This window comes from Azospira sp. I09, from assembly GCF_009177135.1.
Lineage (GTDB): Bacteria > Pseudomonadota > Gammaproteobacteria > Burkholderiales > Rhodocyclaceae > Azospira > Azospira oryzae.
Genome location: NZ_AP021844.1, coordinates 1,853,782 through 1,909,367 on the forward strand (window position 1 = coordinate 1,853,782; position 55,586 = coordinate 1,909,367).

Below are 55,586 nucleotides of genomic sequence, written 5' to 3' on the forward strand. Positions count from 1 at the left end.
CACCGTGGGCCGCACGTAGTAGCCGGTGGGCAAGCCTTCCGGCGCGGCGCTGCCGCCGCACAGCAGCTCGGCGCCGTCGGCCACGGCCTGCTCGATCATGGCCCGCACCCGCTGCCGCTGCTGGCCGGAAACCAGGGGACCGAGACGGCTCCCCTCCGCCAGGGGATCGCCCAGGGTGTAGGCCGCCGCGGCCTGCACCGCCAGGGCGGCAGCCTCGGCATAGCGCTCTTGCGGCACCAGCAGCCGGGTCAGGGCCGAGCAGGCCTGGCCGGAATTGAGGAAGCAGCCGGCCACCGTGCCCTTCACCGCCGCCGCCAGATCCGCATCCAGCAGCACCACGGAGGCGGACTTGCCGCCCAGCTCCAGGGACACCCGCTTCACCGTGGCCGCCGCCACCGCCGCCACCCGTTTGCCGGCGGCGGTACTGCCGGTGAAGGAGACGGCCGCCAGGGCGGGATGGGCGGCCAGGGCCTCGCCCACCACCGGGCCGTAGCCGGTGAGCAGATTGAAGACGCCGGCAGGCAGCCCCGCCGCCTCGATCACCTCGGCCAGGAGAAAGGCGTTGAGGGGCGCCACTTCCGAGGGCTTCAAGACCACCGTGCAGCCGGCGGCCAGGGCGGCGCCGACCTTGGCGGCGATCTGGTGCAGGGGGAAGTTCCAGGGCGTGATGCAGGCCACCGGACCGGTGGGCACCTTCAGCACCAGGGAATGGCCGATGCGCTCCTCGGCGAAACCCTCGGCGGCGATGCGGGCGCAGGCGGCGAAGGTGAAGATGGGATTGCCGGCCTGGACCCGGGTGGCCAGTTTCACCGGCATGCCCACCTCGCTGGCGATGAGGCGGCCCAGCTCATCCTGGCGGGCCTTGAGACCATCGGCGATCTTCTGCAGGAAGGCGCCCCGCTGCGCCCCGGAGAGGGCGGCCCAGGCAGGAAAGGCGGCCGCCGCGGCCCGGGCTGCCCGGTCGGCGTCGGTGGCCGTGCCTTCCGGCACCCGGGCGATGACCGTCTCGGTGGCCGGATTCTCCACGTCGATGAAGGCGTTGCCGTCGGGGGCGACCCACTGGCCGCCGATGTAGAAACGGGAATGCTGCTGCATGGGGAAGTCTCCTCTTCTGGTTTTCTGGCGTGGGCCCGGCGGGGCCGACCGGGGCAGACGCACGCCGGACCCACTCCCGGATTCTAAGGCAGGGCGGAGCCGGTGCAGGAACTGGCAAGGGCAGCGGCGAGGCATGCCGCCAGGAGGCAGGAAGGACGGCCATCCCGGGCATGGCATGGCGGAGATGGCCGCCGTTGCTGGCTCCCAGGCCATCGCCTGCGGCAGGCCGGCCCGGCCTTCAGCAAGGTCAGATCAGCGCCCGACCAGGGCCGCCAGTTCCGCCGCATCGAAGCCGGCCGCCCGCCGCGCCTCCAGGTTGAAGGGCCCCCGCACCTTAGGGGCGCCGTAGCGGGCCGCCAGTTCAGCCTCCGCCGCCAGGGGCTCCAGGCCCCGCTCGCGGCAGACGTGGCGATACCAGCGGTTGCCCGCCGCCACATGGCCGATCTCGTCCCGCAGGATGACATCCAGGATCGGGCCGGCGGCGACCTCCCCGGCCTGCACCAGCTTGTCGCGGATGCCCCGGTTCACATCCAGCCCCCGGGCTTCCATGGCCCGGGGCACCAGGGCTAGGCGGGCCAGCACGTCGTCCGCCGTCTTCTCCGCCATGTCCCACAGGCCCCGGTGGGCCGCAAAGTCGCCGTAGGCGTAGCCCAGGGTGCGCAGATGGTCGTCCACCAGGGTGAAATGCTGGGCCTCCTCCCGGGCGATGCGCAGCCAGTCCCGGTAAAAATCCTCGGGCAGATCGGGGAAGCGCCAGACGATGTCCAGGGCCAGGTCGATGGCGTTGAACTCGATATGGGCGATGGCGTGCAGCAGGGCGGCCCGTCCCTCCGCCGTGTACAGGGAACGGCGCGGCACTTCGGCCGGCGGCACCAGCGCGGGCCGCGGTGGCCGCCCCGGCAGGGGCGCGGCTGACACAAGCCGCTGGCCCGGCACCACCGGCCCCGCCGGATCGAGGGCCAGCACCGCCGCCACCTTGGCGGGCACGGTATCGAGCATCAGGGCGGCAAGGGCTTGCTGGCGGAGCATGGGCGGACGTTCATCAAAAGGAAACGGCAGTGTGCCAAAAATAGGGGACCGCTGCAGCGCGGGACAGACGACGGGAACGCCGGGACTGACGCCCGGCGGCAGTGCATCGCTAGCAAACAAGGCGCCACCGTGGTGCATGGCAAGCGCCCCCGGGGGAACGCGCCGGCCAACCTTTCCCACCACCCGAAAAGCCGCGTCCTGCCTTGATCCCGGAGGTACCGACGGCAAGCCTTGGAGCCTAACCGCGCATCGGGCACGGCCTTTGCTGAAAGCAAAGCGGGAGCGTCCGTCACCATCGACCTTTACGGAGAAAAATCATGAACGGAACCGAAATCGAGATGACCCTGCGGGAACTGGAAATCCACCACAAACTGACCCAGGTCCTGCTGCTGGCCGTAGTGGCCTTCTGCGCCGGCGCCGTGGCCCTCAGTCTCTAGGCGGCAGCAAGGAGCAAAGCCCCCGGGCGGCCAGCCAGGCCAGGCCGCCCCACAGCAGCAGCAGGAAGACCCAGCCCGCCAGGCTCGGCGCACACCAGCCCCAGCCGCAGGCGCCGTCGTGCTGCAGCAGCCCGGGGAGGCCCAGGGCGTGGAACAGGTAGATGGAAAGATAGGGAATCGCCGCCAGCAGCCCCAGGGGCGAATCCAGGTAGGCGGGGAAGAACAGCCCCGGCAGCAGCAACAGGCCGTAGAGGCCGACCAGGGCGACGAACACCGGCGCGGTGCGCCGCCGGGCGCTGCCGGAAGTGGCCGCCTTCATGGCCAGACGGGACCGGCGATCGCCGGGCTGGTCACGGCGCTTCCTTGAGATAGGGGCCCCAGCACCGATCCGGCCGGGGTTCGACGCAGGCAACGTACTTGGCGTAATCCGCCGAGAAACGCACGAAGACGGTCCAGTCCCTGCCGGAAAAATCCTCACTGGAGCCTGAACAGTCGGGGCCGCCGCTGTCCTTCAGGTTGTGCCCGGTCAGGGTGTAAAACCCATTGACGTCCGGCACCGCCGACAGCTCGTAGCGTTCCTCCACATACTCCTCGCCGCTGGTGCCGGAGAGAAGGCCGTTCGCACGGTAGGTGTGTCGCTCCGTGCAGCCATTGGGCAAACGGAAAGACCAGGTCCCAACGATGGGACCGAACTTCAGCTCCACCTCGGACGACGGGGACGCGGCCTGGGCCGACAAGGCAGGGAATACGGCAGCAAGCAGCAGCAGAAATTTCTTCATCCCACACTCTCTCTGTATAGCGAAAACTCACGCCAAACACCGCCTACTTGGCGTACTGCTTCACCGTCGCCCACTGGCGGCGGCTCACCGGCAGTTTTTCCGGCACTTCCTTGAGCAGGGCCAGCCACTGTTCGCCGCCCTCCTCCCCGTCCCCCTGGCCCCGCTCGAAGCCGGCCAGGGCGTCCTTGGCCACCAGCACGCTGCGGTGCAGGCGGATGAAGCGCTCGGCGAACTCCTGTTCCAGATGGGTGAGGGCCTCGTCCAGCAGGTATTCCCGCTCCCGGGTGCGGGCGGTGACGTATTTGAGATCGGCCTTGAGATAGAGCACCTCCTGCACCGGCACCAGCAGGATGCGGCCCCGTTCGTGGCAGGAGAAGTGGCGGCGGGCGCCCTGGCCGGACTCCTGACGCACCTTGGCCAGACGTTCGGCGGTGAGGGGACCCACCAGCCGGGCCTTTTCCAGGGCGGCCTGGAGGCGGGCCAGACGCACCGGCTTGAGCAGGTAATCCACCGCATTGAGGTCGAAGGCCTGGACGGCGTGGCTGTCGTAGGCGGTGGCGAAGATCACCGCCGGCGGCCGCGGCAGGCCGGCCAGGTGGCGGGCCAGCTCCAGGCCGTCCATCTTGGGCATGCGGATGTCCACCAGCACCACGTCGGGCTGCACCTGCTGGATCAGTTCCAGGGCCGCTTCGCCGTCGCCGGCCTCCCCCACCACCCGGGTCGGCAGCTCCAGGGCCAGGTCCTCCAGCAGGGTGCCCATGCGCCGGCGGGCCGGCGCTTCGTCGTCCACCAGGACGATGCTGAGAGGGGCGGGCGTGGGCTCGGTCATGGCAACGGTCTCCGCAGGGGAAGGGTGATGCGCACCCGGTAGGTGCCGTTCTGTTCGCTGCTTTCCAGGCGCGCCTCCAGGTCGTAGTAGAGGTCCAGGCGCTCCCGGATGTTGGCCAGGGCCATGCGGTTGCCAGCATGGTGACCCTGGCCCGGGGGACAGGGATTGGTCAGTTCCGCCACCATGGCGTCGCCCTGGCGGGAAAAGCCGATATGGATGGTGCCGCTGCCCTCCCCGGGCTCGATGCCGTGGTAGACGGCGTTCTCCAGCAGGGGCTGCAGCATCAGGGGCGGCACCAGGGCGTCGTCGGGCACATCCACGATGTCCCACTCCACCTTGAGCCGCTCGCCCAGGCGCAGCTTTTCCAGCCCCAGGTATTGGCGGCAGAGGGCGATTTCGTCGGACAGGGGCGAGAGATTGCGGGCATCCCGCATCAGGGCGCGGAACAGGTCGGCCAGTTCCTCCAGGGCCGTCTCGGCCCGCCGCGGGTCCTGGCGGATGAGGGAGAGCACGGCGTTGAGGCTGTTGAAGAGGAAGTGGGGGCGGATGCGGGCGGTCAGGGCCTGCAGGCGGGCCTCGGCCACGGCGGGGGAGAAGGCCCGGGCCCGCAGGCTGAAATAGAGGAGCAGGGGCAGGGTCGCCGCCGCCGCCAGCAGGGCCGCCCGCAGGGCAGCGCCCCAGCCGCCTTCGATGAGGCCCATGAAACGCCAGAAGTCGAAGAACAGCAGGGCCTGGGCCATCACCAGCAACAGCACCAAGGCCTGGCCGGCCCGGGGCCTGAGGCGCCACAGCCAGTCCCGGCCCAGGGCCAGCAGGCCCAGGGTGGACAGCAGCAAGGGTTCGCACCAGGTGGCCAGCTCCACCAGGCGCTGGGGCCAGTCCTCCAGACGGGGCGCCAGCAGCAGGGCAGCGGCGGCCACCAGCAGGTTGGCCCCCAGCAGGATGCGCAGCATGACGCCCAGATTGCGGCAGTCCGGCAGGGGATGAGCAGCGGGGTTTTGCTTTATACTTGCCAACTTATTTGCGCTTTCCGTGCAGTTTTCAGCGGCTTTTCCTGGCAAATGGCGGCGAAATTCCAGCTTTGCGCCTCTTTGCTCCGGTTTGCCTCAAATTCGTCCCAAGTTTCCCACATATCATGACCCAACAGAACTCCTCCTACACCTGGGCCGGCCGTTTCTCCGAGCCCATGTCCGACCTGGTCAAGCGCTACACCGCCTCCGTCGATTTCGACCAGCGCCTGTGGCGCCAGGACATCAACGGCTCCCTGGCCCACGCCCGCATGCTGGCCAAGCAGGGCATCATCGCCGCCGCCGACCTGGCCGACATCGAGAAGGGCATGGCCCAGATCGTGGAGGAGATCGAATCCGGCAAGTTCGAATGGTCCCTGGACCTGGAGGACGTGCACCTCAATATCGAAAAGCGCCTCACCACCCTGGTGGGCGACGCCGGCAAGCGCCTGCACACCGGCCGCTCCCGCAATGACCAGGTGGCCACCGACATCCGCCTCTGGCTGCGCGACACCATCGACTCCATCGTCGAACTGATCAAGGCTTTCCAGACCGCCCTGCTGGTCCTGGCCGAGAAGGAGGCCGCCACCCCCATGCCCGGCTCCACCCACCTGCAGGTGGCCCAGCCGGTGACCTTCGGCCACCATCTGCTGGCTTACTTCGAAATGACCCAGCGGGACAAGGAGCGCTTCCTCGACTGTCGCAAGCGGGTGAACCGCCTGCCCCTGGGCGCCGCCGCCCTGGCCGGCACCACCTACCCCATCGACCGGGAATTCGTCGCCGCCCAGCTGGGCTTCGACGGCGTCTGCGAAAACTCCCTGGATGCCGTTTCCGACCGGGACTTCGGCATCGAATTCTGCGCCGCCGCCTCCCTGCTGATGACCCACTTCTCCCGCCTCTCGGAAGAACTGGTGCTGTGGATGAACCCCCGCTTCGGCTACGTCAAGATCGCCGACCGCTTCTGCACCGGCTCTTCCATCATGCCCCAGAAGAAGAACCCGGACGTGCCGGAACTGGCCCGGGGCAAGACCGGCCGGGTGAACGGCAGCCTCATCTCCATGCTGACCCTGATGAAGGGCCAGCCCCTGGCCTACAACAAGGACAATCAGGAAGACAAGGAACCCCTGTTCGACGCCGCCGATACGGTCATCGACACCCTGCGCATCTTCGCCGACATGATGGGCGGCATCGAGGCCCGGCCCGAGCGCATGCGCGGTGCCCTGGCCGAAGGTTTTGCCACCGCCACCGACCTGGCCGACTACCTGGTGAAGAAGGGCCTGCCCTTCCGCGAAGCCCACGAAGTCGTCGGCGCCGCCGTCAAGGCCGCCGAGACCCAGGGCAAGGACCTGGCCGACCTCACCCTGGCCGAGCTGCAGGCCTTCTCCCCCCTGGTGCAGAGCGACGTGGCCACCTGTCTGACCATCGAAGGCTCCCTGGCCGCCCGCAACCACATCGGCGGCACCGCCCCCGAACAGGTCAAGGCCGCCATCGCCCGGGCCAAGGCCCGGGTGTAAGCTAGCAACAATAGCAACACAGCGCTGCTCCGCCGCCCCGGCGGAGCAGCGGGGCAAGCAGTCCCCGCCCGCATTCCGCCTCACCTGCCTCATCCCGCTTCAGCTGTCGCCGCCTGCAATAACAAACATGGAGCCTGACCGTCCCATGGAAAAGATCGGCAAGTACGACGTCATCCGGGAACTGGGCCGCGGTGCCACCAGCACCGTGTTCCTCGCCCACGATTCCTTCGCCGACCGCGACGTGGCGGTCAAGCTGGCCTTTCCCGAAGTCCTCAAGGACCCGGAACGGGGCAAGCTCTACTCCCACCTCTTCCTCAACGAAGCCTCCCTCGCCGGCAAGCTCAACCATCCCCACATCGTGCAGATCTACGACGCGGTGGTGGAGGAGAACCTGGCCTACATCGTCATGGAGTACGTGCCCGGCGGCACCCTGGAGGATTTCTGCGACCTCGCCAAGCTGCTGCCGGTGGAGCGGGTGGTGGAGATCATCTTCAAATGCACCCGGGCCCTGGATTTCGCCTTCCGCCTCGGCATCACCCACCGGGACATCAAGCCGGCCAACATTCTCCTGGCCGAATCGGATGCCCGGGGCTTCTCCGGCGACATCAAGATTTCCGACTTCGGCGCCGCCCTCACCGCCGGCACCGACCGCACCCAGGTCTCGGGCATCGGCTCCCCGGCCTACATGTCGCCCCAGCAGGTCAAGGAACAGCCCCTGGACCACCGCACCGACATCTATTCCCTGGGCGTGGTGATGTACCAGATGCTCACCGGCCAGCTGCCCTTCCAGGCCAGCACCAACTACAACATGGTGTACCAGATCATCCATCTGGCGCCGACGCCGCCCGGCCAGTTGCGCCACGACCTGCCGCCGGCCCTGGAGGCCATCGTGCAGAAGGCCATGGCCAAGGACCTGGACGACCGCTACGCCACCTGGGAGGAATTCGCCCACGACCTGGCCCAGGCCGTGCGCAACAAGCAGCTGCAGGCCCGGCAGGACGAGTTCGCCGACACGGAGAAGTTCGACACCCTGCGCGCCCTGCCCTTCTTCGCCGGCTTCTCCGACGTGGAGATCTGGGAGGTGCTGCGCTTCTCCCGCTGGGACAAGGTGACGCCGGGAGACGTCATCATGCGCGATGGCGAAAAGGGCGACTTCTTCTGTTTCCTGGCCGAAGGGGAACTGAAGGTGACCAAGGGCGGCAAGATCCTCAACCTGCTCACCGCCGGCGACTGCTTCGGCGAGATGGCGGTCATCGCCGGCGGCCACAAGACCCGCGGCGCCGACGTGGTGGCCCTGACCCAGGCCAAGATCGTCACGGTCAAGGGCGAAGCCCTGCACAAGGCGTCGGAAACCTGCCGCATGCACTTCTACCAGTCCTTCCTGGAAGTACTGGCCAGCCGCCTGGCCCTGGCCAACGCCCGCCTCGCCGCCTTCTAGGCGCCTTCCGGTCGCCCCGCCCTAGCGCAGAGTGAACAGATACTTGGCCTTGGGCTCCGGGGCCGCAGCCACAGGCTCGGCCGGGTCCAGCGCCATGGCTTGGCGCAGCTTGCCCGCCAGTTGGGCCAGTTCCTCCTGGCCCGAGCCTTCGGCCAGGGCCACGATGGCCCGGGCGTATTCCTTGTTTTCCTTCATGTAATCCACATCGGTGATGCGGTTGAGGCTGCGCCGCATCAGTACGTGGATGCGCCCGATCAGGGCGAATATTTCACTGTCGCTGCTCATGGCCGTTGCGTCCTCATTCCAGATGCTCGCCGTGCTGGGAAATGTCGAGGCCGTCACGCTCCTCGTCCTCCTCCACCCGCAGGCCCACCAGCAGGCTCACCACCACCAGCACGGCGGCCGTGGCCACGGCGCTGAAGAGGGCGGTGGCGCTGACACCCAGCAGCTGCTTCAGAACCGAACCGTGGGCGCCGCCGATGGCCGGACTGGCGAAGACGCCGGTCATCAGGGCGCCGACGATGCCACCGACGGCGTGGATGCCGAACACGTCGAGGGAGTCGTCGTAGCCGAAGACCCGCTTCAGGGCCGTGGCCCCCACATAGCAGGTGAGGCCGCCGGCAATGCCGATGAAGAAGGCGCCGCTGGGCTCGACGAAACCGGAAGCCGGAGTCACCGCCACCAGGCCGCCGACGGCGCCGGAAATGATGCCCAGGGCGCTGGGCCGGCCCCGTACCACCCACTCCACCACCATCCAGGACATGGCGGCGGCAGCCGAGGCCACCTGGGTCACCAGCATGGCCATGCCGGCCCGGGAATCGGCCGCCAGGGCCGAACCGGCGTTGAAGCCGAACCAGCCGACCCACAGCAGGGCCGCCCCCACCACGGAGAAGGCCAGGCTATGGGGCATCATGGGTTCGCTGCCGTAGCCCAGGCGCTTGCCGATGAGGATGGCTGCCACCAGGCCGGCAACCCCCGCATTGACGTGCACCACCGTGCCGCCGGCGTAATCCAGCACCCCCATCCGGGCCAGCCAGCCATCCGGCTCCCACACCCAGTGGGCCACCGGGGCATAGACGGCAAGGGACCACAGGGCGGCGAACAGCAGCAGGGCGGAAAAGCGCATGCGCTCGGCAAAAGCCCCCACCACCAGGGCCGTGGTGATGATGGCGAAGGTCAGCTGGAACATGAAATAGACGGTTTCCGGGATGGGCGCCTCGCTGACGCCGGCCAGGCCATCCAGGCTGAGGCCGTGCAGCAGCAGCCGGTCCATGCCGCCGACGAAAGCGCTGCCGGGGCGCAGGGCCAGGGTGTAGCCGAGGGCCATCCAGGTCAGGGTGACCACGGCGGCCACGGCAAAGACCTGGGTCATGGTGGACAGCACGTTCTTCTTGCGCACCATGCCGGCGTAGAACAGGGCCACCCCGGGCAGGGTCATGAGCAGCACCAGGGTCGAGGAGGTCAGCATCCAGGCCGTGTTGGCCCCATCGGCATGGGCCGGCAGGGGCATCTTCTCCGCCACCACGGCCAGCGCCGGGGGGGCCGGCTCGGCGGGCGGCACTTCGCTGGCCTGGGCAATCATGGCCCCGGGCGCCAGGCCCACGGTATCCGAATACTGGGCCAGGGCCGGCGTGCCGACGGAAAGGAAGAGAGACAGGGAAACGAGCCAGCGCAGCAGAAACAGGGGCGGCAGCTTGCTCAGGACGGTCAACAGCGGGGAAAACGCGGGCGGTCGCATGTGCTCTCCATTCATTTAATTTTTCGAATGGATGCACTCCTGCAAACCTTATGCCAATTCAATCACCCGGCCATGCCAAAACAATTTATTGCGTTGCATCAGACACTTACCCAACCACCTCCAAATCACTCCGGGGACAGGGGCTGCCCAAGGCTGGTGCGGCGCCGCAGGCAGGCGCACCGGGATAGCCGCCCCGGCGGCCGTCAGCGGCTGCAATAGCTGGGCAGGCGCCAGGTGTCCTCGCGCACGGTCAGGGTACTGCGCACGATACCGGTGGTGCCGTCGAACAGCACGTTGAAGCGGGCCGGCATGGCCCACACGTCGCAGTAGCGCCATTCCCACACCAGCTCATTGCGCCACTCGAAGAACTGCACCCAGGTCGGCGGTCCGAAGCGGCTCAGGATTTCCTCCTTGCCGTCCTCCCCGGCCCGCACCTTGGCGAACTCTTCCTCCACCAGGGCATTGTGCAGGGAGCGCAGTTTGCCGTCCGGAGCGAAGACCAGCACCCGGGTGACGAAACCCAGGGGGGCGGTGGCATAGAGCAGGCGCTCGCCGCCGTCGGCCTCGGGGAAGCGCACGGTGGGCGCCCCCCAGGCGGCCACCACCTGATCGCGGGAGGTCTCGCCGGGGCGCAGGGGCTGGCCGCCGCAGGCAGCCAGCAGCAGGGGCAGCAGAAGGATGAGGAGGATTGGACGCATGAATCGAAGCATGAACCAGTCGGCCCGGCAGGGCAAGGTGACCCAGGTCACATACAGGGCGCCCGGCCCTGCCCATACTTGGAATATCAGAAAAACCTCATATATCAGGAGCAGCCATGAGCAAGTCCTTCACCACCATCACCGGCGACGTTTCCAAGGCTCTCGCCACCCTGCGCAAGGAAATCCCGGACACCATGCAGGGCTTCAACGCCATGGCCAAGGGCGCCCTCCAGGGCGGGGCCATCGACGAGCTGCACAAGGAGCTGATCGCCCTGGCCATCGGCGTCGCCAGTCGTTGCGACGCCTGTATCGGCTTCCACGTGAAGGCCCTGATCCGCCTCGGCGTGACCAAGGAACAGCTGATGGAAACCCTGGGCATCTGTGCCTACATGGGCGGCGGCCCCACCCTGATGTATGCCGCTGAGGCGGTACGGGCCTACGAGGAACTGACGGCCAAGCTGCAACCCGCCGCCTGAGCCTCCGGGGGCGCTTCCGGCCGCCTCGGACGGCACTCAGGCCTAGGCGGAGTGCGCTTCCAGGCGGAAGCGCCGCAAGGTCTGGTGCAGGGCCTGGGCCAGGGCTTCCAGGCGCCGCGCCGTATCGGCCGCTTCGTGGGTGGCGGCGCTGTTTTCCTCCACCATCTGGGCCACCTTTTCCACATTGGCGGAAATGTCGCCGCCGGCATGCTTCTGCTCCCGCAGGGCGTCGGCGATGGTATTGACCGCCGCCACCACTTCCTGGGAACTGCTGCGGATGGCCTGCATGGAGTCGCTGGCCTGCTCGGCCATGGCGACGCCCTGCTCGACCCGGGCCGTGGCCCCGCCCATGGCGTCCACCGCCTCCCGGGCGGCATCCTGGACGCCGGCGATCATGTCGCTGATTTCCGTGGTGGCCAGGGCGGTCCGTTCCGCCAGCTTGCGCACCTCGTCCGCCACCACGGCGAAGCCCCGCCCTGCCTCCCCGGCCCGGGCGGCCTCGATGGCCGCATTGAGGGCCAGCAGATTGGTCTGCTCGGCCACCATGCGGATCACCTGGACCACGCTGGAAATCTGCTCGGAGCGGCTGCCCATGGCCTCGATGGAGCGGGCCGCGCCGCCCACCGCCACCGCCACGGCCTGCATCTCCGCCACGGTGCGCAGAATGACGTCGTGGCCGTCGCCGGAAAGCTGGCCGGTGCTGTCGGAAATGGCATGGGTATGGCTGGCGCTGTCGCTGACCTGGGCGATGCTCACCGTCACCTGTTCCACCGCCGCCGCCATGGCAGCCGTGGCTTCGCTCTGGGTCGCCGAGCTCTGGGCCAGCTGCACCGAATTCACCGACAGGTCCCGCGCCGCCTCGGACACCTCCCCCGCATTGCCCTGGATCTCGCCCACCATGGCCCGCAGGCTGTTGCGCATGGTGGCCAGGGCGGCCATCAGGCTGTCGCCCCGGTCCTGGGGATGCAGGCGCAGGTCGGCGCTGAGGTCGCCCTCGGCCAGACGCTGCACCAGGGCCTTGGCCTCCTCGGGCTCGCCCCCCAGGGGCCGGGTGACGCTGCGGATGATCCACAACGCCAGGGCCGTGGCCAGGACGATGGCGGCCGCCAGGAAGACCAGCATCAGGTTGCGGGCCTGGGCGTAGACCTCCCGGGCCGTGACGGCGGATTCCTCGAACAGCTCGCCCTGGAAGGCAACGAAGGCATCTACGGCCTGCACGTAGGCTTCCAGCTGGGGCATGCCCTCGCTGGCGAAGAGGCGGCTGGCCTCTTCCCGCCGCCCGGCTTCCAGCAGTTCCAGGACCTTCGGATAGGTGCCGGCAAAGGCCAGGCGCTTGGTCTTCAGGTCGGCCACCAGCTGCTTGCCCTTGGGGCGGTAAAGCAGCTTTTCCAGGATATCCAGGCGCTGGTTCACCATGTCCCGGTAGCCGACGATCTTCTGTTTCTGCTCGACCAGGCGGGAGGTGTCGTGGAACAGGGAGAACATGGTGCGGGCCACATCGTTGGCAGCGTAGGCAATGTCCTTGGCCATCTCCACCTTCTGCCAGTCCTTGGCGGCCATTTTCTCCACCTGCTCGTTCACCCGGGCCAGGGCCTGCAGCGCCACCAGGACCGCGGCCGTCAGGATCAGGGAAAAGATCCCGAAGCCCAGGGCCAGCCGCCCTCCCACCGTCAGCTTGCGTGCCATGTTGTCCCCTCCTATTTTTGGAAGGGCCCATTTAGCACTTTGGAATAATACAAAAACATAACCCAGATCAATTCCGGGCACTAAAGGCGGCACCAATGAAAACGCCGCCCTCCTTGCGGAGCGCGGCGTTGCGGGGAACGGAGCGGAACAGGCTCAGGCCTGGGCCACGCCTTCCAGCATCTGCTGCAGTTCGCCGGCCTGGAACATCTCGCGCATGATGTCGCAGCCGCCGACGAATTCGCCCTTGATGTAAAGCTGGGGGATGGTCGGCCAGTTGGCGTAATCCTTGATGCCCTGGCGGATTTCCGGGTTCTCCAGCACGTTCACGCTGTAGAACTGGTTCACGCCGCAGGCCTTGAGAATCTGCACGGCGGTGGCGGAAAAGCCGCACTGGGGGAACTGGGGGGTGCCCTTCATGTACAGCACCACCGGATTGCCGGTCACCTGTTCCTTGATCACTTGTTTTGCATCCACGCTTCTAAACTCCAGTCGTTGAATCGGTTGGTTAATCTGTCAGCCTGCCGCCGCTGACCCGCTCGATGCCGGCCAGGTCGCGCCAGGAAGTGACCTCTTTGAACCCGCCGGCGCCGAGAAGTTCGCAGACTTTTTCCGCCTGGTCGTAGCCGTGTTCCAGCAGCAGCCAGCCACCGGGCACCAGGTGGGCGGGCGCCCCCTCGATGATGGCGCGCAGACAGGAAAGTCCGTCGCCGCCGTCGGTGAGGGCCCCGTTGGGCTCGAAGGGCAGGCCGTTCTGGGAGAGGTGCGGGTCCTGGGCCGCCACATAGGGCGGGTTGGAGACGATCAGTTCGAACTGTTCCCCCGCCAGGCCGGCGAACCAGTCACTGTGGCGGAACTCGACCCGGGCACCGAGACGCTCGGCATTCTCCCGGGCCACCGCCAGGGCGGCGGGGGACACATCCACCGCCGTCACCTTGGCCTCGGGCCACTCGCAGGCAATGCTGACGGCGATGGCGCCGCTGCCCGTGCCCAGGTCCGCCACCCGGGGCCAGGCCAGGGGCTTGAGGCGCTCCAGGGCCTGCAGCACCAGCAACTCGGTGTCGGGCCGGGGGATCAGCACGTCGGGAGTCACCTTGAAGCTGCGGCTGAAAAACTCCCGCTCGCCGGTGAGGTAGGCCAGGGGTTCGCCCCGCTCCCGGCGCATGACCAGGGCCATAAAGGCCTCGGAATCGGCGGCGGCCAGGGGCTCGTCGGGGCGGGTGAGGAATTCCACGTGGCTGATGCCCAGGCAATGCTGCAGCAGCAACCGCGCATCCAGAGGGGCGATGCGGCGCCGCACCTGATCCACCGCCTGGCGCCGGGTGAGGCCGGCGCTGCCGCTCGCGGCCGCCATCTCAGCCCTGTTCTTCGGCCAGGGCGGCCAGCTGTTCGGCCTGGTGTTCGGCCAGGAGGGCGCCGGTCAGTTCTTCCAGGTCCCCGTCCATGATCTGGTCGATCTTGTACAGGGTCAGGTTGATGCGGTGGTCGGTGATGCGCCCCTGGGGGAAGTTGTAGGTGCGGATGCGCTCGGAACGGTCGCCGGAGCCCACCAGGCTCTTGCGCGTGGCGGCCTCCTTGGCCTGCTGCTCGCGCACCTGCACGTCCTTGATGCGGGCCGCCAGCACCTTCAGGGCCGAGGCCTTGTTGGCGTGCTGGGAGCGGCCGTCCTGGCACTCGGCGACGATGCCGGTGGGCAGGTGGGTGACGCGCACGGCGGAGTCGGTCTTGTTGATGTGCTGGCCGCCGGCGCCGGAGGCCCGGTAGGTGTCGATGCGCAGGTCCGCCGGATTCAGCTCCACGTCGGCCACCTCGTCCACCTCGGGCATCACCGCCACGGTGCAGGCGGAGGTATGGATGCGGCCCTGGGTTTCGGTGGCCGGCACCCGCTGCACCCGGTGGCCGCCGGACTCGAACTTGAGCTTGGAATAGGCGCCGAGGCCGGCGCTATTGCCGGCAATGCGCACGATCACTTCCTTGTAGCCCCCCAGGTCCGACTCGTTGGCGGAAACCACTTCCACCTGCCAGCGCTGGCGCTCGGCGTAGCGGCTGTACATGCGGAAGAGGTCGGCGGCGAACAGGGCCGATTCGTCGCCGCCGGTGCCGGCGCGGATTTCCAGGAAGATGTTGCGCTCGTCGTTGGGGTCCCGCGGCAGCAGCAGCTTCTGCAGGTCCAGCTCCAGTTCCGGCAGGCGGGCCTTGGCGGCTTCCACTTCCTCTTCCGCCAGTTCCTTCATGTCCGGATCGGCCAACATTTCCTGGGCCGCGGCCAGATCGGCCTCGGCCTGGCGGAAGGCGCCATAGAGGCTCACCACCGGCTCCAGCTCGGCCCGCTCCTTGGACAGCTTGCGGAACTGGTCCATGTCCTTGGCCGCTTCCTCGCTGGAGAGCAGGGCATCCACCTCTTCGAGGCGGCGGGTCAGTTGGTCGAGCTTTTCGCGGATGCTGGGTTTCATGGGCAATCAGTAGGCGACAGCCACCCACGGCATGGGGACGGGCGCCGGGCGCCCGCGGGCCCTACTCGCCGTGATGCAGGTGGAAGAGACGGGTGATGAGGTGCTGCAGTTCGCCCCGCTCCTCCCCGGCCTGGCCGAGGACCTGGGTGGGGGCGTGCAGGAACTTGTTGGTGAGGCGCTGGGACAGGGCTTCCAGCACCTTTTCCGGATTCTCGCCCTTGGCCAGGAGCTTCAGGGCATGTTCCATCTCGTGGCGCCGCATGCGCTCGGCGGAGTCGCGCAGGGCGCGGATCACCGGCACGCTGTCCCGGGTGTCCAGCCAGTGCAGGAACTGGCCCACCTGGGTGGTGATGATGGATTCGGCCTCCACCACGGCGGCCTGGCGGGACTCCAGGCCCGCTTCCACCACCTGGGCCAGATCGTCCACGGTGTACAGGAAGACGTCGTCCAGTTCCCCCACCTCGGATTCGATGTCCCGGGGCACGGCCAGGTCCACCATGAATACGGGCTTGTGGCGGCGCGCCTTGACGGTGCGCTCCATCATGCCCAGGCCGATGATGGGCAGGGGGCTGGCGGTGCAGGAGACGACGATGTCGTACTGGGGCAGATGCTCGGCCAGGGCGTCGAGGCGGATGGCGGTGGTGGGGATGCCGTCCGCCGCCAGCCGGTCGGCCAGGGCCTGGCCCCGCTCCACGGTGCGGTTGGCGATGGTCACCTGCTTGGGCTTCTGGGCCGCGAAGTGGGTGGCGCACAGCTCGATCATTTCGCCGGCGCCGATGAAGAGGATGCGCTGGTCGGCCACGGATTCGAAGATGCGCTCGGCCAGATGCACGCCGGCGGCGGCCATGGAGACGATGTTGGCGCCGATGGCGGTGGTGCTGCGCACTTCCTTGGCCACGGCGAAGGAGCGCTGGAACAGCTTGTTGAGCATGGTGCCCAGGGTGCCCGCCTCTTCCGCCACCCGCACCGCATCCTTCATCTGCCCCAGGATCTGGGGTTCGCCGATGACCATGGAGTCCAGGCCGGAGGCGACGCGGAAGGCATGGCGCACGGCCTCGGGCTGGGGCAGGGTGTACAGGTAGGGCTGGATGGTGCTGCGGGGCAGGCGATGGTATTCGGCCAGCCAGTCGGCGGCGGCTTCCGGTGTCTCCGTGGCGCAGTACAGCTCGGTGCGGTTGCAGGTGGAGAGGATCGCCGCCTCCTTCACCGGCTTGGCCCGCACCAGCCCGGCCAGGGCCTCGCTCAGGGTTTCGGCGTGAAACGCCACCTGCTCGCGCACGGAGACGGGCGCCGAGTGATGGTTGATACCGAGAGTGAAAAGGGCCAGGGACATGGAGGGGGCTGAAGAAAATCTGGAGCGGATTATAACACCGGCCCCGGAGGGGGCTTTTCTGATGAACATCAAGAGCGGAGCCGATTCCCGCCTGTCATGCTCACTCCGGCTGGCGGCTGTCCAGCACCAGGGTCACGGGGCCGTCGTTGTCCAGGCTCACCGCCATGTCGGCGCCGAAGACGCCCGTGGCCACCGGCCGCCCCAGGCGCTCCTGCAGCAGGGCGACGAAACGGGCGAAGAGGGGCTCGGCCGCCTGGGGAGCCGCCGCCCGGCTCCAGGAGGGCCGGTTGCCCTTGCGCGTCGAGGCGAACAGGGTGAACTGGCTCACCGCCAGCACCTCGCCGCCCACCTCCTCCAGGCTGCGGTTCATGACGCCCTCGGCGTCGGCAAAGATGCGCAGGCGCAACAGCTTGCCCACCAGCCACTCCATGCCGGCGGCGGTGGCCTCCGGCTCGGCCGCGTCGGCCGTCTCGATACCCACCAGCAGCAGCAGGCCGGAACCTATCTGGCCCACCACCTGCCCCTCCACCCGCACCGCGGCCCGGCTCACCCGTTGCAGCACCACCCGCATGGGCTCAGGCGTCCTGCAGCAGGATCAGGTGCACCCGGTAGGGGCCGTGGGCGCCCAGCACCAGGGTCTGTTCGATGTCGCCGGTGCGGGATGGGCCGGAAACGAAATTGACGGCCCGGGGCGGCGCTCCCCGCTCGGCGCGCAGGCGGGCCCAGCCCTCCTCCATGCCCCACACCAGGCTGGAGGCAGGCACCAGGGCGACGTGGGTTTCCGGCAGCAGGCTGGTGACGCCATGGTTGTCCACTTCGCCCAGCAGCATCAGGGTGCCGGTTTCGGCGATGGCGCAGTAGCAGGTGGTGAGGCCCAGGCGGTCGTCGCCGCGGGCCGCGCCGATCCTGATCTCCAGGCCGGCTGCGGCCCAGTCCAGATGGGCCAGGGCGGGCCAGGCCACGCCCTGGCGCGGCAGATTCTGGGCCGCCAGGTAGCGGGCCAGGGCAGCCGGGGCGTCGGCCCAGCCGGAGACCACGTCCACCGTGCTGGCCAGGGCTTCGGCGCGGCGGCGGAACTCGCCCAGCAGATCGGCGCGCTCCGTCGGCCGGGGGCCCTGGCGCTGGCCGGGGCGGGCGGCCAGGACGGCGGCGACCCGCTGCTTGCGGGCTGCGGCCTCGTCGGCGCCGAGGCGCAGGCGCACGCGGTTGAGAATGTCGTTGCGGGCGGACATGGAAACTCCTTAGGCGACGCGGTTCGCCGCACCGGGAGTCATGGCTCCCCGGGCGAAGGCTTCAAGGTTGTCGATCAGCTGGTCGGCCAGGGCCTGCATGGCCGGGGCACTGGCCCAGGCCACGTGGGGCGTCAGCAGGAAATTGGGGGCAGCCAGCAGGTCCGGGGACAGCAGAGGATGGTCGTCCGTCGGCGGTTCCGCGGTGAGCACGTCGAAACCGGCGCCGGCGATCCAGCCCTGCCGCAGGGCCCGGGCCAGGGCGGCCTCGTCCACCAGGCCGCCGCGGGCGGTGTTGATGAGCAGGGCCGAGGGCTTCATCGCCTGGAGTTCCGCCGCCCCGATCAGGTGGCGGGTCTCGGCCGTCAGCGGGCAGTGCAGGCTGAGGGCGTCGGCTTCGGCCAGCACGGTCGCGAACGCGGTGTAACCGGGACGTACCATGGCAGCCCCCTTGCGTTCGGCCTGCAGCACCTTCATGCCGAAGGCCTGGGCCAGACGCACCACGCCCTGGCCCAGGCTGCCACCGCCGACCACCCCCAGGGTGGCGCCGTGCAGGTCCCGGATGGGATGGTCGAAAAAGCAGAACTGTTCGGCACGCTGCCAGCGCCCCTCGGCCACGCTCTGGCGGTAGGCCAGGAGGTTGCGGGAGAGGGCCAGGAGCAGGGAAAAGACGTGCTCGGGCACGGTGTGCACCGCATAGCCCTGGATGTTGCTGACGACGATGCCCTGGCGCCGGGCCGCCTCCAGATCCACATTGTTGGTGCCGGTGGCGGCCACAGCCACCATTTTCAGCTGGGGCAGCCGGGCCATCAGGGCGCCGCTGATGGGCAGCTTGTTGACGATGGCGATGCTGGCCCCGGCCAGGCGCTCTTCCAGCTGCGCCGCCGTGGTGCGGGCGTACTCGGTCCACTCGTGGGCGAAGGCGGGGCGCCGCACCTCAGCGCGGATGGATTCCCGCTCCAGATAGACGATGCGATGCATGGGCTCAGTCCTGCAGGGCGGCCTGCAGGGTGCCGGTGACAGCGGCCGGTGCCAGGGCCACCAGGGCGCGGGCGCCGATCAGGGACTGGATTTTCTCCGCCAGCTCGGCGGCGCCGGCAAAGGCCAGCAGGTCCACACCCGGATGCTCGGCCAGGGCCTTGAGCACCGCCTCGTCGCCCTGGACCAGGTTGCAGGCGCCATCGGGCACGCCGGCCCGGGTGAACAGCTCGGCCAGGGCCAGGGCACAGGACGGGGCCAGGGGACTGGGCTTGAGCACCACCACGGCGCCGGCGGCCAGGGCCGAGGCGGCCAGGGCGGCGGGGGCCAACAGGGGCGCCACGTTGTCGCTGAGGCCGGCCACCAGGCGGGGCTGGCCGTGGGGCGCCGGCATCTGGCGCAGGCAGGCGATGGTGGCGGCCACTTCGGCCTGGGCCACGCCCTGGTCGCAGCCGGTCTCTTCCACCAGCAGCTTGGCGAAATGGCCGGCGTAGCGGTCCAGGCTGTCGGCCACGCTCTTGAGGCAGCCGCGGCGGGTTTCCACGTCGGCGGCGGACCAGGTGGGCAGGGCCAGGCGGGCGTTGTCCACCGCCGTCGCCACCTCGTCGGCGCCGCACAGGGGCACCTTGCGCAGCACTTCGCCGGCGGCGTTCTGGATGTCGCGGAACACGGGAGCCATGGTCAGGTAGGCGCGGCCGCCGATCCACAGGGGCAGGGCCGGGGCTTCGTTGGGGGTGAGCATCATGGTGGCTGTCCTCAATAATTTGAAAATTCGTCTGGCCCCGGAGCGTAGGCGGGATCGGCGGCCAATACCTTGATCCGCTTCAATCCTGGACGGCGCCGGGTGTTCGGCTCAATCCTGCGGGCGGCGGGCGGCGTACAGCTCGCGGAAGGTCTTGCCCTGGGGCGCCGGGAAATCCCGTCCCCGGCTCCATTCGGGCACGCCGGGCAGGGTGCGGATGGAGGCCTTGCCGCCGGCCAGCAGTTTCAGGGCCCGGGCGCCGAGGCCGGCGGCCAGGGCGTACAGGCGCGGCCGGGCGGCGAAGAAGCCCCAGGTGCGCAGGGCCCAGCGTTCCTGCCAGGGGCGCAGTTCCGTTTCCATCTGCTTTTCCCGCAGCTTGCGCAGCAGTTCGGGCAGGGGAATCTTCACCGGGCAGACGATGCTGCACTGGCCGCACAGGGTGGCTGCCTGGGGCAGGTCCGGCGCCTGTTCCAGGCCGGTGTAGAGAGGAGTCAGGACCGAGCCCATGGGGCCCGGATAGACCCAGCCGTAGGCGTGGCCGCCGATGCTCTGGTACACCGGACAGTGGTTCATGCAGGCGCCGCAGCGGATGCAGCGCAGCATCTCCTGGAAATCGCCGCCCACCAGGCCGGCGCGGCCGTTGTCCATGAGCACGAAGTACATGTGCTCGGGACCCTCCACCGCGCCCTCGGCCCGGGGGCCGGTGAGCAGGGAGACATAGTTGGAGATGGTCTGGCCGGTGGCGGAGCGGGTCAGCAGGCGCAGCAGGGCGGAGAGGTCTTCCAGGGTGGGAATGACCTTTTCGATGCCCACCACCGCCACATGGACCCGGGGCAGGGTCGTCACCATGCGGCCGTTGCCCTCGTTGGTGACCAGGGCCACGGAACCGGTTTCGGCCACCAGGAAATTACCGCCGGTGATACCCATGTCGGCGGAAAGGAAGTGTTCCCGCAGGGCCACCCGGGCTTCCCGGGTCAGGGCCGGGATGTCGATCTGGCCTTCGGGCGTCACCGGGCGGCCGTGGCAACGGGCGAACAGTTCGTCCACCTCTTCCTTGTTCTTGTGGATGGCCGGCGCCAGGATGTGGGAGGGCGGTTCCTTGGCCAGCTGCAGGATGTACTCGCCCAGGTCCGTTTCCACCGACTGCACCCCGGCGGCCTCCAGGCCCTCGTTGAGGCCGGCCTCCTCGGACAGCATGGACTTGGACTTGATGACCTTCTTCACCCCGTGGCGCTTGGCGATGTCCACGATCAGCTGCTGCGCCTCCCGGCCGTCCCGGGCCCACAGCACGGTGGCGCCGGTGGCGGTGGCCTTGGCCTCGAAGGCCTCGAGCCAGGCATCCAGGTCCGTCAGGGCCGTATCCCGGATCTCGGCGCCGATGCCGCGCAGGGTTTCGAAGTCGCCGGCCTGGCCGACGCTGTCGAATTCGGCCACCACCCGGGCTCGGCCGCCGACGAAGAGTTGCTTGGCGCCGCCCAGCTTGGACTGGAGGGCCGGATCGGCCAGGCGCTCAGCCGCCCGGGCGCGAAATTGGAGGGACTTAACTTCCACGAGAAGAGCCTTATGCAGGGAAGGGCAAGAAAAAAGTCAAAAATATATTGCGACGCACAATTCCATAATGCGAAAATTGCCCGTCACGGCTGCGAAAGCTGAATTATAGTGCTCCCGGGAACAAACCCAGGGATGCGATAAAGAAAGCGACCGAGAGAACATGGCAGAGAGTGCAAGCAGTGCAGGCAAGGCCAGCCCCCGGGCTGCCGCCAAGACGGCCGGCGAGAAGCCGGAAAGCCGCAGTTCCATCCAGGTGATCGAGCGCATGATGTCCCTGCTCGACGCCCTGTCCGCCCAGCCGGACCCGGCCAGCCTGAAGCAGCTGGCCCAGGCCACCCAGCTCCATCCCTCCACCGCCCACCGCATCCTGGCGGCCATGACCCACGCCCGCTTCGTCGAGCGCCACGACCAGGGCACCTACCGCCTCGGCATCCGCCTGCTGGAGCTGGGCAACCTGGTCAAGTCCCGCATCAACCTGCGGGAAGTGGCCCTGCCCTTCATGCAGACCCTGCACGAAACCATCGGCGAGGCCATCAACCTGGGCGTGCGCCGGGACGACGAGATCGTCTATATCGAACGCACCTCCAGTGGCCGCTCCCTGGTGCGGGTGGTGTACCTGGTGGGCGGCAGCGCCCCCCTGCACCTGACCTCCGTCGGCAAGCTGTTCCTGGCCGAGGCCGGTGCCCAGGAGGTGAAGGAATACGCCAAGCGCACCGGCCTGCCCGGCAAGACACCCCATTCCCTGACCACCATGGCCGCCCTGGAAAAGGAACTGGACAAGATCCGCCGCCACGGCATCGCCTTCGACAACGAGGAAGCGGAAATCGGCCTGAAGTGCGTCGCCGCCCCCATCCACGACGACGAGGGCCATCTGGTGGCCTGCCTCTCCGTCTCCGCCCCCACCGACCGCCACAATCTGGACTGGGTGGACCAGGTGCGGCGCACCGCCGACGAAATCTCCCAGGCCCTGGGCTACAGCAAACCGCGCAAATAGGCGGGTGGCGGGCGACAGCGCCCGGCCCCGGCAAAAGAAAAAGGCCGCGCAATGCGCGGCCTTTTTGCTGGGTGCCGAAAACTCAGGCGCGGCTGGTGCGGCGACCGAGGGAGGCGCTTTCCATCCAGCGCTTGATGCGGTTGGCGTCGCCGATGCGGGTCATCTTGCCGGCGGAATCCAGCAGCACGATGACCACCGGGCGCTCGGCCACCCGGGCCTGCATCACCAGGCACTTGCCCGCTTCCTGGATGTAGCCGGTCTTGGACAGGCCGATATCCCAGGTGGTGCTCTTCACCAGGGCGTTGGTGTTGTGGTACTCCAGCAGGCGGCCATTGGTTTCCACCATGGCGCCGGAGGTGGTGGAGAACTCCCGGATCAGGGGGTAGGTATGGGCCGCAGCCACCATCTTGGCCAGATCGTTGGCGGTGGACACGTTGTTGCTGGTGAGGCCGGTGGGATCCTGGAAGTGGGTGTCCATCATGCCCAGGGAGCGGGCCTTGCGGTTCATGGCTTCGACGAAGGCATGCAGGCCGCCGGGATAATGCCGCGCCAGGGTGTGGGCGGCCCGGTTCTCGGAGGACATGAGGGCCAGCAGCAGGGCGTGTTCCCGGGTCAGCACGGTGCCGACGGAAAGGCGGGAGCGGCTGCCCTTGAGGGTGTCGATGTCCTCTTCGCCGATGGTCACCGGAGCCGACAGGTTGGGCTGGGAATCCAGCACCACCATGGCGGTCATCAGCTTGGTGATGGAAGCGATGGGCACCACGGCGGAGGCGTTCTTCTGGTAGATCACTTCGCCGTTGCCCTGGTCCAGAACCAGGGCGGCGCTGGACTGGACGGCCAGGCGCTGGGCTTCGCCGAAGTCGGCGGGAACGGCGGAAGCACGGCGCACATTGGAGTTGCGCACGTTCTGGGAAATCACTTTGGGCTTGCTGGCGGTGGCCGGCTTGCTCGTCGAGGCCTTGACCGGCTTGGCGGCCTTGGCGGCGGGGGCGGATTTTGAAGTCTTGCGTGCCTTGGACTGGGAGGCTTCGGCGGCCGGCGGAACGGCCACGGCAACAGCTGCCAGACCCAGCAGCAATGCGGGAATGAACGTCTTCCGCATTTATTTCTCCTGCGAGGTGTCGGGTTACAGGGATTTTACGTCAGTTTAATCAGAGTTCTTAATACTTCAAGAAAAATAATGAGATGGCGTAGTTTCCTTAAGCAATTCAACAGGTTTCAACCCAGGTCAAGGAAGGCCCGCACCTCGTCGCCCCGGGCCAGGGTGTCCCGGTAGCCCAGATCCATCAGGGCCTGGGTGTAATCGGCCTGAAACAGGAGGTAGCTGGTGAGGGCGCCGCCATTGCGGCGCAGGGCGCCGATGCCGGAAAGCAGGGTCTTCACCGGCCAGGGCAGGCTGCGGGCGTGGCGCGCCGCCAGGTGGTCGAGCCGCTCCGAGGGCGACAGCACCAGGGTCTGGATCGGCCGCAGGGCCAGGCCCGAGGCCTGCCGCACTTCCGGCGGGATGACCGAGAGGGTGCGGTTGATGCGGGTCAGGCGCTCGATATCCACCGCCAGGCCGTCGAGGAAAATGGAGGACAGGGCGTGGCCCGCTACCTGGGCCAGGGACGGGTAGCCTTCGCCGCCGCCCCGGGCCTGGCGCTCCTGGCCCAGGCGGCCGGCGGCCACTACCAGGATGCGCTCGGCCCCCAGGTGGATGGCCGGAGCGATGGGTGCCAGCTGGCGCATGGAGCCGTCGCCGAACCACTCCCGGTTGAGCTTCACCGCCGGGAAGATGAAGGGAATGGCGCAGGAGGCCATCAGGTGCTCCACCGTCAGGCGGGCCCGGGCGCCGACCCGCTGGGCCCGCTCCCAGGGGTCGATGTGAGCCAGGCCCTGGTAGAAGCTGACGCTCTGCCCGGAGTTGTAGCCGGAGGCGGTGATGCACAGGGCCTGCAGGGCGCCGCTGCCCACCGCCCGGTCGATGCCGTGGAAATCCAGCTCCCCGGCCAGCAGTTCGCGCAGGGGGCCGTTGTCGAGCAGGGAGCGGGGATTGCGCCGCAGCAGCCAGCCGAAGGCCAGGGCCGAGAGCCAGCGGGCACCGGCGATGCCGACGCCGAGGGCGTCGCCGCGATAGACCCGGCTGACCTCCATGGCCTCCCACACCCCCACCAGGCGCTGCACGGCGCCGCGGAAGTTTTCCGCACCGCAGGCCAGGCCGGCGGCATTGATGGCGCCGGCGGAAGTGCCGCAGATGATGGGGAAGGGATTGCGCCGGGCATCGGGCAGCAGTTCGGCGATGGCCCGCAGCACCCCGGCCTGATAGGCGGCCCGGGCGCCGCCGCCGGACAAGACGAGGGCGGTGGCACCGGCACTGCCGGGAGGCAGGGAGGACGGGGAGTTTGAAGGGGAGTCAGCCATCATCCCAGTGTAAGGCGGGCCCCGGGCAGGATCACGTTGCAATGCAGCAGGGACGGGCCTCGCCGCCATGGCCGGCCCAGGCATGGCGCCCCGCCTGGGCCGGCGGGCAGACGTAAAAACGCCCCGGCGCCGGAGCGTCGGGGCGTTTGGGGCCGGCAGCCGGGGCCAAAGCCCGGATCAGCGCTCGGTGCCCGCATCCACCACCGTCAGGGCCGTCATGTTAACAATGCGGCGCACCGTGGCGGTGGGGGTCAGGATATGCACCGGCCGGGCGGTGCCGATGAGGATGGGACCCACGGTGAGGTTGTCGCCGGCAGCCGTCTTCAACAGGTTGAAGGAGATGTTGGCGGCATCCAGGGTGGGCATCACCAGCAGGTTGGCCTGGCCCTTGAGGCGGGAGTTGGGGAAGCCCTGCAGGCGGATCTGCTCGTCCAGGGCGGCATCGCCGTGCATTTCGCCTTCGGCCTCCAGTTCCGGCGCCTGCTCGGCCAGCAGTTCCAGCACCTTGCGCATCTTCAGGGAGGTGGGGGTGTCCTCGGTACCGAAGGTGGAATGGGAGAGCAGGGCCACCTTGGGCGTAATGCCGAAGCGGCGGATTTCGTCCGCTGCCAGCAGGGTCATCTCGGCCAGCTGCTCGGCGCTGGGGTCGTAGTTCACATAGGTGTCGCCGATGAACACGGTGCGGCCCGGCAGCATCAGCAGGTTGAGGGTGTAGTAGCTGCTGGAGCGGTCGTTGGTGCCGATGACGTGCTTCACATAGAAGCGGTGCAACTGGTGCCGGCCGAAGGTGCCGCAGATGAGGCCGTCGGCCATGCCCAGGCGCACCGCCAGGGAACCGCACAGGGTGTGGCGGCGGCGCACTTCGCGCTTGGCGTAGTCGAGGGAGACGCCGCGGCGCTCCATCAGGCGGTGGTATTCCTGCCAGAACTCGTCGTAGCGGGGGTTGTTGTCCGGGTCCAGGATGTCGAAGTCCAGGCTCTCGCGGATACGCAGGCCGGCGGCTTCCACCTTGGCATTGATCACCGCCGGGCGGCCGATGAGGATGGGCCGGGCGATGCGCTCTTCCACCACCACCTGCACGGCGCGCAGCACCCGCTCGTCCTCGCCTTCGGCGTAGATGATGCGCTTGGGCGCCGCCTTGGCTTGGGCGAACACCGGCTTCATGATGAGGCCGGAGTGGTACACGAACTCGTTGAGGCTCTGCAGGTAGGCGGGCCAGTCGGTGATGGGCCGGGTGGCGACGCCCGAATCCATGGCGGCCCGGGCCACGGCCGGGGCGATCTTGACGATGAGGCGGGGATCGAAGGGCTTGGGAATCAGGTACTCGGGGCCGAAGCCGGAGACCTTCTCGCCGTAGGCGGCAGCAACGATCTCGCTCTGCTCGGCCCGGGCCAGTTCGGCGATGGCCTTCACCGCCGCCAGCTTCATCTCTTCCGTAATGGTGGTGGCGCCCACGTCCAGGGCGCCGCGGAAGATGAAGGGGAAGCAGAGGACGTTGTTCACCTGGTTGGGATAGTCGGAACGGCCGGTGGCGATGATGGCGTCGTCCCGCACTTCCTTCACCAGGTCCGGCAGGATTTCCGGCGTGGGATTGGCCAGGGCCAGGATCAGGGGATTCTTGGCCATCTTGGCCACCATGTCCTGCTTCAGCACGCCGCCGGCGGAGAGGCCGAGGAAGACGTCGGCGCCCTCGATGACCTCGCCCAGGGTGCGGGCATCGGTCTTCTTGGCATAGCGGGCCTTGATCTCGTCCATCTCCTCGACGCGGCCTTCATAGACCACGCCCTTGATGTCGGTGACCCAGATGTTCTCCACCGGCACCCCCAGCATCACCAGCAGGTCGAGACAGGCCAGGGCGGCAGCGCCGGCACCGGAGGTGACCAGCTTGATCTGCTTCAGGTCCTTGCCCAGATAGGTGAGGCCGTTGAGGATGGCGGCGCCGACCACGATGGCGGTGCCGTGCTGGTCGTCGTGGAAGACGGGAATCTTCATCCGTTCCCGCAGCTTCTTCTCAATATAGAAGCACTCGGGGGCCTTGATGTCTTCCAGGTTGATGCCGCCGAAGGTGGGCTCCAGGGAGGCGATGGTCTCGATCAGCATGTCCGGGTCGCGCTGCTCGATTTCCAGGTCGAAGACGTCGATGTTGGCGAATTTCTTGAACAGCACGCCCTTGCCTTCCATCACCGGCTTGGCGGCCAGGGGGCCGATGTTGCCCAGGCCCAGCACGGCGGTGCCGTTGGTGATGACGCCCACCAGGTTGGCCCGGGCGGTGACGGTGGAGACTTCGGCCGGATTGGCGACGATCTCTTCGCAGGCGGCGGCCACCCCGGGGGAGTAGGCCATGGAAAGGTCGTACTGGTTGGTCAGCTGTTTGGTGGGCTGGACCGAGATCTTCCCCGGCTTGGGATGGCGATGGTAGTAGAGGGCGGCTTCGCGCAGCTGCTTGTTGTCCATGGTTCTATCCACTATGCAAAAAGTCGTTTCACGATATGAAAGAATATATCAGGGTAATCCCCCATAGTCGAGTTTCTATTGGACTGATCCTGTGGCATAATCCCGCGCTTTCCTGAATCCCGCCGATTCGTTCACTGTAGTCAAGGGCTCACCGCGCCACAACCAAGCCGAGCATGCTTTTCACGGCAAACCTCCGCAGGCAGGCCAGTTCCTCTCCTGCGATCTCCGACAGCGACGCCCTCCGCGCCGTGTGTCTGTGCGCGTGCCCCACAGTGAGCAAACGGTCGCTCCCCAAGAAGAGCCGCACTCAGGAAAACCAGGACAACGCGCTCCGCGAAAAGCTCGCCCGCCCTCACCGAGGTCGGGCGTTTTCGTTTTGGCGGTCCTGATTTCTCTTTAGTTTCATTTTTCGGATTTTTTACCTCTTCCTGGAGACCTGGAGACCATGAGTACTTCCAACACCGTCGCCCCGATCAACGCTCCCGATTACGTCAAACACGAGGACCTCAAGAAATGGGTGGCGGAAATCGCCGCCCTCACCCAGCCTGACCGTGTTTATTGGGCAGACGGTTCCCAGGAGGAATACGACCGCCTGTGCGCCGAAATGGTCGCCGCCGGCACCCTGATCAAGCTCAACGAAGCCAAGCGCCCCAATTCCTACCTGGCCTTCTCCGATCCTTCCGATGTGGCCCGTGTCGAAGACCGCACCTACATCTGCTCCGAGAAGAAGGAAGACGCCGGCCCCACCAACAACTGGGAAGAGCCCGCCAAGATGCGCGAGACCCTCAACGGCCTGTTCAAGGGCTGTATGAAGGGCCGCACCATGTACGTCATCCCCTTCTCCATGGGTCCCCTGGGCTCCCCCATCGCCCATATCGGCATCGAGATCACCGACTCCGCCTACGTGGTTGTGAACATGCGCACCATGACCCGCATGGGCAAGGCCGTCAGCGAACTGCTGGGCACCGATGGCGAGTTCGTGCCTTGCGTGCACTCCGTGGGCGCCCCCCTGGAGCCGGGCCAACAGGATTCCAAGTGGCCCTGCAACCCCACCGTCAAGTACATCGTGCACTACCCCGAGACCCGTGAAATCTGGTCCTACGGCTCCGGCTACGGTGGCAACGCCCTGCTCGGCAAGAAGTGCTTCGCCCTGCGCATCGCCTCCACCATGGCCCGCGACCAGGGCTGGCTGGCCGAGCACATGCTGATCCTGGGCGTGGAATCCCCCGAAGGCGAAAAGACCTACGTGGCAGCCGCCTTCCCCTCCGCCTGCGGCAAGACCAACTTCGCCATGCTGATCCCACCCAAGTCCTTCAACGGCTGGAAGATCACCACCATCGGCGACGACATCGCCTGGATCAAGCCCCGCGTGGACAAGGACGGCGTCACCCGCTTCTACGCCATCAACCCGGAAGCCGGCTTCTTCGGCGTGGCCCCCGGCACCAGCGAGAAGACCAACTTCAACGCCCTGGCCACCCTCAAGGAAAACATCATCTTCACCAACGTGGCCCTGACCGATGACGGCGACGTGTGGTGGGAAGGCCTGACCAAGGAAGCCCCGGCTCACCTGATCGACTGGCAGGGCAAGGACTGGACCCCGGAAGACGGCAAGGCCGGTCGCAAGGCTGCCCACGCCAACTCCCGCTTCACCGCTCCGGCCGCCCAGTGCCCCTCCATCGATCCGGCCTGGGAAGATCCCGCCGGCGTGCCCATCTCCGCCTTCATCTTCGGCGGCCGCCGCGCCACCACCGTGCCCCTGGTGTACCAGGCCTTCAACTGGAACTTCGGTGTGTACATGGCCGCCACCCTGGGCTCCGAAACCACCGCTGCCGCCTTCGGCGCCCAGGGCGTGGTGCGTCGCGACCCCTTCGCCATGCTGCCCTTCTGCGGCTACCACATGGGCGACTACTTCAACCACTGGCTGAAGATGGGCCACACCGTGGAAGCCACCCCGAAGATCTTCTGCGTGAACTGGTTCCGCGTGGACGAAGAAGGCAAGTTCATGTGGCCCGGCTTCGGCGACAACATGCGCGTGCTGAAGTGGATCGTGGAACGCTGCAAGGGCACCATCGCCGCCAAGGAAACCAAGCTGGGCTGGATGCCCCGCTTCGAGGACATCGACTGGACCGGCACCGACGTCGACAAGGCCGACTTCGACGCCCTCACCACCGTGGACGCCGATGCCTGGCAGAAGGAACTGGAACTGCACAAGGAATGGTTCGACAAGCTGGGCGAAAAGCTGCCCAAGGAACTGACCCTGAAGCGCGAACTGTTCGAACTGGGCCTGTTCAAGGACGTCGCCTAAGCACCAGCGCCTGCGCTAAGATTGAGAGGCCGCCCCAGGGCGGCCTTTCTTTTTGCCCGCAGCCCCCCCCCTACACCCACCGCCCCACGGAAAACCGCCATGCCCGTCTCCGCCCCCCGTCTCGCCGACATCGCCCCCTTCCACGTCATGGAACTGCTGGGCCGGGCCCGGGAGCTGGAAGCCCAGGGGCGGGACATCATCCATATGGAAGTGGGCGAACCGGACTTCCCCACTCCGGACCCCATCCTCGCCGCCGCCCGGGAATTCCTGCAGGACGGTCGCGTCTTCTACACCCCGGCCCTGGGCCTGCCCGAGTTGCGGGAAGCCATCTCCGGCTTCTATCGGCAGCGCTACGGCATCGCCGTGCCGGCCAGCCGCATCGCCATCACCGCCGGCGCCTCCGGCGCCCTCACCCTGGCCCTGGCCTGCCTCGCCGCCCCCGGCAGCGAGTGGCTGCTGACGGACCCGGGCTATCCCTGCAACCGCCATTTCGTACGCGCCTTCGAAGGCGTTCCGGTCAGCATCCCGGTCGGCGCCGCCAGCAATTTCCAGCCGACCCGCCAGGACCTGGAGCAGCACTGGAACGAACGGACCGCCGGCGCCCTCTTCGCCTCGCCGGCCAATCCCACCGGCACCATGCTCGGCGCCGCCGAACTGGCCGACATCGCCGACTTAGTGCGCCAGCGCCAGGGACAACTGATCATCGACGAAATCTACCACGGCCTCACCTACAACGGCGACGCCCCCACGGCCCTGGCGGCCGGCGACGACATCTTCGTCGTCCAGAGTTTCTCCAAGTATTTCCAGATGACCGGCTGGCGCCTGGGCTGGCTGGTCATTCCCGAACCCTTCGTGCGGGACGTGGAGAAGCTGGCCCAGAACCTCTTCATCTCGGCTTCCACACCGGCCCAGCACGCCGCCCTGGCCGCCTTCCAGCCGGAGACCATCGCCCTGCTGGAACAGCGCCGCGCCGAATTCAAGGCCCGCCGGGACTATCTGGCACCGGCCCTGGAAGCCATCGGCTTTCGCATCACCGCCCAGCCTGAAGGCGCCTTCTATCTCTACGCCGACTGCAGCACCCTGACCGACGACAGCTTCGGCTTTGCCCGCCGCCTATTGGAAGAGGCCGGCGTCGCCATCACTCCCGGTATCGACTTCGGCAACCACGGCGCCAGCAGCCACGTCCGCTTCGCCTACACCAACGCACAAGCACGCCTGGCCGAAGGCGTGGAACGGATTCGCCAGCTACTCGCCTGACACCCGCCAGCACCGGGCCCCACTCGCAGCCTCCAGCACCATGTTTCCCAATCCGCCTGCTGACTTGCCCGGCGGATTCCCCAAAAGAAAACGGACAACAACCCCCTAGGTCGGGGGTTGTTGTCCGTTGTGCCTGTTCCGCCGCTTATTTCGGGCGGGAGCCGGTCGGAAAAGGCCAGGCGGCAGCCGGGTTCAGGGCGGACTTCAGGCCCGGAGTGGCGGCGGTGGAGGGGGTCGGAGCCGGCGCCGGAGCAGCGGCCGGAGCGGCAGCAACTTCGGGCTTCTTCTCTTCCACCTTGGCGGGAGCCGCAGCGGGTTTGGCCGGAGCAGCCTTCTTTGCAGCGGGCTTGGCGGCAGCCTTAGCGGGAGCAGCCTTCTTCGCGGCGGGCTTGGCAGCAGCCTTAGCGGGAGCAGCCTTCTTCGCAGCGGGCTTGGCAGCAGCCTTAGCGGGAGCAGCCTTCTTCGCAGCGGGCTTGGCAGCAGCCTTGGCCGGAGCAGCCTTCTTCGCAGCGGGCTTGGCGGCAGCCTTAGCGGGAGCAGCCTTCTTCGCAGCGGGCTTGGCAGCAGCCTTAGCGGGAGCAGCCTTCTTCGCAGCGGGCTTGGCAGCAGCCTTAGCGGGAGCAGCCTTCTTCGCGGCGGGCTTGGCAGCAGCCTTAGCGGGAGCAGCCTTCTTCGCGGCGGGTTTGGCAGCAGCCTTGGCCGGAGCAGCCTTCTTCGCGGCGGGCTTGGCAGCAGCCTTGGCCGGAGCAGCCTTCTTCGCGGCGGGCTTGGCAGCAGCCTTGGCCGGAGCAGCCTTCTTCACAGCGGGCTTGGCAGCAGCCTTAGCGGGAGCAGCCTTCTTCGCGGCGGGCTTGGCAGCAGCCTTAGCGGGAGCAGCCTTCTTCGCGGCGGGTTTGGCAGCAGCCTTAGCGGGAGCTGCCTTCTTCGCGGCGGGCTTGGCAGCAGCCTTGGCCGGAGCAGCCTTCTTCGCGGCGGGCTTGGCAGCAGCCTTAGCGGGAGCAGCCTTCTTCGCGGCGGGCTTGGCAGCAGCCTTAGCGGGAGCAGCCTTCTTCGCGGCGGGCTTGGCAGCAGCCTTAGCGGGAGCAGCCTTCTTCACAGCGGGTTTAGCAGCAGCCTTCGCCGGGGACTTCTTGTCCTTGGCGGCCTCGGTCTTCGTCTTCTTTGCGGTTGCCATAAATAACCTCCTTCTCCAGGATCGAAAATTGGCTTTAAGACACAACGGACAAAACGAGATCCGCCCGGGAAAAGCACGGACCATTCATCGACCTTCCGGAGGAAGCGCCGGTTGAATACGGAGCGGCAACACGCGAACGAGCTGAAGACGCGTGAGCGGCAATACGCAACGACGCCAGCAGGCGTCGGCAGAAAAATTCGGGGAGGAGGCTGGACGTTGCCGCAGGTCGACGGCAACGGAAAGAACCGGGGACAAACGCGATGGGATGGAAAGGGCGGGGCGTCATTCTCGGCTCTTGGCGATTCACGGTCGCGGAGGGGTGAAGAAGCCGAGTCCCGCGCCAGTCTTGGCGTTCCGGGATTTGCTTTGCAGCTGTTTTGGCGTGCTTGCGTAAGTGACCACTAGATTTAGTGTGCCCATTGTGATTTGGGCCTAATTCTAGTAATGGGGTATTTCCTATGCAAGTGTTTTTTAACTCTTTTGCATGGCTGGAAAGCGCACGGTTGCGAACTCGCAACGCAATTGCTGCCAGTCGAAATGGGGGCCGGGATCGGTCTTGCGCTGGGGGGCGATGTGGCAATGCCCGGCCACCGCACTGATGGGGTAGTGCTGGAGAATGGCTTGCAGCAAGGATTTCAGGGCATCGTACTGGGCCGACTCGAAGGGCATGGCATCGCATCCTTCGAGCTCGATGCCGATGGAAAAATCGTTGCAGCGCTCCCGCCCCTGCCACTCGGAGACACCTGCATGCCATGCACGCTTGTCGCAGGACACGAACTGCACCAGCTCGCCATCACGACGAATCAGGAAGTGGGAAGAGACACGCAGATGGTGAATGGCAGCGAAGTAGGGATGGGCTGCCGGGTCCAGGGTGTTGTCGAACAGATCGAAAATCCAGGGGCCGCCGAAGTCGTCGGGCGGCAGGCTGATGGCGTGGATGACGACCAGGCTCGGCCGCTCTCCCTCGGGCCGCTCATCCTGATTGGGCGACTCGCGCCGCACTGCGCCGGCCAGCCAGCCCTCGGCATCGAAGCGTTCCGTCATCACTCGATCCCCAGACGAGCCATGCGATAGCGCAGGGAGCGGAAGGTGATGCCGAGCAGGCGCGCCGCCGCCGTGCGATTGCCCTGGGTCTGAACCACCGCCTCCTGAATCGCCTGACGCTCCAGACGATCCAGATAGGTATCGAGAGACTCGCCGCCACGCCCTTCGGAACCGGCATCGGGGTGACCGTCATCGGCAGGGGAAAGCTGCAGGTCGCCTTCGTCGATCTCGCTGCCACTGCATAGCGCCGTGGCCCGCTCGAGAATATTCTCCAGTTCGCGGACGTTGCCGGGGAAGGTGTAGCGACACAGCGCCGCTTCGGCCGCGGGCGTCAGCGGCAACGCCGGCGCCTGATGAGCCAGACGGTCGAGACAGGCGCGGGCCAGCTGGGGAATGTCCTCGGCCCGCTCCCGCAGCGGCGGCATGCGCAACTCGATGACGTTGAGACGGTAGTACAAATCCTGGCGGAAGGTGCCGGCCTCGACGCAGGCCTTCAGGTCCTGGTGGGTGGCACAGATGAGGCGCACATCCACCGCCTCCTCCACGGTGGCGCCGACCTTGCGCACCCGCTTTTCCTGGATGGCCCGCAGCAGCTTGACCTGCATGGACAGGGGCAGGTCGGCCACCTCGTCGAGAAACAGGGTGCCGCCCCCCGCCGCCTGGAAGAATCCTTCCCGATCCTGCTCGGCACCGGTGAAGGCGCCCTTGCGATAACCGAAGAACTCGCTTTCCATGAGGTTCTCGGGGATGGCCCCGCAGTTCACCGGAACGAAAGGCGCCTGGCTGCGGTTGCTCTGCTCGTGGATGAGGCGGGCCGCCAGTTCCTTGCCGCAGCCGGATTCGCCGGAGATGTAAACCGGCGCCTGGCTGCGGGCCAGCTTGGCGATGATCTCCCGCACCGTGCTCATGGCCCGGGAATCGCCGAGCAGCTGCAGAGCCTCGCTGCGCGGCGCCCCCTCGGCCGCGGATGCCACCGGCAGATCGATGGCCGACTTGATCAGGGTACGCAGCTGATCCAGGGCCACCGGCTTGGCCAGATAGTCGAAGGCCCCGGCCTTGAGGGCCGCCACCGCGTTCTCGGTGCTGCCAAAGGCGGTGATCACGGCCACCGGCGTCTCGCTGTACTGCTCGCCGATGAGGCGCACCAGTTCCAGCCCTTCCCCATCGGGCAAACGCATGTCGGTCAAGCACAGCTGGTAAGACTCCCGGGCAAGGAACTCCCGAGCCTCGGCCACGGTGCCGGCGCAATCCGCCGCCAGCCCCATGCGCGACAGGGTGAGGTCCACCAGTTCCCGGATATCCGCTTCGTCATCCACCACCAGCACCCGGGCCAGCGCCCCCCTGGCGCGGCGTTCACCTTTGGCCTGAGCCATGCCCTCTCCTTCCCGTTATTCTGAAATGGGCTCCACCGGCCCTGGACTCGCTCAACAACTCCAGCTGCGCCCCATTGGCTTCGCACAGTTCCCGCGCAATGTGGAGCCCCAGGCCGGTCCCCTTGCCATGGGTGGTAAAGAACGGTTCGAACACCTGCTCCCGGATGGCTTCGGGAATGCCGGGCCCATCATCCTCCACATGCAGCTCCACCATGCCGCCATTGCCGTAGGCAACGCGCAGTTGCACGCTACCGGGTTGTTGCCGACTGTGCCGCAAGGCATTGCTGAGCAGATTCCACAGCACCTGGTGCAGATGGGTGCGATCAAACTCCAGTTCGGCTCCGGCCAATCCTTCCAGACACAGCACGCCGGGAGCCGCCTCCGCCTTGGACTGCAACTCGTCCAGATAGGCCGCCAATGCAGCATTGAGATCGATGGACTCCGGATGGCAGCGGTCCCGCCGTCCCAGCTCGAGTACGTCGCGCACGATGCGCTCCAGGCGCTGGGTATTGTCCAGGATGATGCGCACCAGTCGGGCATCCCCGCCCTTCGGGTCTGCATCTTCCCGCAGCAGTTCACCGGCATGGCTGATGGCGGACAGGGGATTGCGGATTTCGTGGGCGATACTGGCGGTCAACCGCCCCAGGGCCGCCAGCTTCATCTGGCGGGACTCCTCGCGCAGGCGGTCCATGTCCTCCAGCAGAATCAGGGTGTCACCGGCACTGCTCGGGGTCTCGAGAAAACGGGCGAACAGCTGCTTGCCGTTGCGCGGGACGTGGAAGACCAGGCCACTCTCGTCCTTGCTGCCTTCCCGCCGCCGCCAGCGGAGAAAGTGCCCTTCCAGGGCCGGCGAACAGCGCTCCAGGTTGCCAGCCTCCCCCGCCGTCAATCCCAGGAGCGCCTCGGCCCGGGGATTATGCAGGTGCACCTCGCCCAGAGGGCTGACCAGCAGGACGCCGTCCTGCATTTCCTCGATCACCCGCTGACTGACACAGACCTGGTTGGCCAGCGCTTCGCCGCGCTTGCGCGCCAACTCTTCGTTGGCCACCACGCGACTAGCCAGGAGACGGGCCGAAATCGCCGAGGTAAAAAAGCCAGCCCCCAACAGGCCGACCTGGAAAAAGGCGGAGGGGTCGAATTCGCTGCTCAAGGCCAGCAGCAACTGCTGGAACAGCATGGAAAGGGTTGCCAGGGCCGCATAGAAAAGCACCAGCCGCCCCTGCCCGACCAGCCCCGCCCCGGCCAGCGAGACCAGGAGCATGGCCCCCAGGCCACCACGCAGCCCCCCGCTGGCATGCATCAGGACCGTCAGGGCCACCACATCCAGGAGCACCTGGCCCGACAACTGCAGATTGAAATGACGACGCCAGAAGGCCAGCAACAACACCGAGCAGGCAGTGGCCAGGCAATAGACGAAGGCCGTCCACGTATAGAGGGACTGATCGGTGGCCGGCACCAGTTCGAAGCTGGACGGATGCAGATAGGCCGCCCCATAGAGGAGGAAGGCGGCAACCAGGCGGTAGAAATTGAAATAGCGCAGCGACTTCCAGTGCGCTTCGGAAACCTCGACAGGCGGAACGTTCAGGAACGACAAGGCACGCCCTCAGCCATCGTCACGAACAACATGCTCGGCGCAGCAATAGGGATGCCCCCGAACCACCAGAGCATCGCTTTCCGGCAGATAGACGCCACAGCCATGACACACCACCATCCGCTCCACCGGCGGGTTGACGGGGGCCCCACCGCCCAATCCACGCGATACGCCGCCCCCCCTGAACCACCACCAGGCGAGGCCGACAAAAAGAATGAACAACAGAAACTTGGACATGGCATTCCGGCTGCACAAGCAATCAGAGCGACAGCATAGCAGAGGCTCCACCACGGCCACGAGGCCCGGGGCCGGCGAAGAACAGCCGCGCTCCAAGGGCCACCCACACCCGGAAAACAAAAAAGCCACTCGGATGAGTGGCTTTCTGAAAATTGGTCGGGGTGAGAGGATTCGAACCTCCGACTCCTGCGTCCCGAACGCAGTACTCTACCAGGCTGAGCTACACCCCGACTCGCTCACTGCAACTTTCGGGAAAAGTCAGAAACTTCTCGTCACAGCGAAGACTGACAATTCTACCAGCGAATCTTTGTATTGAGAAGCCGGAAGCGCTTGCAGTGCGCGCACCGCCACTTCCGACTCGAGCCTGGCCTGCTTCAGGGTGTGCTCCAGAGCACCGGTGGCACGAATGGCTTCCAGCACGGCAGGGAAGTCATCCCGCCCGCCTTCCTCAATGGCGCGACGCACACAGGCAGCCTGCTCCGGGGAACCGTTCTGCATCACATAAATGAGAGGCAGCGTAGGCTTGCCTTCGGCCAGGTCGTCACCCAGATGCTTGCCGGTCTCGGCCTCGTCGGCGGAATAGTCCAGAACATCGTCCACCAGCTGGAACGCGGTCCCCAGATGCATGCCGTAAGCTGCCAAACCTTCCTCGACCTCCGGCGTCGCCCCCCCCAGGATTGCCCCCAGCCGGGCCGCCGCCTGGAACAGCTTGGCAGTCTTGTAGCGGATCACCTGCAGGTAGCGCTCTTCATCCACGTCCGCATCGTGGCAGTTCATCAACTGCAGCACCTCGCCCTCGGCGATGATGTTGGTGGCATCCGCCAGCACCTGCATGATGCGCATGTTGCCTACGGACACCATCATCTGGAAGGCGCGGGAATAAAGGAAATCGCCGACCAGCACGCTGGCAGCATTGCCAAACAGGTTATTGGCCGTCTCCCGGCCCCGGCGCAGTTCCGACTCGTCCACCACATCGTCGTGCAACAGGGTGGCGGTGTGGATGAATTCCACCACCGCCGCCAATTCATGGTGATTGACACCCTTGTAGCCCATGGCACCGGCAGCCAGCAGCACCAGCACCGGACGCAGGCGCTTGCCGCCGCTGCTGATGATGTACTCGGCCACCTGACGAACGAGCACCACATCGGAATGCAGGCGCTGACGAATGACGGCATCCACCGACTTCATGTCGGGGCCGATCAGAGCATTGATTTTTTCGAGAGCCACGGGAACGTTTCGAGAGCGTAAAGGAAAGGACGGCCACAACAGCCGGAAAAGCAACGGCAGAGGCCTTCAGCACAGGCTCCCAGCCAAGCCGCTGCATGGTAGGCGCGCGCCCGAGGATGGTCAAGCCGCCCGGCCGGCGGACGCGGCGACCAAAGAACGGAAGTCTTTGACGCGACGTCTAAAATCCGTATAATGCACGGTTCTTTGTTACACCCTTTGTTATCGGAGTCCCTATGTACGCGGTCATAAAAACCGGCGGCAAGCAATATCGCGTCGTCGCTGGCGAAAAACTTAAAGTAGAACAGATACCGGCAGACATCGGCGCACAAATCACTCTCGACCAGATCCTCATGGTAGGCGAAGGCGAGGCTGTGAAAATTGGCGCCCCGCTGGTTCAGGGCGCCTCTGTCCAGGCTACCGTGGTTTCCCACGGCCGCCACGACAAGGTCAAGATTTTCAAGATGCGCCGTCGGAAGCACTACCAGAAGCACCAGGGCCATCGTCAGAACTACACCGAGATCCGCATCGACGGCATCTCTGCCTGATCGAGGAGTTAATACACCATGGCACACAAAAAAGCTGGCGGTAGTTCCCGCAACGGCCGCGACTCGGAATCGAAGCGACTTGGCGTAAAGCGCTACGGCGGCCAACTGGTGGCAGCCGGTAACATTCTGGTTCGTCAGCGTGGCACCGAATTCCATCCCGGCGAAAACGTCGGCATCGGCAAGGACCACACCCTGTTCGCCCTCGTTGAAGGTCGCGTGCAATTCACCATCAAGGGTGAAAAGCGCCGCCGCACCGTGAGCATCGTTCCCGCCGCCTAACCCGCGCTTTAAGGAACCAAGGAGAGCCCTATCCTCGCGGTAGGGCTTTTCTGTTTATACCCTATGAAATTCATCGACGAAGCCAAGATCCTGGTCATCGCCGGCAAGGGCGGCAACGGCGTTGCCTCCTTCCGCCGGGAAAAATACATCCCCATGGGCGGTCCGGATGGCGGCGACGGTGGTCGCGGCGGCAGCATCTATGTCATTGCCGACCGCAACATCAACACCCTGATCGACTACCGCTACACCCGCAAATTCCTCGCCCAAAACGGCGAAAGCGGGCGGGGCGCCGATTGCTACGGCAAAGGCGGCGACGACATCATCATGCACATGCCGGTTGGCACGGTCATTAGCGATGCCGTCACCGGTGACGTACTGGCCGACCTGGACAAGGACGGCAAGAAGGTCCTGCTGGCCCAAGGCGGCCGGGGCGGACTGGGCAACATCCACTTCAAGTCCTCCACCAACCGCGCTCCCCGTCAGTGCACCAAAGGCGAACCCGGAGAAGAAAAAGAACTGAAGCTGGAGCTGAAAGTGCTCGCCGACGTAGGCCTGCTGGGCCTGCCCAATGCGGGCAAGAGCACCTTCATCCGCGCCGTATCCGCCGCCCGCCCCAAGGTTGCAGACTACCCCTTCACCACCCTGCACCCCAATCTTGGCGTGGTGCGGGTCGATGACAACAAGAGCTTCGTCATTGCCGACGTCCCGGGCCTCATCGAAGGCGCAGCCGATGGCGCCGGCCTCGGAATCCGCTTCCTCAAGCACCTGGCCCGCACACGTGTGCTGCTGCACATCGTCGATATTGCCCCGATGGATCCGGACGCCGATCCGGTTGCCGACGCCATCGCCATCGTCGGCGAACTGGAAAAATACAGCCCCGAACTCGCCAGCAAGCCGCGCTGGCTGATCCTCAACAAGCTTGACCTGCTCCCCGAGGAAGAGCGCCAGGAACACGTGGACGCCTTCTTGTCCGCCTACCGGGAAAGATCCGGTTTCGACGGCCCCGTATTCCCCATTGCCGCCATCAGCGGCGAAGGCTGCCGCCCCGTGGTCTACGCCATCCAGGCCGCCCTGGAGGAAATCAGGAAGCAGGACGAGGCAGCGGAGGAGTCCGGGGAAAGCCCCCTCACCCCCTCACCAAGCGTAGACGAATGAGCCCAACCACCAGTCGTACGGCCAATGCGGGGCGCCTAGTCGTCAAGGTCGGCTCAGCCCTTGTCACCAACAATGGCGCCGGGCTCGACCTAGCCGCCATTCACGAATGGGCGCGCCAGATCGCCGAGCTCCGCCACAACGGCAAACAGGTGGTCCTGGTTTCCTCAGGCGCCATTGCCTGCGGCATGCAACGACTGGGCTGGCAGAAGCGTCCCAAGGCCGTGCACGAACTCCAGGCCGCCGCCGCCGTCGGCCAGATGGGCCTGGCCCAGGTCTATGAATCAGCCTTTAGCGCCCACGGCCTGCACACTGCCCAGATTCTGTTGACCCACGACGATCTGGCCGACCGCAAACGCTATCTGAATGCCCGGGCCACACTGACCACGCTGCTCGAACTGGGTGTCGTCCCCATCATCAATGAGAACGACACGGTCGTTACTGACGAAATCAAATTCGGCGACAACGACACCCTGGGCGCCCTGGTCGCCAACCTGGTGGAGGCAGACTGCCTCATCATCTTGACCGACCAGCCCGGCCTCTTCACCGCCGACCCGCGCAAGGACCCTTCCGCCACCCTGATCACCTCAGCCCGCGCCGGCGACCCCGCCCTGGAAGCAATGGCCGGCGGCGCCGGCACCCAGATCGGCACCGGCGGCATGATTACCAAGGTCCTCGCCGCCAAGCGGGCCGCCCGCAGCGGCGCCGACACTGTCATTGCCAGTGGCAGGGAAAAAAGCCCTCTCACCCGTCTTGCTACCGGAGAATCCGTCGGCACTCTGCTTGTCGCCGACACCTTGCCGATGACCGCCCGCAAACAATGGCTGGCAGACCATTTGCAGCTGGCAGGAAAACTGACGCTCGACCAGGGAGCCACCCAAGCCCTGCGCCAAGGGAAGAGTCTGCTGCCAGTAGGGGTACGGGAAGTTCACGGCGACTTCGAGCGGGGAGCCGCCGTAGCCTGCCTGGATGAAAGCGGCAGGGAAATCGCCAGGGGCCTCTGCAATTACGGCAGCAGCGAAGTTCGCCTCATCGCCAAGCATTCGTCCAGCGATATCGAGGATATCCTCGGCTACATGGAAGAGCCGGAACTCATCCATCGCGACAACATGGTCTGCCTGCACGAGAAATAGCGTTCACGACCTCAACAATAAAAAAGGCGCCTTGCAGGGCGCCTTTTTTATTGTCCACTCCCGCCGGAGCCCGGAATGAGCAAAAACAAAACGGGCGCCCGAAGGCGCCCGTTTTAACAACTATTACTTCAGGTCGTCGAAAGACGATTAGAAGGAGTGGTTGATACCCACGTTGAACTGGGATTCGTTGTTCAGACCGCCACCAGAGGCGTGCTGGACGGAATAAGCAGCACGGTCATCATTGTTAATCTTGGAATAAGCGGTATACAGCTTGGTACGCTTGCTCAGCAGATAGTCAGCACCGATAGCGACTTGATGAGCATCAGCGTTGCTAGTCAGCTTATCCTTCAGATTGACATAGGAAGCCTTCAGGACAACCTTGGCACCGATAGGAGCAGACACACCCAGCAGCCAGTTGCGGATCTTGTCGTCGTCAGCACCATTGACTTCAGTCTTGTTAGTGCTGTAAGCAGCAGACAGAGCCAACACACCGAAGTCATACTTACCAGCCAGAGTGGTGCTGGTCAGCTTGCCATCGCCAGCGGCAACAGCAGCGGAATTACCCCAAATACCGGTGTTAGCATTCCGCACCCAAGCAGCGCCAGCGGCCACTGCATCATTCTCCAGCTTAACCTGATGATAGTTCAGGCCAACAGTCAGAGGACCATTGGTATAAACCGGAGCGATAGCAAACAGACGGCCTTGCTTCTTGGCGTTGCCAGACAGGGACTCCTGGTTGTCCAGCGCGTTGGTGCCGTAGGCAGCAGTCACGGTGAAACCATTGAAGTTCGGGGAAACGTAAGCAGCGGTGTTGTTCACGCGGATGGGATCGTAACCAGCAGCGAACAGGTTGTTAGCACGACCACCGGTACCCAGACCGAACGGGTCGATTTGAGCCATCAGGGTGTAGTGGGGGGTGTAGATGCGGCCACCGATCACGGTACCGAAACCGCCGGTCAGACCAACGTAGGACTGACGACCAAAGGTACGACCTTGACCGGAGGTACCGTCATCCAGGTTCAGACCCATTTCGAAGTTGAACAGAGCCTTCAGGCCGTTGCCCAGATCTTCGGTGCCCTTGAAGCCCAGACGGGAGCCGGAGGCGATACCGGAGTCAAAACGGGTAGTTTGACCCTTGGTGGCGCCATCAAAAGAGCCGTTCACGGCCAGACCGAAGTCAGCAACACCGTAAACTTGCACGTTGGATTGAGCGAAAGCGGCGCCGGAAGCCAGAGCGGCAACGGCCAGAGCGATGAATTTCTTTTGCATCAGGTTTTCTCCTCTTGCAATTAGGAAAGGTAGCGTTCTTCGCCTACCCCTTTTAAATACCTCTCTTACGAGAAGTTGAGACGGATTGTGGCAAACCCACCTAGGGGGAGCAACGAGAACGGCAGGATGCCGACATTCCCACCTTAAAGTTGTTGTGTTTTTACAACACAACACTCAACACCAGCGCCTTCACCTACGCCCAAAGCCATAAGGACCGGCCCTTCAGCCCTTGGCGAAGAGTTGTTGCAGGGCTTCCCCGGGGGACGGGCAGCGCATGAAGGCTTCGCCGACCAGGAAGGCTTCGACCTGGTTGGCTCGCATGAGGGCCACGTCCGCTGCACCCAGGATGCCGCTCTCCGTCACCACGATCCGCCCGTCGCCGATCTCCGGCAGGAGGCCTAGGGTGGTCTGCAGACTGACCTCAAAGGAACGCAGGTTACGATTGTTGATACCCATCAGCGGAGTCTTCAGTTGCAAGGCCTGCTCCAGCTCCTGGCCGTCGTGGGACTCGACCAGCACCCCCATGCCCAACTCCATGGCCAGAGCTTCCATCTCCCGCATCTGCGGCAGGCTGAGGGCCGCCACGATCAGCAGGATGGCATCCGCCCCCATGGCCCGGGCTTCATAGACCTGATAGGGGTCGACCAGAAAATCCTTGCGCAACACCGGCAAAGCGCAAGCGCCGCGGGCCGCCTGCAGGTATTCGGGCGCACCCTGGAAATACTGCCGGTCCGTCAGGACCGACAGGCAGGCCGCACCGTGGGCTTCATAATCCGCTGCAATGGCGGCCGGATCGAAGCTCTCCCGGATAACGCCCTTGGAAGGACTGGCCTTCTTGATTTCCGCGATCACCGCCGATTGCCCGCCGGCAATCTTGCGGCGGATGGCCCCGACGAAATCCCGGGCCGGATCGGCCTTGACCCGGGCTTCGGCAGCGGTACGAATGGCGGCCAGGGGCATGGCGGGCAGGGCGGCAGCCACCTCTTCCCGCTTGGTGGCGAGAATCTTGTTGAGGATGTCGCTCATGCGGCAACCCCGGTAAAGCGCACGAATTCATCCAGCTTGGCCCGGGCGGCACCGCAGACAATGGCATCCAGCGCCTTTTCCACCCCCTGGGCCATGGAGTCGGCCAGGCCGGCCACATACAGGCTGGCACCGGCGTTCAGGGCCACGATATCCCGGGCCGGACCGTGACGCCCCTCCAGGGCGGCCAGCACCATGGCCTTGGACTCCTCCACATTGCCCACGCGAATCACCCGGGGATCGTGCACCGGCAGGTTGAAATCCTCCGGATGGATCTCGTATTCATGGATGCGCCCATCCTTCAGCTCGCCGATGAGGGTGCGGCCGGAATTGGAAATCTCATCCAGACCATCCACGCCGAAGACGGTGAAGGCCCGCTGGGAACCCAGGCGCTGCAGCACCCGGATGAGGATGCCCACCAGATCGGCATGGAACACCCCCAGCACCTGGCGCTCGGCGCCGGCAGGGTTGGTCAGGGGCCCGAGGATGTTGAAGATGGTGCGCACCCCCAGTTCGCGTCGCACCGGGGCCGCATGCTTCATGGCGCCATGATGGTTGGGGGCGAACATGAAGCCGATACCCACCGTATCGATACATTCGGCGATGCGCTCCGGCGGCAGGTTGAGGTTCACACCCAGGGCTTCCAGCACGTCCGCCGAGCCGCTCTTGGAGGAGACGGAACGTCCGCCGTGCTTGGCCACCTTGGCCCCGGCGGCGGCACAGACGAACATGGAGGAGGTGGAGACATTGAAGGTATGGGCGCCGTCACCGCCGGTGCCCACGATGTCCACCACGGCGGACGGGTCCCGCACCGGCACCTTGGTGGCGAACTCGCGCATCACCTGGGCGGCGGCAGCGATTTCACCGATGGTTTCCTTTTTCACCCGCAGGGCCGTGGTGATGGCGGCGATCATCACCGGGCTCATTTCGCCGGACATGATCTGGCGCATCAGCTCCAGCATTTCGTCGTGGAAGATTTCCCGGTGCTCGATGCAGCGGGTCAAGGCTTCTTGCGGGCTCATTTGGCGTGCTCCTTGAGGAAGTTCTGCAACATGTCGTGGCCGTGCTCGGTGAGGATGGACTCGGGGTGGAACTGGACCCCTTCCACCGCCAGGGTCTTGTGCCGCACCCCCATGATTTCGCCGTCGTCGGTCCAGGCAGTGATCTCCAGGCAGTCCGGCAGGCTTTCCCGCTCGATGGCCAGGGAGTGGTAGCGGGTGCAGGTCACCGGATTGGGCAAGCCCTTGAAAACGCCCTGATCATTGTGATGCACGGGCGAAGTCTTGCCGTGCATCAGCTTCTTGGCATGCACGATGCGCCCGCCGAAGGCCTCGCCGATGGACTGGTGGCCCAGGCACACGCCCAGCAGGGGAATCTTGCCGGCGAATTCGCGGATGGCGGCCAGGGAAACCCCCGCCTGCTGGGGCGCACAGGGCCCCGGGGAAATCACCAGATAGTCCGGATCGAGACGGGCGATCTCACCCAGGGTGATGGCGTCGTTGCGATAGACGCGCACATCCTGGCCCAGTTCGCCGAAGTACTGGACGATGTTGTAGGTGAAGCTGTCGTAGTTGTCGATCATCAGCAGCATGGCAGCGCCCTCACTCGAAACGGGTATCGAGGCCGTTCTCGGCCATTTCCGCGGCCCGCAGCACGGCCCGGGCCTTGTTCTGGGTTTCCTGCCATTCGGAAGTCGGGTCCGAATCGGCAACGATGCCGGCGCCAGCCTGGACGTGCAGCTGGCCGTCCTTGATCACGGCGGTACGGATGGCGATGGCCAGGTCCATGTCGCCGTTGAAGCCCAGGTAGCCGATGGCACCGCCATAGATGCCGCGCTTCACCGGCTCCAGCTCGTCGATGATTTCCATGGCCCGCACCTTGGGTGCGCCGGAGAGGGTACCGGCAGGGAAGGCCGCCTTCAGCACATCCAGGGCAGAGAGACCGGCCTGGAGCTTGCCTTCCACATTGGAGACGATGTGCATCACGTGGGAATAGCGCTCGATGGTCATGCGCTCGGTCAGCTTCACCGAGCCGGTCTGGGCCACCCGGCCCACGTCGTTGCGCCCCAGGTCCAGCAGCTGCACATGCTCGGCGATCTCCTTCTGGTCCGCCAGCAGATCCTCGGCCAGGGCCGCATCCTCCTCCGGCGTCGCCCCCCGCTTGCGGGTGCCGGCGATGGGCCGCACCGTCACGGTATCGCCTTCCAGACGGGTGAGAATTTCGGGGGAAGCGCCCACCACATGGAAATCCTCGAAGTCGAAGTAATACATGTAGGGCGAAGGATTGAGGGTGCGCAGGGCCCGGTACAGGGACAGGGGGCTGGCGGAGAAGGGTTTGGTCATGCGCTGGGACAGCACCACCTGCATGATGTCGCCTTCGGTGATGTACTCCTTGGCCTTGGCCACGGCCTGCTTGAAGGGCGCCTCGCCGAAGATGGAGACCGCCGGCTGGGAAGTGGCCGGCTTTTCCTCGGGGATGGGCGCCGGGGTGCGCAACTGGGCCAGCAGCTCCTTGAGGCGTGCCCGTGCCTTCTGGAAGGCGCCGGGGAAGCCGGGCTCGGCATAGACCACCAGGGTCAGCTTGCCGGAGAGGTTGTCCACCACGGCGATCTCTTCCGAGAGCAGCAGCAGGATATCCGGCGTACCCAGTTCGTCGTGCTTGGCGCTCTTGGTCAGGCGGGTTTCTACATAGCGCACCGTGTCGTAGCCGAAGCAGCCCACCAGACCGCCGCAGAAGCGGGGCAGGCCGGCGTAGGGGGCGACGCGGAAGCGTTTCTGGTAGCTCTCGATGAACTCCAGGGGATTGGTGTCGTTTTCCCGCTCGGCGATGCGCTGGCCGGTGAGCACCATGACCTGGTGGCCATAGACGGCGATGCGGGTGGGGCTGGCCAGGCCGATGATGGAGTAGCGGCCGAAGCGCTCACCGCCCTGCACCGATTCCAGCAGGTAGGTGTAGGGGCCGTTGGCCAGCTTCAGGTAGATGGAAAGGGGGGTATCGAGATCGGCAAAGGTCTCGAGGGTGACGGGGATACGGTTGTACCCCTGCGCGGCAAGCGCGTTGAATTCAGTTTCGGTCATGGGGACCTCGCAAGTACGACAGGTTGTATTTCAATGCTTGCCCGGGAGTTTGGTCTCAACTCGCCGCCCGGGCCCGGACGGGTAATATCAATAATGGCGCGGCGAGCGCCACCAGCCACGCCAGCCCCAGGCGGCGCGGTTACCCATCAGGAAAGCATTGAACTTGCGGGTCACGGTGAAGTGTCGATTCGGAGTCGGTATCGATTTAAGCGCCGGCCGCCCAACGGGCCGCTGCGACGAGGTCCGATACTAGCGCATCGCAATCGGCGCTGTCTACGGGCCGGCCTTCGTTGTAGCCGTAGGGCACGCAAATCACCGGACAGCCGGCAGCCCGGGCCGACTCGATGTCGTTGAGGGAATCGCCCACGTGCAGGTTGAGGCCCGGCTCGGTAGCCAGCAGAGCGCAGGCATGGAGCAGGGGCTCGGGCCGGGGCTTCTTGAAGGCCAGGGTGTCGCCGGAGATGACCACCGAAAAATACCCGGCCAGGCCCATGCGTTCCAGCAGCGGCGCGGTAAAGGCGGCCGGCTTGTTGGTCACCACTCCCAGGGGCAGACCGAGGGCGCGAAACGCCTCCAGACCTTCCACCACGCCGGGATAGACGGTGCTGGCCCGGCCGTTGATGTCGGCGTAGTGCCGGCGGAAAGCCGCGATGCCGGCCTCCAGCAGGGACGCTTCGGGGGCTGCTGCCCAGGTCAGGCAGCGCTCCACCAGCACCGCCATGCCTTTGCCGACGAAACGGTGGATATCGTCATCCGTGCGGGGCGGCTGGCCCAGTTCGGCCAGCATGGCGTGGCAGGCGGCCGCCAGGTCGGGAATGGAGTCGACCAGGGTGCCGTCCAGGTCGAAGGTGGCGGAACGAAGGGGCATGGCGAATTTCCGGGGCAAGGCGGCGGCAAGGAGATGGATGGGGCGGGCGAGGCTGTCGAAAAGTCACCTCACCGGAGAAGCAATAGGGACGGCAACTCCAGGCATGCCATGCCGGAGATTGGCGTCCCTATTAGCTTGCAGCCTAGGCGCTGGCGAGCTGCTGGCGCAGGGCGGCGATGACCGAATCGTAACGGTTGGGATCGCGGTCCTGGCCGGCGCCGTAGACGGCGGAACCGGCGACAAAGGTGTCGGCCCCGGCCCGGGCGATCTCGGCGATGTTGTCCACCTTCACGCCGCCGTCGATTTCCAGGCGGATCTGGCGACCGCTACGGGCGGTGTAGGCATCGATCCTGGCCCGGGCTTGGCGCAGCTTGTTGAGGGTCTCGGGAATGAACTTCTGGCCGCCGAAGCCCGGGTTCACGCTCATCAGCAGCACCACGTCCAGCTTGTCCATGACGTGATCCATGTAGTGCAGGGGCGTGGCCGGGTTGAAGACCAGGCCGGCCTGACAGCCGCTGTCCCGGATCAGGCCCAGGCTGCGGTCCACGTGCTCGGAGGCTTCCGGGTGGAAGGTGATGATGTTGGCGCCGGCCTTGGCGAAATCGGGAATGATGCGATCCACCGGCTTGACCATCAGATGCACGTCGATGGGCGCCTCGGTGTGGGGACGGATGGCTTCGCAAACCAGGGGGCCGATGGTCAGGTTGGGGACGTAATGGTTGTCCATGACGTCGAAGTGGATCCAGTCGGCCCCGGCGGCGATGACCGAGCGGACCTCCTCCCCCAGCTTGGCGAAATCGGCGGAAAGGATACTGGGAGCGATGAGATGCATGGCGGCGGCCTTGTGGGGGTTGGTGTGACAGAAAGGTGATTTTATCGTGAACCCACGCCGAGGCCGGCTTGTCAGAGTGCACACAGTGATGTGCAATGAGACTTTCCACCCCACAGACCCGAGACCATGGCCGAAAGCAAAAAATACGAAATCGCCGTGACCACCGTGCCCCAGTACCTGGCCGAGCAGTCGGACCCGGACGCGGAGCGCTACGTGTTCGCCTACACCATCACCATCCGCAACATCGGCACCGTGGCCGCCCAGCTGATCTCCCGCCACTGGCTCATCACCGACGCCAACGAGGAGGTCCAGGAGGTGCGGGGCCTCGGCGTGGTGGGGCACCAGCCCCTGCTGCAGCCCGGCGAGAGCTTCGAGTACACCAGCGGCGCCTCCCTCAGCACGCCCGTCGGCACCATGCGCGGCAGCTACCAGATGGTGGCGGAGGACGGCACCCAGTTCGAAGCGGACATTGCCGAGTTCGCCCTGGCCGTTCCCCGGGTACTGCACTGAGACGCCGGTGGGCCTGCAACACAGCTATGCCCTGATCGCCCCGTTCTACGATGCAGCCCTGGCGGCGGCAACCCGGGGAGCCCGTCGCCAAAGCCTGGGCGCCCTGCCCCAGCCCCCGTCGGACGTGCTGCTGCTGGGCATCGGCACCGGCCTGGATATTCCCCACCTGCCCCGCCAGCACCGCTACACCGGGCTGGACCTGACCCCGGCCATGCTGGCCCGGGCCTGCCGCCGCAGCGATGGCCTGGACTTCACGCCGGTCCGCGGCGACGCCCGCCGCCTGCCCTTTGCCGATGCCGCCTTTGACGCCGTGGTGCTGCACCTGATCCTGGCGGTGGTGCCGGAACCCCGCCTCTGCCTGCAGGAAACCGCCCGGGTGCTGCGCCCCGGCGGCACGGCCCTGATTTTCGACAAGTTCCTGCAACCCGGGCAGCGGGCGCCCCTGCGCCGGCTGCTGTCGCCCCTGGTCAGCCGGCTGGCGACCCATCTAGACGTGGTGTTCGAGACCGTGCATGAAAGCGAGCCGGCCCTGCAACTGGAGTCCGACAGGCCGGCCCTGGCGGCCGGCTGGTTCCGCCTGATCCGCCTCCGCCGCCGCTGACGGCCGCTCCTAGCGCACGTGCAGGTAGCTGGGGTTGTCGATCAGGCTGACGGCCTGACACAGGGCTTCCACCGCCTTGGGCCGGGTGAAGCCGACCCGCCAGGCCAGGGCCACCCGCCGCGACGGGGCAGGGGCCTTGAAGGGCACCACGCTGATGAGGTCCGTGGAATAAGGCTTGCAGAGGGCACCGGCCGGCAGTACGGAGAGGCCGAAGCCGGAGGCCACCATGCAGCGGATGGTCTCGATGGAATGGCCCTGCCGCACTTCCGTGTCGGAGCCGCTGATCTGGGGACAGGCGTCCATCACCTGGTCGCGGAAGCAGTTGCCGGCCTTGAGCAACAGGACCTCCTCCGCATCCACCTCGTCCGAGGCAATTTCCTGTTTGTCCTGCCAGGGATGGCCCTGGGGCACCACCACCTTGAACGGCTCGTCGTAAAGGGGCCGCGTCACCACGCCGGGCAGTTCGAAGGGCAGGGCCAGGATGGCCGCATCCACCTCCCCGTGGCGCAGCATGTCGGCCAGGGTGGCGGTCATGTTTTCCTCGATGGCCAGGGGCATGTCCGGGGCGATCTGGCGCAGGGAGACGATCAGTTCGGGCAGGAGGTAGGGGCCGATGGTATGGATCACGCCCAGCTTCAGTCCGCCCTCCAGCTGGTTGCGTCCCCGGTGGGCGATCTGGCGCACCCGGTCGGCCTCTTCCAGGGCCCGGGCCGCCTGGGCCACCACCTGCTCACCCACATCGGTCAGGGTCACCTGGCCCTTGCCCCGCTCGAACAGGATCACGCCCAGGTCCTCCTCCAGGCGCTGGATGGCAACGCTCAAGGTCGGCTGGCTCACGGAGCAGCGTTCCGCCGCCCGGGAAAAGCGGCCCTCCTGCGCCAGGGCGACGATGTAACGCAATTCGGTCAATGTCATGGCTGTCCTCCCAGAACTCAGCACGTTGGTCTTGCCCGGTATGTTCCGGACTATAGGCAACCGCTATGGCGGCAATAGACAAACCCTATATAACCCATTGATTTGTCGCCGCATTATACCCAGCCAGGGATGCCGGACCGGGCTCGTCTGGGCTTTGGTTGACCTAACGCAAAGAGGCCCGACATCCGAGGCGCAACAGCCCACGACAGACAGCGCGACTCAAGTCCGCGCCCCGGCGGCCGTTAAGGAAACATAAGGACAACGGCGACAGACCACGGCCATGGCAGACAACCTGGAACGACTGGAACAATTGATCGAGAGCATCCTGCGCGGCGAGCGGGAAAGCAGCATGACCATCACCCAGCTCATGGAGCGCCTCTCCCAGCCCGTGCAATGCGAACGGCTGCTGGAAGAAATGCACTGACCCAGGCCAGCCCTCGGCCCCGCCCCAACGACCCGCCCCGGCGGGTTTTTTGTTGCCTGTCGCTGACCGCCGAAGCCCCCGCAGGCCCATAAAAAAAACCCGCCGTGAAGGGCGGGTTTCTTCGATGCAGCTACAGTTGGCGTTCAGCTGCGGTAGTCGGCGTTGATCTTGACGTAGTCGTAGGAGAAATCGCAGGAGTAGATGCAGCCCTGGGCGGCGCCCCGGGCCAGATCCACCCGCACGGTGATCTCGGCATTCTTCATGATGCGGGAGCCGTCCTCTTCCTTGTAGGCGGCAGCCCGGCCGCCCTTTTCCGCCACCAGCACGGCATCGCTGCCGCTGGCCAGCCAGACGCGGATCTGACCCACGTCCAGGTCGGTGATGCCGGCATAGCCGATGGCTGCCAGGATGCGGCCCAGGTTGGGGTCGGAGGCGAAGAAGGCGGTTTTCACCAGGGGCGAATGGCCGATGGCATAGCCCACCTTGCGGCACTCTTCCAGGTCCTTGCCGCCTTCCACTGCCACGGTGATGAACTTGGTGGCACCTTCGCCGTCGCGCACGATGGCCTGGGCCAGCTCGATGGAAACGGCGACGATGGCCGCCTTCAGGGGCGCCCAGGCGGGATCGGCGCCATCCTTGATGCGCAGGCCGCTCTGGCCGGTGGCCATGACGATGAAGGAATCGTTGGTGGAAGTGTCGCCATCCACGGTGATGCAGTTGAAGGACTGGTCCGCCGCCTCCTTGGCCACCTGCTCCAGCAGATGCTGGGGAATGCCCGCATCGGTGGCGAGGAAGCCCAGCATGGTGGCCATGTTGGGCTTGATCATGCCGGCGCCCTTGGAGATGCCGGTGATGGTGACGCTCTTGCCGCCGATCTCGACCTTGCGGGAGGCGGCCTTGGCCACGGTGTCCGTGGTCATGATGCCGTGGGCTGCCGCATGCCAGTTGTCGGCCTTGAGGTCGGCGATGGCGGCGGGCAGGCCGGCCTGCAGACGATCGACGGGCAGGGGCTCGAGAATGACGCCGGTGGAGAACGGCAGGATCTGGCGATCCTCATCCAGCCCGAGCAGGCCGGCCAGGGTGGCGCAGGTCTGCATGGCCGCCTGCAGGCCGGTCTCGCCGGTACCCGCATTGGCGATGCCGGTATTGATCACCAGGGCCCGGATTTCCGACTCGCCGGCCAGATGCTTGCGGCACACCTGCACCGGGGCTGCACAGAAGCGGTTCTGGGTGAACACGCCGGCCACGGTGGAACCGGGGTCCAGGGCGATCACGGTCAGGTCGCGCCGATTGGCCTTGCGGATACCGGCTTCGGCAGTGCCGAGGCGGACACCGGCAACGGGGAACAGGGCTTCGGGGGCAGGCGTGGCGTAATTGACGGGCATGAATCTCTCACCGCAGGGGATAAAAGAAAACGCAGAGGGTAGCAGCTCGCTCCCTCTGCGTCAGTTCAGTTTTTATTTCAGTTGAGCTTGCCGTGGCAGTGCTTGTACTTCTTGCCGCTGCCGCAGGGGCAAGGATCGTTGCGCCCCACCTTGGGACCGGCCTGGGCCGGCTGCTGGCCTGCTTCCTCGCCCTCGCCGTCCGCGGTGCCCAGCACCTCGTCGTAGTCGGCATGGTGGTATTGCACGTTTTCCACCCCGGGCTGTTCCACTTCGCTCACGTCCTCGGGCGAACGGACCTGGACGGTGAGGAGCAGCTTGGAAACCTCGTTGCGGATACTGTTGAGCAGGCCCTCGAACAGTTCAAAGGCCTCCCGCTTGTATTCCTGCTTGGGATTCTTCTGGGCGTAGCCGCGCAGGTGGATGCCCTGGCGCAGATGGTCGAGGGCGGCCAAGTGCTCGCGCCAGTGGCTGTCCAGGCTCTGCAGCATGACGTCCCGCTCGAACTTGCGGAAGACGGAAGGATCGGAAACCAGGGCCACCTTGTCGGCATAGGCCTGGTCGGCGGCGGCGATCACCCGGTGCAACAGGTCCTCGACGGAGAGGGTGGTGTCGGCCTGCACCCATTCGGCCACCGGCAGGGTGAGCAGGAACTCGGCTTCCAAAGCCTTTTCCAGCCCGGGCAGGTCCCATTGCTCCTCGACGCTGTCCGGCGGCACATAGAGGTGGAACAGATCGGCCACCACCCCCTGGCGCATGGCCTGGATGGTTTCGGAAATGTCGTCCACTTCCAGCAGGTCGTTGCGCTGGGCGTAAATCACCTTGCGCTGGTCGTTGGCCACGTCGTCGTATTCCAGCAACTGCTTGCGCATGTCGAAGTTGCGGGCCTCCACCTTGCGCTGGGCGGATTCCAGGGAGCGGGTCACCAGGGGATGCTCGATGGCCTCGCCCTCGGGCATCTTCAGGCGCTCCATGATGGCCTTGAGGCGGTCGCCGGCGAAGATGCGCAGCAGCGGGTCGTCCAGGGACAGGTAGAAGCGGGAGGAACCCGGATCGCCCTGACGGCCGGCCCGGCCCCGCAGCTGGTTGTCGATGCGGCGGGACTCGTGGCGCTCGGAACCGATGATGTGCAGGCCGCCGGCGGCCAGCACCTGGTCGTGCACCGGCTGCCATTCGGCCTTGAGGGCGGCGATCCTGGCTTCCTTGGCGGCATCATCCAGGGACTCGTCGAGGCGGACGGCATCGATCTGCTTCTCGATGCTGCCGCCGAGGACGATGTCCGTACCGCGGCCGGCCATGTTGGTGGCGATGGTGATCATGCCGGGACGGCCTGCCTGGGCCACGATCTCGGCCTCCTTGCCGTGCTGCTTGGCGTTGAGCACCTGGTGCGGCAGCTTTTCCTGGTCCAGCAGGCGGGACAGCAGCTCGGAGTTTTCGATGGAGGTGGTGCCCACCAGCACGGGCTGGCCCCGCTGGTGGCAGTCCAGGATGTCCGCCTTCATGGCCGCGAACTTCTCGGCGGCGGTGCGGAACACCTGGTCGTTGTGGTCCTTGCGCTGGGCCGGGCGGTGGGTCGGGATCACCACGGTTTCCAGACCGTAGATTTCCATGAACTCGTAGGCTTCGGTATCGGCCGTACCGGTCATGCCGGCCAGCTTGCCGTACATGCGGAAGTAGTTCTGGAAAGTGATCGACGCCAGGGTCTGGTTTTCGTTCTGGATGCGCACGCCTTCCTTGGCTTCCACCGACTGGTGCAGACCTTCGGACCAGCGGCGGCCGGGCATCAGGCGGCCGGTGAACTCGTCCACGATGATGATCTCGCCGTTCTGCACCACGTACTGCTGATCCTTGTGGAACAGGTTGTGGGCCCGCAGGGCGGCATTGAGGTGGTGCACCAGGATGATGTTGGCGGCTTCGTAGAGGCTGCGCCCCTCTTCCAGCAGGCCGACGCGAGCGAGGATTTCCTCGGCATGTTCGTGGCCCTGCTCGGACATGTGCACCTGGTGGCCCTTTTCGTCCACCCAGTAGTCGCCTTCGGAGTTTTCGTCGGCGGCCCGGGTCAGCAGGGGCACCACCTGGTTCATGCGCTGGTACAGCTCGGTGTGGTCCTCGGCCTGGCCGGAGATGATCAGGGGAGTACGGGCCTCGTCGATGAGGATGGAGTCCACCTCGTCCACGATGGCGAAATTGAGACCCCGCTGCACCCGCTCGCCGGCCGCATAGACCATGTTGTCGCGCAGGTAGTCGAAGCCGAATTCATTGTTGGTGCCGTAGGTGATGTCGGCAGCGTAGGCGGCCTGCTTCTGCTCGTGGGGCATCTGGGACAGATTGACCCCGACGGACAGCCCCAGGAAACGGTGCAGCCGGCCCATCCACTCGGCGTCGCGCTGGGCCAGGTAGTCGTTTACGGTAATGACGTGCACGCCCTTGCCGGAAATGGCATTGAGATAGGACGGCAGGGTGGCCACCAGGGTCTTGCCTTCGCCGGTGCGCATTTCGGCGATCTTGCCGTAGTGCAGCACCATGCCGCCGATCATCTGCACGTCGAAGTGCCGCATGCCCAGGACGCGCTTGCCGGCCTCCCGCACCACGGCGAAAGCTTCCGGCAGCAGGTCGTCCAGGGTTTCCCCCTGGGCGTAGCGCTGGCGGAACTCGTCGGTCTTGCCGCGCAGGGCATCGTCGGACAAGGCGCTGATGGCGGCCTCGAACCCGTTGATTTTCTGGACGATCTGGGAATATTGCTTGATCAGCCGATCATTGCGGCTGCCGAAGATTTTCTTGAGGAGTCCGGGGATCATCGTGAGAGACGCTTAGGCGTCCGTTAGCGGGAAAGGGGCGATTCTACCACGCTAAGGAAGGCCGCCAATTTGGGGAAAATCAAAGGAAACGGGACGAAGGACTCGTCCCGCCGGGGATGCAACTAGCGACGGGACGCCACCTGGGTACCCTGCTGCAGGAAGCGGGCCGGATTCTGGGCCACGCCCTGGAAGCGCACCTCGAAATGCAGATGGGGGCCGGTGGAGCGGCCGGTATTGCCGGTGGCGGCAATCAGCTGGCCACGCTTGACCAGCTGGCCGACCCGCACGTTGATCTTGGAGAGATGGGCGTAGCGGGTGGAAAAGCCGTTGCCGTGATCGATCTCGATCAGGTTGCCGTACTGGGGATGCATGCTGCCCTCCACCACCACACCGCCGGCGGCGGAAACCACGGGCGTACCGACTTCGGCGGAGAAATCCACGCCTTCGTGCATGGCATTGACCCCGGCGATGGGATCGGAGCGCACCCCGAACCCGGAGCCGATGCCGGCGCCCTGGATCGGCAAGGTGGTCGGCAGCAGCACCTTCTTGATGCGCTGGTCCATCAGCTGGTTTTCCAGAACACGCATGAAATCGACGCGCTGATCCACCAGCGCAGCCATGCGGTCCAGTTCCCGATGCAGTTCGTCCGAGGACTTGATGGAGGTGTCGCGAAGGGAAGTGGGCAGCAGGGGACCGCCCTGACCGCCGCCCTTGGCCACCGGCAACAACTGCCCCTTGTCTGCCGGCTTCATGCCTGCCAGCACGGAAAGGCGCTCGCCCATGGAATCCAGGTGCAGTAGCTGCGCCTGCATCTCGCCCAGGCGGCCGGCCATGACATTCAGGTTTTCCCGCATGAACTCCTGGGTTTTCTGGTTTTCCTGGCGCTGTGCTGCCAGTACCAGATCCTGTACCAGGGGCAGGCGGAAGTGTACGGTGAGCCAGGAAAAGGCCATGGCGGCCAGCAACACCAGCACCATGAAGCCAGCCCCGAGGGAAAGGATCACCTTGGGGGTCAGGCTGACGGTCTTGGTGGTTGCCAGGCGGTCAGACACCAGAATAATATGCACGATGCTTCTCCTCGAAGTGATCCATGCACGAACCAGTTGAAAATTATCTTGGCAGAGCGGACGGAGCGGCCTCGGTCCTGGCCCATGCCCGACTCTTGATGCGCGCCCAGCGCGCCTACGACAGCTTTGCTCCGGGCCCGCTGGCGCGCTCGAGCAGTGTCGCGAATATCAAGTTGGGGAATGTCGTTATCCACGCCGATAACGGCGCGGTCGCTGCCAAATTGCGTCAGATGGCGCAAAGTTTGGCCGGCGAATTCTTGAAAAGGGGCTTTGAGTGTAACGGCGTGACCATCAAAGTGCAAGCACGCCCCCCCGCCGTGGCGCTCCCCTCTTCCACCCTCAAACCCCTGTCGGCAAGCACCGGCAACGAGCTCAAACAGCTGGCTGCCCAGTTGCCGGATGACTCCCCCCTGAAACGCGGCCTGGAAGGATTCCTGGCCCGGGCGGCGATCAAAGCGGAATGACGGCCACCCGCTCCAGCACCAGGAGCGCGAATATCAGCAGGGCCAACATCAGGGAATAGCGGAAGACCCGCCAGGAGAAATTCAGGTATCTGGCCTGGCGGGTAAACACATAGGCCACCACGCCCGCGGCCACGGCGATGACCGTGAGGACGGCCAGGATGCGCAGGAGGAACAAGGCGGCC

Annotated in this window: 54 protein-coding genes and 1 tRNA gene (1 of these 55 running past the window's edge); 14 read left to right on the forward strand and 41 right to left on the reverse strand. The window is 66.0% G+C overall.

Features of this window, described 5'->3' with window-relative positions; translation table 11 throughout:
• The 6 genes from AZSP09_RS08610 to AZSP09_RS08635 form a co-directional block, all read right to left on the reverse strand.
• Positions 1-1,095 carry the 5' portion of an aldehyde dehydrogenase family protein gene (locus AZSP09_RS08610; protein WP_152089779.1) on the reverse strand. It extends 336 nt beyond the left edge of the window, so the window shows 1,095 of its 1,431 coding nt (coding positions 1-1,095); it begins with the start codon at positions 1,093-1,095; its stop codon lies beyond the left edge, outside the window.
• A 252-nt stretch (positions 1,096-1,347) separates the two neighbouring features.
• Positions 1,348-2,124, reverse strand: a complete 777-nt coding sequence (locus AZSP09_RS08615) for a ferritin-like domain-containing protein (protein ID WP_152089780.1) — start codon at positions 2,122-2,124, stop codon at positions 1,348-1,350.
• 426 nt (positions 2,125-2,550) lie between these two features.
• A complete protein-coding gene (locus tag AZSP09_RS08620; protein ID WP_152089781.1) occupies positions 2,551-2,880 on the reverse strand; it encodes a hypothetical protein in 330 nt (109 codons plus the stop codon).
• Positions 2,881-2,911: 31 nt separating this feature from the next.
• A complete protein-coding gene (locus tag AZSP09_RS08625; protein ID WP_152089782.1) occupies positions 2,912-3,340 on the reverse strand; it encodes a hypothetical protein in 429 nt (142 codons plus the stop codon).
• Between the two features lie 43 nt (positions 3,341-3,383).
• The gene (locus AZSP09_RS08630) at positions 3,384-4,169 is read right to left on the reverse strand and encodes a LytR/AlgR family response regulator transcription factor (RefSeq protein ID WP_014235234.1); all 786 of its coding nucleotides are present in this window, start codon (positions 4,167-4,169) and stop codon (positions 3,384-3,386) included.
• Positions 4,166-5,122 carry a sensor histidine kinase gene (locus tag AZSP09_RS08635; protein WP_152089783.1) on the reverse strand — a complete coding sequence of 319 codons (957 nt, stop codon included), beginning with the start codon at positions 5,120-5,122 and terminating at the stop codon, positions 4,166-4,168. Before AZSP09_RS08635 ends, AZSP09_RS08630 begins: the two co-directional genes overlap by 4 nt.
• A 182-nt stretch (positions 5,123-5,304) precedes the next feature.
• Between AZSP09_RS08635 and argH the strand changes: the two genes are divergently transcribed.
• Together argH and AZSP09_RS08645 are read left to right on the forward strand one after the other, a co-directional pair.
• Positions 5,305-6,690, forward strand: a complete 1,386-nt coding sequence (gene argH, locus AZSP09_RS08640) for an argininosuccinate lyase (RefSeq protein ID WP_014235236.1) — start codon at positions 5,305-5,307, stop codon at positions 6,688-6,690.
• Positions 6,691-6,817: 127 nt separating this feature from the next.
• A complete protein-coding gene (locus AZSP09_RS08645) occupies positions 6,818-8,128 on the forward strand; it encodes a protein kinase domain-containing protein (protein ID WP_232058873.1) in 1,311 nt (436 codons plus the stop codon).
• 21 nt (positions 8,129-8,149) lie between these two features.
• Here AZSP09_RS08645 and AZSP09_RS08650 read toward each other — a convergent pair whose 3' ends face one another.
• The 3 genes from AZSP09_RS08650 to AZSP09_RS08660 form a co-directional block, all read right to left on the reverse strand.
• Positions 8,150-8,413 carry a hypothetical protein gene (locus tag AZSP09_RS08650; protein WP_014235238.1) on the reverse strand — a complete coding sequence of 88 codons (264 nt, stop codon included), beginning with the start codon at positions 8,411-8,413 and terminating at the stop codon, positions 8,150-8,152.
• Between the two features lie 13 nt (positions 8,414-8,426).
• Entirely contained in the window at positions 8,427-9,866 is a 1,440-nt protein-coding gene (locus tag AZSP09_RS08655; protein WP_152089784.1) for an ammonium transporter, read from the reverse strand.
• A 203-nt stretch (positions 9,867-10,069) separates the two neighbouring features.
• Positions 10,070-10,564, reverse strand: coding sequence for a hypothetical protein (locus AZSP09_RS08660; protein ID WP_152089785.1), 495 nt, complete (start codon positions 10,562-10,564; stop codon positions 10,070-10,072).
• A gap of 116 nt (positions 10,565-10,680) precedes the next feature.
• Between AZSP09_RS08660 and AZSP09_RS08665 the strand changes: the two genes are divergently transcribed.
• Complete coding sequence (locus AZSP09_RS08665) at positions 10,681-11,040, forward strand: carboxymuconolactone decarboxylase family protein (protein ID WP_014235241.1); 360 nt, start codon at positions 10,681-10,683, stop codon at positions 11,038-11,040.
• Positions 11,041-11,082: 42 nt separating this feature from the next.
• Here AZSP09_RS08665 and AZSP09_RS08670 read toward each other — a convergent pair whose 3' ends face one another.
• The 10 genes from AZSP09_RS08670 to AZSP09_RS08715 form a co-directional block, all read right to left on the reverse strand.
• On the reverse strand, positions 11,083-12,726 hold the full coding sequence (locus AZSP09_RS08670; RefSeq protein ID WP_152089786.1) for a methyl-accepting chemotaxis protein: 1,644 nt from the start codon (positions 12,724-12,726) through the stop codon (positions 11,083-11,085).
• A 153-nt stretch (positions 12,727-12,879) separates the two neighbouring features.
• A complete protein-coding gene (gene grxD / locus AZSP09_RS08675; RefSeq protein ID WP_152089787.1) occupies positions 12,880-13,200 on the reverse strand; it encodes a Grx4 family monothiol glutaredoxin in 321 nt (106 codons plus the stop codon).
• 31 nt (positions 13,201-13,231) lie between these two features.
• Complete coding sequence (gene prmC / locus AZSP09_RS08680) at positions 13,232-14,077, reverse strand: peptide chain release factor N(5)-glutamine methyltransferase (protein WP_152089788.1); 846 nt, start codon at positions 14,075-14,077, stop codon at positions 13,232-13,234.
• Between the two features lies 1 nt (position 14,078).
• On the reverse strand, positions 14,079-15,176 hold the full coding sequence (gene prfA, locus AZSP09_RS08685; RefSeq protein WP_130459146.1) for a peptide chain release factor 1: 1,098 nt from the start codon (positions 15,174-15,176) through the stop codon (positions 14,079-14,081).
• A 61-nt stretch (positions 15,177-15,237) separates the two neighbouring features.
• Positions 15,238-16,503, reverse strand: a complete 1,266-nt coding sequence (hemA, locus tag AZSP09_RS08690) for a glutamyl-tRNA reductase (protein ID WP_043798505.1) — start codon at positions 16,501-16,503, stop codon at positions 15,238-15,240.
• 106 nt (positions 16,504-16,609) lie between these two features.
• Complete coding sequence (gene dtd, locus AZSP09_RS08695) at positions 16,610-17,080, reverse strand: D-aminoacyl-tRNA deacylase (protein ID WP_152089789.1); 471 nt, start codon at positions 17,078-17,080, stop codon at positions 16,610-16,612.
• Between the two features lie 4 nt (positions 17,081-17,084).
• Complete coding sequence (locus tag AZSP09_RS08700) at positions 17,085-17,741, reverse strand: LutC/YkgG family protein (protein ID WP_130459148.1); 657 nt, start codon at positions 17,739-17,741, stop codon at positions 17,085-17,087.
• 9 nt (positions 17,742-17,750) lie between these two features.
• Entirely contained in the window at positions 17,751-18,719 is a 969-nt protein-coding gene (locus AZSP09_RS08705; protein ID WP_152089790.1) for a D-2-hydroxyacid dehydrogenase, read from the reverse strand.
• Between the two features lie 4 nt (positions 18,720-18,723).
• A complete protein-coding gene (locus AZSP09_RS08710; protein ID WP_152089791.1) occupies positions 18,724-19,461 on the reverse strand; it encodes an aldehyde dehydrogenase family protein in 738 nt (245 codons plus the stop codon).
• 108 nt (positions 19,462-19,569) lie between these two features.
• Positions 19,570-21,009, reverse strand: coding sequence for a LutB/LldF family L-lactate oxidation iron-sulfur protein (locus tag AZSP09_RS08715; RefSeq protein ID WP_152089792.1), 1,440 nt, complete (start codon positions 21,007-21,009; stop codon positions 19,570-19,572).
• 160 nt (positions 21,010-21,169) lie between these two features.
• On the opposite strand from AZSP09_RS08715, the gene AZSP09_RS08720 reads away from it, so the two are divergent.
• Entirely contained in the window at positions 21,170-22,003 is an 834-nt protein-coding gene (locus tag AZSP09_RS08720; protein WP_442858682.1) for an IclR family transcriptional regulator, read from the forward strand.
• Positions 22,004-22,085: 82 nt separating this feature from the next.
• On the opposite strand, the gene pbpG is transcribed toward AZSP09_RS08720, so the two are convergent.
• The 3 genes from pbpG to AZSP09_RS08735 form a co-directional block, all read right to left on the reverse strand.
• Entirely contained in the window at positions 22,086-23,105 is a 1,020-nt protein-coding gene (gene pbpG, locus AZSP09_RS08725; protein WP_014235253.1) for a D-alanyl-D-alanine endopeptidase, read from the reverse strand.
• Positions 23,106-23,221: 116 nt separating this feature from the next.
• Complete coding sequence (locus AZSP09_RS08730; protein WP_152090867.1) at positions 23,222-24,403, reverse strand: patatin-like phospholipase family protein; 1,182 nt, start codon at positions 24,401-24,403, stop codon at positions 23,222-23,224.
• 177 nt (positions 24,404-24,580) lie between these two features.
• Positions 24,581-26,857 (reverse strand): NADP-dependent malic enzyme, encoded by a 2,277-nt coding sequence (locus AZSP09_RS08735; protein ID WP_014235255.1) that lies wholly within the window; start codon positions 26,855-26,857, stop codon positions 24,581-24,583.
• A 445-nt stretch (positions 26,858-27,302) separates the two neighbouring features.
• Here AZSP09_RS08735 and AZSP09_RS08740 point away from each other — a divergent pair, with 445 nt between their 5' ends.
• Entirely contained in the window at positions 27,303-29,162 is a 1,860-nt protein-coding gene (locus AZSP09_RS08740) for a phosphoenolpyruvate carboxykinase (GTP) (protein ID WP_152089793.1), read from the forward strand.
• Between the two features lie 99 nt (positions 29,163-29,261).
• Positions 29,262-30,419, forward strand: a complete 1,158-nt coding sequence (locus AZSP09_RS08745) for a pyridoxal phosphate-dependent aminotransferase (protein WP_152089794.1) — start codon at positions 29,262-29,264, stop codon at positions 30,417-30,419.
• Positions 30,420-30,564: 145 nt separating this feature from the next.
• On the opposite strand, the gene AZSP09_RS08750 is transcribed toward AZSP09_RS08745, so the two are convergent.
• The 7 genes from AZSP09_RS08750 to ispB form a co-directional block, all read right to left on the reverse strand.
• Positions 30,565-31,593 (reverse strand): hypothetical protein, encoded by a 1,029-nt coding sequence (locus AZSP09_RS08750; RefSeq protein WP_152089795.1) that lies wholly within the window; start codon positions 31,591-31,593, stop codon positions 30,565-30,567.
• A 471-nt stretch (positions 31,594-32,064) separates the two neighbouring features.
• Positions 32,065-32,637 (reverse strand): 1,6-anhydro-N-acetylmuramyl-L-alanine amidase AmpD, encoded by a 573-nt coding sequence (gene ampD, locus AZSP09_RS08755; protein ID WP_152089796.1) that lies wholly within the window; start codon positions 32,635-32,637, stop codon positions 32,065-32,067.
• Complete coding sequence (locus AZSP09_RS08760) at positions 32,637-34,010, reverse strand: sigma-54-dependent transcriptional regulator (RefSeq protein ID WP_152089797.1); 1,374 nt, start codon at positions 34,008-34,010, stop codon at positions 32,637-32,639. Before AZSP09_RS08760 ends, ampD begins: the two co-directional genes overlap by 1 nt.
• Positions 33,991-35,604 carry a two-component system sensor histidine kinase NtrB gene (locus tag AZSP09_RS08765; RefSeq protein ID WP_152089798.1) on the reverse strand — a complete coding sequence of 538 codons (1,614 nt, stop codon included), beginning with the start codon at positions 35,602-35,604 and terminating at the stop codon, positions 33,991-33,993. Before AZSP09_RS08765 ends, AZSP09_RS08760 begins: the two co-directional genes overlap by 20 nt.
• 9 nt (positions 35,605-35,613) lie before the next feature.
• Complete coding sequence (locus tag AZSP09_RS08770; protein WP_152089799.1) at positions 35,614-35,838, reverse strand: PP0621 family protein; 225 nt, start codon at positions 35,836-35,838, stop codon at positions 35,614-35,616.
• 153 nt (positions 35,839-35,991) lie between these two features.
• Positions 35,992-36,068: transfer RNA gene (locus AZSP09_RS08775), tRNA-Pro, on the reverse strand.
• Positions 36,069-36,096: 28 nt separating this feature from the next.
• Entirely contained in the window at positions 36,097-37,065 is a 969-nt protein-coding gene (gene ispB, locus AZSP09_RS08780) for an octaprenyl diphosphate synthase (RefSeq protein ID WP_152089800.1), read from the reverse strand.
• Between the two features lie 233 nt (positions 37,066-37,298).
• Between ispB and rplU the strand changes: the two genes are divergently transcribed.
• The 4 genes from rplU (at position 37,299) to proB (ending at position 40,174) form a co-directional block, all read left to right on the forward strand.
• Positions 37,299-37,610: a 50S ribosomal protein L21 gene (rplU, locus tag AZSP09_RS08785; RefSeq protein WP_014235285.1), complete on the forward strand. Its 312-nt coding sequence runs from the start codon at positions 37,299-37,301 to the stop codon at positions 37,608-37,610.
• Between the two features lie 18 nt (positions 37,611-37,628).
• Positions 37,629-37,889, forward strand: coding sequence for a 50S ribosomal protein L27 (gene rpmA / locus AZSP09_RS08790; protein WP_014235286.1), 261 nt, complete (start codon positions 37,629-37,631; stop codon positions 37,887-37,889).
• Positions 37,890-37,952: 63 nt separating this feature from the next.
• Positions 37,953-39,044, forward strand: a complete 1,092-nt coding sequence (gene cgtA / locus AZSP09_RS08795; RefSeq protein ID WP_152089801.1) for an Obg family GTPase CgtA — start codon at positions 37,953-37,955, stop codon at positions 39,042-39,044.
• On the forward strand, positions 39,041-40,174 hold the full coding sequence (gene proB / locus AZSP09_RS08800) for a glutamate 5-kinase (protein WP_152089802.1): 1,134 nt from the start codon (positions 39,041-39,043) through the stop codon (positions 40,172-40,174). Before cgtA ends, proB begins: the two co-directional genes overlap by 4 nt.
• 147 nt (positions 40,175-40,321) lie before the next feature.
• Here the strand turns inward: proB and AZSP09_RS08805 are convergent, their stop codons facing one another.
• The 7 genes from AZSP09_RS08805 to rpe form a co-directional block, all read right to left on the reverse strand.
• Positions 40,322-41,443 carry a porin gene (locus AZSP09_RS08805; protein ID WP_152089803.1) on the reverse strand — a complete coding sequence of 374 codons (1,122 nt, stop codon included), beginning with the start codon at positions 41,441-41,443 and terminating at the stop codon, positions 40,322-40,324.
• Positions 41,444-41,665: 222 nt separating this feature from the next.
• Positions 41,666-42,469: an indole-3-glycerol phosphate synthase TrpC gene (gene trpC / locus AZSP09_RS08810; RefSeq protein ID WP_152089804.1), complete on the reverse strand. Its 804-nt coding sequence runs from the start codon at positions 42,467-42,469 to the stop codon at positions 41,666-41,668.
• Entirely contained in the window at positions 42,466-43,488 is a 1,023-nt protein-coding gene (gene trpD / locus AZSP09_RS08815) for an anthranilate phosphoribosyltransferase (protein WP_152089805.1), read from the reverse strand. Before trpD ends, trpC begins: the two co-directional genes overlap by 4 nt.
• Positions 43,485-44,057 (reverse strand): aminodeoxychorismate/anthranilate synthase component II, encoded by a 573-nt coding sequence (locus tag AZSP09_RS08820; RefSeq protein WP_152089806.1) that lies wholly within the window; start codon positions 44,055-44,057, stop codon positions 43,485-43,487. The genes trpD and AZSP09_RS08820 overlap by 4 nt, the downstream gene beginning before the upstream one ends.
• Before the next feature lie 10 nt (positions 44,058-44,067).
• Positions 44,068-45,543 (reverse strand): anthranilate synthase component I, encoded by a 1,476-nt coding sequence (gene trpE / locus AZSP09_RS08825; RefSeq protein WP_152089807.1) that lies wholly within the window; start codon positions 45,541-45,543, stop codon positions 44,068-44,070.
• Positions 45,544-45,748: 205 nt separating this feature from the next.
• On the reverse strand, positions 45,749-46,411 hold the full coding sequence (locus tag AZSP09_RS08830; protein ID WP_152089808.1) for a phosphoglycolate phosphatase: 663 nt from the start codon (positions 46,409-46,411) through the stop codon (positions 45,749-45,751).
• A gap of 142 nt (positions 46,412-46,553) precedes the next feature.
• The gene (gene rpe, locus AZSP09_RS08835; RefSeq protein ID WP_152089809.1) at positions 46,554-47,243 is read right to left on the reverse strand and encodes a ribulose-phosphate 3-epimerase; all 690 of its coding nucleotides are present in this window, start codon (positions 47,241-47,243) and stop codon (positions 46,554-46,556) included.
• 126 nt (positions 47,244-47,369) lie between these two features.
• Here rpe and apaG point away from each other — a divergent pair, with 126 nt between their 5' ends.
• Entirely contained in the window at positions 47,370-47,753 is a 384-nt protein-coding gene (gene apaG, locus AZSP09_RS08840) for a Co2+/Mg2+ efflux protein ApaG (protein WP_014235344.1), read from the forward strand.
• A gap of 7 nt (positions 47,754-47,760) precedes the next feature.
• A complete protein-coding gene (locus AZSP09_RS08845) occupies positions 47,761-48,354 on the forward strand; it encodes a class I SAM-dependent methyltransferase (RefSeq protein ID WP_152089810.1) in 594 nt (197 codons plus the stop codon).
• Between the two features lie 9 nt (positions 48,355-48,363).
• On the opposite strand, the gene AZSP09_RS08850 is transcribed toward AZSP09_RS08845, so the two are convergent.
• A complete protein-coding gene (locus AZSP09_RS08850; RefSeq protein WP_014235346.1) occupies positions 48,364-49,269 on the reverse strand; it encodes a LysR substrate-binding domain-containing protein in 906 nt (301 codons plus the stop codon).
• 280 nt (positions 49,270-49,549) lie between these two features.
• On the opposite strand from AZSP09_RS08850, the gene AZSP09_RS19945 reads away from it, so the two are divergent.
• Positions 49,550-49,693, forward strand: coding sequence for a hypothetical protein (locus AZSP09_RS19945; protein WP_014235347.1), 144 nt, complete (start codon positions 49,550-49,552; stop codon positions 49,691-49,693).
• A 143-nt stretch (positions 49,694-49,836) separates the two neighbouring features.
• Here AZSP09_RS19945 and argJ read toward each other — a convergent pair whose 3' ends face one another.
• The 3 genes from argJ to AZSP09_RS08865 form a co-directional block, all read right to left on the reverse strand.
• Positions 49,837-51,078, reverse strand: coding sequence for a bifunctional glutamate N-acetyltransferase/amino-acid acetyltransferase ArgJ (argJ, locus tag AZSP09_RS08855; protein ID WP_152089811.1), 1,242 nt, complete (start codon positions 51,076-51,078; stop codon positions 49,837-49,839).
• A gap of 77 nt (positions 51,079-51,155) precedes the next feature.
• A complete protein-coding gene (gene secA / locus AZSP09_RS08860) occupies positions 51,156-53,873 on the reverse strand; it encodes a preprotein translocase subunit SecA (RefSeq protein ID WP_014235349.1) in 2,718 nt (905 codons plus the stop codon).
• A gap of 122 nt (positions 53,874-53,995) precedes the next feature.
• Positions 53,996-54,940 (reverse strand): M23 family metallopeptidase, encoded by a 945-nt coding sequence (locus tag AZSP09_RS08865; protein WP_152089812.1) that lies wholly within the window; start codon positions 54,938-54,940, stop codon positions 53,996-53,998.
• Positions 54,941-54,963: 23 nt separating this feature from the next.
• On the opposite strand from AZSP09_RS08865, the gene AZSP09_RS08870 reads away from it, so the two are divergent.
• A complete protein-coding gene (locus AZSP09_RS08870; protein WP_014235351.1) occupies positions 54,964-55,404 on the forward strand; it encodes a DciA family protein in 441 nt (146 codons plus the stop codon).
• Here AZSP09_RS08870 and AZSP09_RS08875 read toward each other — a convergent pair.
• Complete coding sequence (locus AZSP09_RS08875; protein WP_014235352.1) at positions 55,391-55,579, reverse strand: hypothetical protein; 189 nt, start codon at positions 55,577-55,579, stop codon at positions 55,391-55,393. The genes AZSP09_RS08870 and AZSP09_RS08875 overlap by 14 nt on opposite strands.
• Positions 55,580-55,586 lie beyond the last annotated feature (7 nt).

Bases quoted from the DNA above. Each gene is read 5' to 3' on its own strand.
- AZSP09_RS08615 (WP_152089780.1), bottom strand. From the start codon at position 2,124: ATGCTCCGCCAGCAAGCCCTTGCCGCCCTGATGCTCGATACCGTGCCC.
- AZSP09_RS08620 (WP_152089781.1), bottom strand. From the start codon at position 2,880: ATGAAGGCGGCCACTTCCGGCAGCGCCCGGCGGCGCACCGCGCCGGTG.
- AZSP09_RS08625 (WP_152089782.1), bottom strand. From the start codon at position 3,340: ATGAAGAAATTTCTGCTGCTGCTTGCTGCCGTATTCCCTGCCTTGTCG.
- AZSP09_RS08630 (WP_014235234.1), bottom strand. From the start codon at position 4,169: ATGACCGAGCCCACGCCCGCCCCTCTCAGCATCGTCCTGGTGGACGAC.
- AZSP09_RS08635 (WP_152089783.1), bottom strand. From the start codon at position 5,122: ATGCTGCGCATCCTGCTGGGGGCCAACCTGCTGGTGGCCGCCGCTGCC.
- argH (WP_014235236.1), top strand. From the start codon at position 5,305: ATGACCCAACAGAACTCCTCCTACACCTGGGCCGGCCGTTTCTCCGAG.
- AZSP09_RS08645 (WP_232058873.1), top strand. From the start codon at position 6,818: ATGGAGCCTGACCGTCCCATGGAAAAGATCGGCAAGTACGACGTCATC.
- AZSP09_RS08650 (WP_014235238.1), bottom strand. From the start codon at position 8,413: ATGAGCAGCGACAGTGAAATATTCGCCCTGATCGGGCGCATCCACGTA.
- AZSP09_RS08655 (WP_152089784.1), bottom strand. From the start codon at position 9,866: ATGCGACCGCCCGCGTTTTCCCCGCTGTTGACCGTCCTGAGCAAGCTG.
- AZSP09_RS08660 (WP_152089785.1), bottom strand. From the start codon at position 10,564: ATGCGTCCAATCCTCCTCATCCTTCTGCTGCCCCTGCTGCTGGCTGCC.
- AZSP09_RS08665 (WP_014235241.1), top strand. From the start codon at position 10,681: ATGAGCAAGTCCTTCACCACCATCACCGGCGACGTTTCCAAGGCTCTC.
- AZSP09_RS08670 (WP_152089786.1), bottom strand. From the start codon at position 12,726: ATGGCACGCAAGCTGACGGTGGGAGGGCGGCTGGCCCTGGGCTTCGGG.
- prmC (WP_152089788.1), bottom strand. From the start codon at position 14,077: ATGGCGGCCGCGAGCGGCAGCGCCGGCCTCACCCGGCGCCAGGCGGTG.
- prfA (WP_130459146.1), bottom strand. From the start codon at position 15,176: ATGAAACCCAGCATCCGCGAAAAGCTCGACCAACTGACCCGCCGCCTC.
- dtd (WP_152089789.1), bottom strand. From the start codon at position 17,080: ATGCGGGTGGTGCTGCAACGGGTGAGCCGGGCCGCGGTGCGGGTGGAG.
- AZSP09_RS08700 (WP_130459148.1), bottom strand. From the start codon at position 17,741: ATGTCCGCCCGCAACGACATTCTCAACCGCGTGCGCCTGCGCCTCGGC.
- AZSP09_RS08705 (WP_152089790.1), bottom strand. From the start codon at position 18,719: ATGCATCGCATCGTCTATCTGGAGCGGGAATCCATCCGCGCTGAGGTG.
- AZSP09_RS08710 (WP_152089791.1), bottom strand. From the start codon at position 19,461: ATGATGCTCACCCCCAACGAAGCCCCGGCCCTGCCCCTGTGGATCGGC.
- AZSP09_RS08720 (WP_442858682.1), top strand. From the start codon at position 21,170: ATGGCAGAGAGTGCAAGCAGTGCAGGCAAGGCCAGCCCCCGGGCTGCC.
- pbpG (WP_014235253.1), bottom strand. From the start codon at position 23,105: ATGCGGAAGACGTTCATTCCCGCATTGCTGCTGGGTCTGGCAGCTGTT.
- AZSP09_RS08730 (WP_152090867.1), bottom strand. From the start codon at position 24,403: ATGGCTGACTCCCCTTCAAACTCCCCGTCCTCCCTGCCTCCCGGCAGT.
- AZSP09_RS08735 (WP_014235255.1), bottom strand. From the start codon at position 26,857: ATGGACAACAAGCAGCTGCGCGAAGCCGCCCTCTACTACCATCGCCAT.
- AZSP09_RS08740 (WP_152089793.1), top strand. From the start codon at position 27,303: ATGAGTACTTCCAACACCGTCGCCCCGATCAACGCTCCCGATTACGTC.
- AZSP09_RS08745 (WP_152089794.1), top strand. From the start codon at position 29,262: ATGCCCGTCTCCGCCCCCCGTCTCGCCGACATCGCCCCCTTCCACGTC.
- AZSP09_RS08750 (WP_152089795.1), bottom strand. From the start codon at position 31,593: ATGGCAACCGCAAAGAAGACGAAGACCGAGGCCGCCAAGGACAAGAAG.
- ampD (WP_152089796.1), bottom strand. From the start codon at position 32,637: ATGACGGAACGCTTCGATGCCGAGGGCTGGCTGGCCGGCGCAGTGCGG.
- AZSP09_RS08760 (WP_152089797.1), bottom strand. From the start codon at position 34,010: ATGGCTCAGGCCAAAGGTGAACGCCGCGCCAGGGGGGCGCTGGCCCGG.
- AZSP09_RS08770 (WP_152089799.1), bottom strand. From the start codon at position 35,838: ATGTCCAAGTTTCTGTTGTTCATTCTTTTTGTCGGCCTCGCCTGGTGG.
- rplU (WP_014235285.1), top strand. From the start codon at position 37,299: ATGTACGCGGTCATAAAAACCGGCGGCAAGCAATATCGCGTCGTCGCT.
- rpmA (WP_014235286.1), top strand. From the start codon at position 37,629: ATGGCACACAAAAAAGCTGGCGGTAGTTCCCGCAACGGCCGCGACTCG.
- cgtA (WP_152089801.1), top strand. From the start codon at position 37,953: ATGAAATTCATCGACGAAGCCAAGATCCTGGTCATCGCCGGCAAGGGC.
- proB (WP_152089802.1), top strand. From the start codon at position 39,041: ATGAGCCCAACCACCAGTCGTACGGCCAATGCGGGGCGCCTAGTCGTC.
- AZSP09_RS08805 (WP_152089803.1), bottom strand. From the start codon at position 41,443: ATGCAAAAGAAATTCATCGCTCTGGCCGTTGCCGCTCTGGCTTCCGGC.
- trpC (WP_152089804.1), bottom strand. From the start codon at position 42,469: ATGAGCGACATCCTCAACAAGATTCTCGCCACCAAGCGGGAAGAGGTG.
- trpD (WP_152089805.1), bottom strand. From the start codon at position 43,488: ATGAGCCCGCAAGAAGCCTTGACCCGCTGCATCGAGCACCGGGAAATC.
- AZSP09_RS08820 (WP_152089806.1), bottom strand. From the start codon at position 44,057: ATGCTGCTGATGATCGACAACTACGACAGCTTCACCTACAACATCGTC.
- trpE (WP_152089807.1), bottom strand. From the start codon at position 45,543: ATGACCGAAACTGAATTCAACGCGCTTGCCGCGCAGGGGTACAACCGT.
- AZSP09_RS08830 (WP_152089808.1), bottom strand. From the start codon at position 46,411: ATGCCCCTTCGTTCCGCCACCTTCGACCTGGACGGCACCCTGGTCGAC.
- rpe (WP_152089809.1), bottom strand. From the start codon at position 47,243: ATGCATCTCATCGCTCCCAGTATCCTTTCCGCCGATTTCGCCAAGCTG.
- apaG (WP_014235344.1), top strand. From the start codon at position 47,370: ATGGCCGAAAGCAAAAAATACGAAATCGCCGTGACCACCGTGCCCCAG.
- AZSP09_RS08850 (WP_014235346.1), bottom strand. From the start codon at position 49,269: ATGACATTGACCGAATTGCGTTACATCGTCGCCCTGGCGCAGGAGGGC.
- AZSP09_RS19945 (WP_014235347.1), top strand. From the start codon at position 49,550: ATGGCAGACAACCTGGAACGACTGGAACAATTGATCGAGAGCATCCTG.
- argJ (WP_152089811.1), bottom strand. From the start codon at position 51,078: ATGCCCGTCAATTACGCCACGCCTGCCCCCGAAGCCCTGTTCCCCGTT.
- secA (WP_014235349.1), bottom strand. From the start codon at position 53,873: ATGATCCCCGGACTCCTCAAGAAAATCTTCGGCAGCCGCAATGATCGG.
- AZSP09_RS08870 (WP_014235351.1), top strand. From the start codon at position 54,964: ATGCACGAACCAGTTGAAAATTATCTTGGCAGAGCGGACGGAGCGGCC.